This window comes from Paenibacillus sp. 4624 (genome assembly GCF_050435065.1).
GTDB lineage: Bacteria > Bacillota > Bacilli > Paenibacillales > Paenibacillaceae > Paenibacillus > Paenibacillus amylolyticus_D.
On record NZ_JBNDJR010000007.1, the window covers coordinates 115,343 to 173,013 of the forward strand.

Genomic DNA, 57,671 nt, shown 5'->3' on the forward strand with positions numbered 1-57,671 from the left:
CTTTGAAGTATAGAAGGGTTCTGGAATGGACGGAGCAGCTGTCAGAGAAAACATTCGGCGGACTGCATATGGTGGGCGGCGGCATTCAGAATGAGTTATTATGCCAGTGGACAGCGAACTCCATCGGCAAGCCAGTATGGACAGGGCCAGCGGAGGGAAGTGCAATCGGCAATATGGCTGTGCAATGGATCGCGAGCGGAACGTTTAAGGATATTTGGGAAGCCCGCCGCGCTATTCGTGATTCATTCCCGGTTAGCGAATATGAACCGCAAGACAGGTCGGCATGGGCAGATGCTTATGAACGGTTTTTGCGGATAACGGTTTTATCACCGGGCACAGAAAGCGGGAGTGAGGTGTAGACATGCTCGCGGCAGAACGATATGACCGGATCGTAGAGCTAGTTAATATCAAGGGCAGCATGCGTGTATCCGAGCTGAGTGAACGTTGCCGGGTAACCGAAGAAACCATCCGCCGTGATCTGGATCGTTTAGAAGAGGCTGGTCGGCTGCGCCGATCACACGGCGGAGCGGTCAGTGTCAGGGAGGAGCAGCCAGAGATTCCGTACCGAATTCGGGAAACGACACATGCGGTGGAGAAGAAACGGATTGCTGATGCGGCATTGGCGCTAATCGTGCCGGGAGATCGCATTTTGCTGGATGCCAGTACAACAGCAGGTTATATGGCGGCGAACATGCCGGATATGCCATTAACGGTGCTGACCAACTCGATTCAAGTCGCCACAGAACTCAGCAGTCGGGATAACATCGAGGTGATTTCCACTGGTGGGCAGCTGGCTGCGCGGTCTTTATCCTTTGTTGGCCCACTCGCTGAGCGTTCTCTCGAAACCTATCATGTGGACAAACTTTTTTTATCCTGCAAGGGTGTGCATCTTGAGAGCGGCAGCATCAGTGAATCCAATGAGCTTCAAGCCAGATTAAAACAGAAAATGGTAGGTACTGCAGATCAGGTAATCCTGCTGGCTGATGCGAGCAAGTTTGGCCTTCGGGCTTTCGCCCGTGTGACCGGACTCGATACGGTACACACGGTTATTACGGATCAACCCTTAAGCGAGGAACAGATTTCCTTGTGTAGTGCCTACCACTTGTTAATTCGCACGGTATAACGATAACGAAGCGTTAACCTGAAAACATTTGTTTATTGGAGTGTGTAATGATGAAGGTTTCCTTATTTATAACCTGTCTCAGCGATGCCATTTACCCCCGAGTGGGGGAAGCGATGGTTCGATTGCTGGCCGCTCACGGTATTCGGCTGGAGTTTCCAAAGATACAGACCTGTTGTGGTCAGCCCTCGTATAACAGTGGATATTGGGATGAGACTCGGGTAGCTGCCAAGACGATATTAGAAGCGTTTGATGACAGTGATTTTGTGGTTTGTCCGTCAGGCTCATGCACATATATGATTCATCATTATCCAGAACTGTTTGCAGATGAGCCAGAATGGCTGGATAAAGCGAAGCGCCTTGAGGCCAAGGCTTACGAGTTCACACAATTTCTTGTACAGGTGTTAGGTGTAACCGATCTCGGTGCACATTTTCCGCATAAAGTAACTTACCATCCGTCCTGCCATGGCAGTCGTCTGCTCGGGGTAAAGGATGAACCGCTGGCCTTGCTTTCCAACGTGAAAGGGCTTGAACTTGTTCCACTCCCTCATGCAGAGGATTGCTGTGGATTCGGTGGTACGTTTGCGATTAAAATGTCGGATATTTCCGGGGCGATGGTGACCGAAAAGGTGGATCATGTGAAAGAAACACAAGCCGAAGTTCTCGTTGGGCTAGACATGGCTTGCCTGATGAATATTGCGGGCAATCTGCGGCACCGAAATGAACCAGTGCGGGTGATGCATCTGGCCGAACTTTTATATGAGGGGGTGCAGACACGATGAGCCAACCTGGTGTTATGGATGAAACGGTCAAATCCCGTGCGGGTCTGGCACTGAATGATGATTTTCTCCGCAAGGCGGTCAAGTTCACAACAGAACGTTTGCGTAATGGCAAGAAAGCTGCGTCGGAAGAGCATGGCAACTGGGAAGAATGGCGGGAGCGTGGACGCCAGATTCGGCTGCATACAATCGCACATCTCGATTATTACTTGAATGAGTTTGTGAACAACGCCCGTGCGAACGGGGTGCATATTCATTTTGCAGATACATCAGCGGAAGCGGCTTCCATTGCTCTTGATATTGCGGCGCACAAGCAAGCTTCAACTGTAGTGAAATCCAAATCCATGGTGTCGGAGGAAGTGCATCTGAACCATGTGCTGGAATCGGCAGGCATAGAAGCCATTGAGACCGATCTTGGCGAATATATTATACAGCTGGCGGGTGAAGCGCCTTCCCACATCGTCATACCGGCCATTCACAAAAACAGATATCAGATTGCGGAGTTATTATCCAAGGAAGCTGGAGAGATACTGGAGCCAGATACAACGGTACTCGCCGGGTTCGTCCGCAAAAAGCTGCGCGAGAAATTTTTGGAGGCTGATATCGGTTTGACAGGTTGCAATTTTGCGATTGCGCAGACGGGTTCGATGGTTTTATTTGAAAATGAAGGCAATGCCCGTATGGTATCTACCGTGCCAAAAACACAGATTACACTTATGGGCATGGAGCGCATCATTCCGTCATGGGCAGACCTTGAAGTTATGGCAACCTTGTTGCCACGCTCTGCTACCGGACAAAAGCTCACGATGTACATGTCGGGCATTACAGGTCCTCGCCGCTCGGCAGATGCAGATGGGCCGGATGAGATGCATATCATTATCGTAGATAATGGACGATCTTTACAACTCGGTGATCCCGAGTTTCAGGAACTGCTCAACTGTATTCGCTGCGGAGCATGCCTTAACGCTTGTCCGGTATATCGACACATTGGCGGTCATGCTTATGGTGGAACCTATAGTGGCCCAATTGGGGCGGTGCTGACTCCAGCTTTAAACGGTAATATTGAGGAGTGGAACGATATTGCGAGTGCATCGAGTCTGTGCGGTGCTTGTTATGAAGCTTGTCCCGTCAAAATTCCACTGCATGACATGCTCGTATATTTACGCAGACGTAAGGTGGAAGAAGGACATGGCAACAAGCTGGAAACGATGGGGATGAAGGGCTTTGCGGCAGTTGCGGCAAACTCCAAACGTTTTGCTCTCGCTATTCGGCTTGGACAGATCGGACAAAAAGCGGTTGTGCGGAATGATGGTATTTCACTGAAGCTTGGCCCGCTTAAAGGCTGGAATACGTATAGAGTAGCTCCCAGTCTCGCGAAAAAATCCTTCCGGCAACAGTGGGATAGTCTGGATCAAGAGTTGAATCAGCAGGAACATGCCGCTATGGATACATCTGTACGAGAGCGCATGCAACAGATTGTTCGAGATCGCGGGAAGGGAGGTTCGAAGCATGGGAAGTGAACATCAACAGTGGCTTGCATCTATGGAGGAAAAGTCGCGGCGTAGACAGGAAAAGTTTATGGACGATATCGCCGCGAAGTTGAAAAGACCTAGGCAGCGTCATGCGCCGATCCATGCTTTTCGAGGTGCCCCGGACTTCTGGAATGAAATGGAATGGGATGAGGAACAGCGAATACAGGCGTTTACAGATAATTTTGTCAGTGTCGGTGCGCATATCGGCCGCATGTCAAATATGGAAGAAGTAGCACAGTTCATTGCGAACAAAGTGAATGAATTAAGTGCTAAATATCTAATTCGCCAGAATGAACAGACGCTTACGGATCTGGGACTGGAGGAACAGCTTCCAGAAGTACAAGTTTCCGTGTGGAATAGTGCTCTGGATGTAGACTGGAAAGCCCGGGCAGCCGAAGCGGATATCGGTGTAGTCATGGCGGATTATGCCACAGCATACACTGGCTCAGTAACTGTACTTTCTTCCCCGGAGAAAGGACGTTCCGTCAGTCTTCTGCCAACCGTGCTGATCCTGATTATTCCGCTTGAACGGCTGCATACAAGGCTTGGAGAAACACTGAACCGTTTTGACGAAGCAGGACGCGCGCAGCTACCGGCAGGCATTCATTTTATATCAGGTCCCAGCCGATCGTCCGATATCGAAAATGATTTAACTATTGGGGTTCATGGCCCAGGGATTGTGTATGGTTTAATTGTCGGTTAGCTTTCGGATCTCTAGCCCGCCTGAAACAGGGAGTAACTGTAAACATAGAACTGTCCTTAAGGTAGAATTTCTGCTGAGGACAGTTTTTATTTTTTTTAGAAGTGAGGATGGCGAGAGAGAAACTGAGACTTTAGGACAGTTGAAGATTGGAACTGGAAATGATATGGTAAAGATAGACATAGAGAAATGCCCATTTTTTTTACTCTAAATTGACCGGATTACGATTATGGTCAGTTGGTTTTGGGTATGACATATTACACACAACACACACGTGAATAAAAGATGGATTTAACTGAAATCTGATTCAACGCGCTATGCTTCAGGAAACATCATTTACATTTGGAGAAAAAGAAGGAGTGAGAGCTATGTCACCCGTTTCAGTGCCTCAGCCCAAAACGTACGGTCCACTGGGCAATTTGCCACAGTTGAATTTTGATGAGCCGACCCAGTCCTTGGTGAAGCTGGCAGGCGAGTACGGACCTATTTTTCGCATGGATTACCCTGGAAGAAGCGAGCTTTATATTTCAAGTGAGAAGTACGTAGCCGAAGTGACGGATGAATCCAAATTTGATAAAAGAGTATGGGCCCCGCTTGCGAAGGTACGTGCTTTTGCCGGGGATGGACTCTTTACCAGCTGGACGGACGAGCCTAACTGGAAAAAGGCACATAATGTGTTGCTTCCAAGTTTTAGTCAGCGTGCGATGCAGGGCTATCATAACAAAATGGTAGATCTTGCCGTGCAGCTTGTGCAGAAGTGGTCAAGACTGAATCCCGATGAAACGGTGAATGTACCGGATGATATGACTCGTTTGACGTTAGATACCATTGGTTTATGTGGGTTTAACTATCGCTTCAACAGTTTCTACCGTGAAGAGCCACATCCATTCATTACAAGCATGGTACGTGCATTGGATGAATCCATGAGTTCGTTGCAGCGTCTGCGTTTGCAGGATAAATTGATGATCAGCAAAAAGAAACAATTCGATCAGGATATCCGTTCCATGTTCTCGCTAGTGGATCACATTATTGCAGAGCGTAAAGCGCAACCGCTGGAAGGGGCAGATGATCTGCTCTCTCACATGCTTAGCGGCAAGGACCCGGAGACAGGTGAAACGCTGGATGACGAAAATATCCGGTATCAGATTATTACATTTCTGATTGCAGGGCATGAAACGACAAGTGGTTTGTTATCGTTTGCCGTGTACTACTTGATGAAAAACCCGGATAAGCTCGCGAAAGCCCAAGCGGAAGCAGATGAGATTCTGAAAGACCCGGTGCCAACGTACAATCAGGTTCGTCAATTGAAATATATACGTATGGTGCTGAATGAAGCACTACGCTTGTGGCCAACCGCGCCAGCATTCTCTTTATATGCAAAAGAGGATACAGTGCTCGGCGGACAATACCCGCTTCAGAAAGGGGACAGTGTCAGCGTGCTCATTCCCAAGTTGCATCGTGACCGTGAGGCATGGGGAGATGATGTGGAGGAGTTTCGGCCTGAGCGATTCGAAGACCCAAGCAAGGTGCCACATAACGCGTATAAACCGTTTGGCAACGGTCAACGCGCGTGTATCGGTCAGCAGTTTGCGCTTCAGGAAGCGACGCTCGTGCTGGGCATGGTGCTGAAACATTTTGACTTCATCGATTATATGAATTATCAGTTAAAAGTCAAAGAGACATTGACACTCAAACCCGATCAATTCATCATTCGTGTACGTTCGCGCGGAGGTCAGCCTGTGATGGCTGTACCTGGTGTGGCTATGCAAGAGCCTGCTAACACAGTGAAAAAGCATGAACAAGATGTGGTAGAAGCACACGATACTCCCTTACTTGTACTCTACGGCTCGAATCTGGGGACGGCTGAAGGGATCGCACGCGAAATAGCGGATACCGCGAGACATCAAGGTTTCCGCAGTGAAGTCGCTGCACTGGATGATCGCGTCGGCAGGTTGCCGAAAGAAGGGGCTGTTATTATTGTCAGCGCATCGTATAACGGTCAGCCGCCAAGTAATGCCAGAACGTTTGTAGAGTGGATTCAGCATGCCGATCAGGGGGAATTCGAGGGCGTAAAATATACGGTTCTCGGATGCGGTGACCATAACTGGGCCAGCACGTATCAGCGGATTCCACGTCTGATTGATGAACAGCTGTCCTTACGGGGAGCCAAGCGTTTATCATCTCTTGGGGAGTCAGATGCCAGCGGAGATTTTGAGAAGCAGGTGGAGGACTGGACAGAACAACTATGGCCTGACTTGGCACGAACGCTGGAATTGAATCTGAATACGGGAGCCAAAAGTGAACACAGCTCCCTGTCGGTACAATTTGTTAGTGGCAGGGCGGTTACACCGCTGGTTGAAACGTATGACGCACATGTTGCAACCGTGCTGGAGAATCGGGAGCTTCATGATGTAGGGAGCGAGCGAAGCACAAGACATCTGGAGATTAAGCTGCCGGAGGGGATCACATATAAGGAAGGTGATCATCTTGGCGTGTTGCCGCAAAATCCACCAGAGCTTGTGGAGCGTGTGCTGCGTCGTTACGGTTTCACGGGAACAGAGCATCTGGTACTGGATGCATCGGGGAGAAGCGCGGCGCATCTGCCACTGCAACGGCCAGTGAACTTGTACGATCTGCTCAGCCATAGTGTGGAATTGCAAGAGGCCGCAACACGTGCGCAGTTAAGGGAACTTACTGCATATACGGTCTGCCCTCCACACAAGAAGGAACTTGAAGCGCTCTTGGATGAGACATTATATATGAAGGAAGTTCGTGGCAAACGGATATCAATGCTGGACTATCTGGAGAAATATGAAGCATGTGAATTGCCGTTTGAACGTTTTCTTACATTATTGCCTTCGTTGAAGGCCAGATACTACTCCATATCCAGTTCACCACGGGTACAAGCAGCGCAAGCAAGCATTACGGTAAGTGTCGTAAAGGCATCTGCGTGGAGTGGAAAAGGGATGTATAAAGGTATTGCTTCCAATTATCTGGCTGATCTGAAGCCTGGTGATGAGGTTGTTATGTTTGTTCGTACACCGGAATCTGGCTTCCAGTTGCCTGAAAGTCCAGAAGTGCCGATCATTATGGTTGGACCAGGAACAGGGGTAGCCCCATTCCGTGGTTTCTTGCAGGCGAGACATGTGATGAAGGAGGAAGGCGCGCAAGTTGGTGAAGCACATCTGTACTTTGGCTGCCGCAATCCGGAGCATGATTATTTGTACAAAAACGAGCTGGAAATTGCAGAGCAGGAGGGGCTTGTACAGCTGCATACAGCCTTCTCCAGGATTCAAGGGGAAGAGAAGTGTTATGTTCAACATCGGATGAAAGAGGATGCACATCTGTTAATTCCTTTGCTGGTAAATGGGGCGCATTTATACATCTGCGGAGATGGCAGTAAAATGGCTCCCGATGTGGAATTAACGCTAAAGCAGGCTTATGCAGATACTCAAGGTAAGACGGTAGAAGAGGCAGAAGCCTGGCTGAATCAGCTTCAAGAGCAAGGTCGTTATGCGAAGGATGTCTGGACAGGCATTTAATTGGATGGAGCGAACGTGTTCTAATATATGCATGGATGCAGCGAGTATGTGTAACAAGGTAGGCATTTAACCTCGCGGTGAGAAGCGGAGACAACCGATTCTCACCGTTTTTTTCTCCATGGACATGTTGCTTAGGCATTCAACTTGAGCAAATTCTTCATATCGCTCCTTCGGCTCGTTCTAATCTATCTACGACGGATACAGCCACGTTTCCCCTTCAAGGTTCGCTTGCGAGGGCGATAGATGGACTCCACGCTGGAAAGCGGAAACAGAATACGTGAAGGAACTCTGCCTTTGCCTTGCAACTCAATATAATTGAGTCCAACGCCGACCAGTCTAATATTTCGGAATGCATTGCGTGAAGGGAATGTTGTACGGATGCCAACCCGAATCCCTCGCTGTGTGCGCGGAACGTTGAATACTCGAATCGAATTTAGGCTTAGCGGAATAAATAATTGATGATTGATTTTGACAAAATTACGAGGGAATACCCGACGAATGCGTCCAGGCTCCAGACCGGAACGCGGGGCGTTAAGCTCAGCAAGATGTCCCTGCAATTGGGCCAAGCGTTGCTGGAGTGTTTTGCCTGTACGAAGATGCTGCCAGCTCATAATTCTTCCTCCGTTCGTCATTTATACCTAGTATATGAACGAAGCAAGGAGGAAGGTGAATACTTGACAGCCCATGTTGATGCCGGAGTGCAACGTACATGAGACGTACAATGGAATGTACAAATGAAATGAAAATCAGAAAAGGCATAAGATTAGAGATTCGAGGTCTCTGATCTTATGCCTTTTTACATGTGCCTTATTAAAATTGTACCAAAGTATCGACTTTGACCGGTAGGCCTGTTGCAATCGCACGATTGGCTGCAATGCCTGTCAAAATCGAGCGAGCGCCATCTACATGATTCGCCGCACGATGGAATGGATCTTCTGACGGTGCGCCGAACAGATCGTTGAGCAGTACAGGGTCGCCTCCGCCATGGCCGCCTTCTTTTTCCTCGACTTCAACGTCATAAGGTGCGCCGAACATTGGAAGCACGCGCAGCGTTTTGCCAATCAAAGCACCTTCTTTGCTTTTGTCACCCAGGGAATTAACGTAGGATTGTTCGATAATGCTCATTTCGATACGGCCTTTGGTGCCGTTGATCGCAATGCGGTAACCTTCCCACGGCTGATAAGCAACAAGGGAATACGTCAGGATCGCCTTGTTCCGATATTGGACAAGAACACCCATCGTATCTTCAATGTTGATTCCTTCACCAAATACACTTTGATCACGCTGGTATCCATCTTCAGTCTCGGCATCCAGATACATCGATTTCAGATGGGCATCAGAATCCAGATGCAGGGCGAATGGATCATCCTGTGCGAGCGGATTACCTGTAGCACGGTTGTAGAATTGGGTAACCCCGCGATCCTCGGCATTTTCTCTACCGTAGAACATCAAATCCCCAAACGCAAAGACAGTATCTGGCTGTGAGCCGATCCAGAAGTTTACGAGATCGAAGTGATGCGTCGATTTGTGAACCAGCAGACCTCCACTATTGCGCTTGTCCCGGTGCCAGCGGCGGAAATAGTCCGCACCGTGACGGGTATTCAGTAGCCATTCGAAATGCACAGAAGTCACTTTGCCGATGGCATCGTCCAGAATAAGCTCCCTTATTTTCGTGTGATGCGGTGCATAACGATAGTTGAACGTCACGCGTACATTCTGTCCGGTACGCTTCACTGCATCCAGAATGTCCTGACATTTCTCCTCATTAATAGTCATCGGTTTCTCCGTAACAACGTCACAGCCGAGCTCCATTGCTCGAATGATGTATTTATGGTGAGTCCGATCCACGCTGGTCACGATAACGTAGTCTGGCTTCTCGTTCTCAATCATCTGGTCAAACTGATCTGCCATGTATGTAGGCACCTCAGCATAGTTATATTTTTCTCGCAGCAGCTTGTTCGCATAATTCATACGCACTTGATTGATATCACAAAAGCCGACAAGTTCGGAAGTAGCGCTAAAATCCCGGGTCAAAGCACCATAGAAAAATTCGGCACGACCACCAGTTCCGACTAATACATAACGTTTTTTGTTCCCCACCTATATCGCCTCCTTGAATGTAGGTTTAGACTATAACAAAGGAGCACTTCTTTCACCGCATTTGATGCGTAACCGCTTTCAAATGCCGCATATTTTGCTATAATTGTGAAAAAGGAGAGAGTGACATGACCGAAGCCATTCGTGCAGATTATCATGATGCAACGGATTTATTACATATAGAATACGATCGCAGGATCGGATACTACTCTATGCCAAATGATCATTTTCATGACCATTATGAGTTGTATTATTTACTTTCTGGTGAACGCATTTATTTTATCAAAGATCGTTCGTATCTGGTCAAAGCAGGGGACTTGGTATTCGTAGACCGCAATACGGTGCACAAAACACTGGAAAGTGGAATGCCGGACCACGAACGAATCGTGCTGTATATGCAACCGGAACTGTTTGCCGCTATGGCGGTAACGAGTGAGCTCACAGAAGGGTTAACGGAGCCCTTTCGCTGGGACATACCGATTGTGAGATTCCCCATTCAGGTCGCCAAGGTGACAGAGGAGATCGTGGCAGAAATGGTCCGAGAAATGCGTAATCCCGACGAGGGAAGTGGAATGTTGCTGCGTCACCGTACGTTAGAGATGTTGCTGCACACGTACCGTCACCGTCATCTAGGACGTATACAGTCGGATGATCAAGACCCTGTCCTTCACCCCAAGATTCAGGTCGTTGTCCGTTATCTGAATGAGAATTACCAGAATCCAGTTACGCTGCCGGAGGTCGCAGGCAAGTTTAGGATTAGTCCACATTATCTAAGCCGGCTGTTCAAACAAACGACGGGTTTTACGTTTAGCGATTATCTGAATCTACTGCGGGTAAAGGAGGCTCAGCGTCTACTGCGTGAGAGTGAAGAGTCGGTGACCGATATTGCCTTGCTGGCGGGATTCGGCAATTTTTCGCATTTTGGCAAGATGTTCAAGCGTGCGGTTCAGATGTCACCAAGAACGTACAGGCAGGAATACAATGGACGGGATGGAATTAAAAAAACACAATCAACAAAAAGCTAAGGATTTAACACTATTAAGGCACCGGAAGAATTCAGCGAATGCATGACCTCTATTTACTTTCATGTTTAATATGAAGTTTTATATAATCATTTATATAGTACCGCTGGAAGCATGTATAAGTAACATTTAGAGGCTTTTCATTTTATTAAAAATAGAGAGGCGGCCTGATGATGAAAACAATCGAAGCCAGACTACAGGAATTAGGAATCACGCTCCCGCAATCCAGTTCTCCTGCGGGGAAATATGCGAACGCCGTCATTGTAAATGGAATGATGTATGTATCAGGAAAAGGTCCGGCTACGGATGAACGCGGCAAGCTTGGCGTGGAATTTACGACAGAACGGGGATATGACTTCGCCCGGAATGCAGGACTGGAGGTACTTGCAGTTGTTCGGGACGTGCTAGGTTCGCTGGATCGGGTTAAAAAGGTAGTTAAAGTGCAAGGGTTCATCAACGCTTCGGCTTCCTATCAGGAACATCATAAGGTGCTGAACGGGTTCTCGGATCTGATGATCGACGTTTTTGGAGAAGAACAGGGAGTTCACGCCCGTTCCGTCCTAGGGGCCGTTTCTGTGAGAGATCAGCTACCGCTGATTATTGATTCGATTTTTCAGGTGGAGGAGTAGTTTGTATGACAGATTTTGATTCGATTGACTCCATGATGCTTGAGTTTCCCGAGAGCTTTGATACGGAACGTCTTACGATTCGCTCACCGCAGTGGGGTGATGGCGCTGATGTTAATGAGGCCATTCGGGAAAGTGTGGAAGAGCTAAGGCCGTGGTTACCATTTGCAGAGAACATTCCTACATTAGAGGAGTCAGAGGTGTCCGTACGTAAAGCCAGACTGCGATTTTTGGAACGCAGTGACCTGATGTTACACTTACGCGATAAGGCTACAGATGAGTTTGTCGGCAGCAGCGGTCTGCACCGGATGGACTGGAATGTACGCTCTTTCGAGATTGGTTACTGGGTGCGAACCTCCCGGTCGGGTGAAGGTTTGGTCACAGAGGCTGTGCAGGGGATCGAACAGTTTGCAAATGTACATCTGCAGGCCAATCGCCTTGAGATTCGTTGTGATGCCCGAAATGTCCGCAGTGCCAGTGTAGCTAAACGGCTCGGTTACACGCAAGAAGGAATACTGCGCAGGATAAAACAAGATCGCACAGGGGCATGGGTAGATATGATCATTTTTTCCAAAGTAAGAGGGATTGAGTTCGATTAAAAAAGAATCTCACATACTCAGGAGGATTAGCGGATGAAGCTGATTGGGCAAGGAAGAACGGCGGAAATCTACCATTATGCAGATGATCTTATTTTAAAATTATACCGGACAGGATTCTCAGGAGAAGCCGTACAGAATGAATATCGCATTAGTCAGTGGGTATATGGAAAGGGATTGCCCGTTCCTCGTGCTGTAAAACAAATGCATCATGCTACACGTACGGGTATTGTATTTGAGCGGTTTGAGGGAACAACATTGTTAACGCTGATGATTCAGCAGCCGGAATTGCTGGAACAGCTATCCTACATCATGGCGGAAACTCATTATAAAGTGCACAGGGTACAGGATGAGGGTAACTTATTGCCTTCTCAGAAAAAGATTCTGGAGCACGCGATGCTGTGCGTATCGGGCTTCTCCGATATTGAACACGAACGACTGATTCACTATTTGTCTGTATTGCCTGAACAACGGGCGATTTGCCATGGTGATTATCATCCTGATAATGTAATGCTGAGCAAGGACAGAGAACAACATTGTGTCATTGACTGGATGACGGGCATGGCGGGTAATCCCGCGGGTGATGTGGCCAGGACATGGGTAATATTAAAGAGCGGCAAGCTGCCAGACGATGCGGAACCTGCGATTCGGGAAGGATTCGAGCGGGCTCGAAGTTTGATATTGGAGCAGTATATAGGGCATTACGTCGCTCTTTCCGGGATCACTCGTGAGCAGATTGATGCCTGGATGTTGCCTGTCGCTGCGGCACGTTTGGACGAAAGCTTGCCTTTCTCGGAAGAGGAGTATCTCCTTCAGTTTGTGCGGGACAGACTGCGCTTGCTGGATGAAACGCTTCATACAACATCATGAAAACAAAGAGGGTGGAGAATCCATGCTGCACGCGCTGGAAGTGATTCAACGTTATAAATCAGGAAATTCACAACAACAACATCTGCACCAAGAGCAACAAGAGCCGCAATGGCTGCAATGGTTAGTCGCGGCGGAGAAGCCGCGAATTAATCTGGAACGGATTCACTCCATTGCCGAGCTTCAGAAGACGCATGCGGTATTGGATTACACCGAGCGCACACTTCACATGCTGGATGGAATGCAGCTTTCGTTCTGGATTCGGGAACTTCTGGAAGAGGTGCTGGCCTGGTCGGAAACGGCAAAAGGAGGTTCACTGGAACAGCGCAGAACGTGGCAGCAACAGGGAATTAACCTGTTCGTACATAATATTGGCTCGGCACAGCTCTATCAACGATACGCAACAGATCGAGATCGAGAAAATGGACTGGAATCGGTAGCGTCTCCGAGACAGGAGATCATTCGTATTTTAATATCAACACATGGACTGATTGGGCAATACATACGGGGTGAAATTCCGTATGCAGAGAATCTACCGTTGCGTGCTTTGATTACTGAAGGCTGGGTTACCGGCGGTGAACTTCGTATTATGTTAATGGCTCTGAACCAATGTATTATTGAAGCGGTTGATTCTGGTCTTTGGGAGCAGGTTCAGGATGAAGTAGAGCAAATTGTAGACTGGATCGTGTCAGGAACGGAGCATACAGACTGGAGCGTGAAGGAGCGATTATCTCGCCTAAGAAGTAATTCAATCCGTCAAGGTGAGGCGATTGATGAAACGTATGCCAAGCTGAAACAACAGTTTCCTGTAGAGCAACAACTGTCTTCTCTTGCATCACGTACGTTGTGGTATGTGGAGTCAGCCATGCGGGATTTTTCGCTGGAAGAGATGGTCAAGGTGTTTTTACTTGCACTGCATAGCGAAGAATGGGAGAAGAAAATAGAGGGGCATTCAAAGGACTCTTCCGTGACCTCTATACGTCATATCAGCTTCGAACCGTTAATGAACACGATGTATTACGACTACAAGGGTGTCAAAAAGCTGAATATCTACAAGAAACGTATGATTGAAAAATATCTGGAACAGTATTCATGGGAACAGATTAGCGCTGGAGAGCAACTGTCTTATCCGCATCTGGGACATCGGATTGAACGATACCCCGACCTGCCGGATACGTTGTTTGTAACCTTTGAATTCTCGCCTGCAGCCGAGAAATTGATCGCTTTTTGCATTGAAGCAGAGAAATCTCCGTTGTACGAACAGGCGGTACTACTATTATTTGACCTGTTTGGCCTGCGACGGGATGCATATGATCGGTTCCACAACGAAGAGACGTACCTTTCGGATATGAATAGTTCGGGAGACTACAAAAAAGTGCTACTCGAACATATGGTGGGCAAACGTGTGCTTGATATCGGCCCAGGTGGCGGTGTGTTGCTGGATTTGATTGAGCAGGAGAAGCCCGAGGTTGAAGCGATCGGCATTGATATTTCGGCCAATGTGATCGAGGCGCTGGAGCGCAAGAAGCAACGGGAGTCCCATCGCTGGCATGTGATGAAAGGCGATGCCCTGCAACTGGATCAGTATGTGGAGCCGGGAACAGTGGATACGGTGATCTTCTCCTCCATTCTGCACGAGTTGTATTCCTATATTGAGCGTGACGGACGCAGATTCAATACAGATACCGTGGCAGCTGCGCTGCATAGTGCTTTTCAGGTGCTCTCGCCAGGCGGAAGAATCCTTATTCGGGATGGTATTATGAGCGAACGGGAGTCACAGACACGACGAATTCGATTCCTGGAGACGGATGGGGTAAGCTGGCTGGAACGTTATGCAGCAGATTTCAAGGGGCGAGAGATCACTTTTGAACGTATAACGGATGATGAAGTAATGATGCCGATTAATGATGCGATGGAATTTCTCTACACCTATACTTGGGGGGAGGAAGCCTATGTGCATGAAGTCCAGGAGCAGTTCGGCGTATTTACACCGCAAGCCTATGAGAAATGCATACGCGACACGTTAGGGGAGCAAGCGGATATCATCATGTTGCGTCATTTCTTGCAAGAGGGATATACCGAAGCGTTGGCAGATCGGATTGTTTTTATGGATGAGAAGGGTGAACCTGTATCCTTACCTGACAGCACCTGTCTGATTGTGATCGAGAAGAAGAGCAGGGTAGATGCATGAGCGCAGAAGCTTGTACAAGCTTGTATTTTGTGCGACACGCAGAATCCAGGTTCATTGAAGGTCAGGAGCGCGAGCGTGGACTGACTGAACAAGGGGACTTGGATGCAGCAAAGGTCGCCCGGATTTTGCATACAGAGGACGTCGAGGTGTTTTACTCCAGTCCGTATCTTAGAGCTGTGCATACCATTCAGCGTCTGGCTGATTTGTGCGGGAAGTCTGTATTCATTGAGGAAGATTTACGTGAGCGTACGCTGTCGAGTCCTCACGTAAAACATGATGATTTTTATGAAGCCAAACGGCAGTTGTATCTTGATACCACGTTTGCTTTTCCAGGTGGAGAGTCTGGCATTCAGGCTCAGAAGAGGGCGGTTAACACGATTGAACAAATGTTAGGCGAGCACAGGGGGAAAAAGGTCGTAATTGGTACACATGGTGATATCATGACCCTTATTTTTCAGCATGTTGACCCGAGTTATGGTTTCGAGTTCTGGAAGAGCACGACGATGCCGGATATTTACAGGATGGATTTGGATCAAGCTGACAAGATGTTTCAGATTAAACGAATGTGGGAGTGAAAGATGTGAAAATTACGTTTTTGCCGGGGACATATACGGTGGACGAGTTAATTGTGACACCGTTACAGGATAGAACATACTGCATATTTGATCTGGAAGGGACAGGTATTGATACGACTGTGGAGAGCATCACTCAGTTTGGCGCAGTGTCTTATAAAAGGGGAGAGGGAGTTAGTGAATCTAGTTTTTCTTCTCTAGTTCGAGCATCTAAAATGATCCCAGAAGCGGTGGAGAAACTTACCGGTATTACGAATCAAGCGATGTTACAAGCTCCTCATTTTAATGAGGTGTATGAGCGATTCTGTAGCTTTATCGGAGACCAGGTGCTCGTGACTCATGCGGGTTATGAATATGATCTGCCCATGCTGGAGCGTCATTGTCAAGAGTACGGGTTAACGATGTTTACTAACAAGGTTCTGGATACTAAAGCGATGTTTACATATATTCATCCCGAGGTAACGGACGTTGTTTCAACGGATTTTCTTATTGGATATTACGATCTGGATACAGAAGGTATTCATAGACATGATGCGCTGGCTGATTGTGGAATTATTGCTCGTATTTTCGAATGTGTGCTTGAAGAATATGAGAAACGGGGATTAGATCATTTTACAGCAGATTCAAGTAAGCATATGAAACGTTTTGTTATACCTGAGATGTATTTGAAGAAGGAGAATGAAGGAGTGATGGGATGAGCAGAAGTGATGTAAATATATTGTTGCAAGATTTGAAGGAAGGACGGCTGCCGGGCGAACGGAATTTCAAAGGACTGGATGTAGATGCTTATCTGGATGAGCGTGATGAAGCCCCATTTGCAGATGAGTGGATGCAGGCCTATGAACGCTATGCCGGGGACTCGTCCGTTGCGGAAGATGAAGTGTTGCGACAGATCAGGGAGACAGCATTTAAACGAACACTTTCTTTAACAGGTGAACCCGAGTTAGCGGGTTATGTCAGTGATGATTTTGGATTGATCGGTTGTTACTTGCTACAAGGGGGCGAGCAGGATGCGTTTGTGGAACGGTTGTATGAAGGTTACGTTAAAGCGTAGGGAGATCACAGATTCTATACGTTTGAATAGTGAGGAAGAACTTTTTGAGATGATTAGAAAACACAATGAAGAGAGTCTTGACTAAGCCTAAATTCTAAAATTTTATCTGCCCGAGTGATAGGGGAGCCTTAATCAGACATTTAACAATACTGACCCGAAGAGACGCGATAAAACTGCCCCTGCATTCGTAGCGGGGGTTATTTTTCATCAAAAATGCTTCGTTTGTATAAAAAAGAGTCTTCAAATGTGTATTGTGAGCTTGGGTCAACATCATGTACAATTCACCTAAAGAATAATATGAGAATGATTATCATTATAGATTAGAGTGTTCTCATGATGACATTTACAGAAAAATACACTTAGGGGGAAACACATGATGGCAAGACGGAGCAAAGGGATACAAAAGTGGTTGATGTTGTTACTACTCACGGCAATGGTGATATCCGGTTGTAGCGCAAAGACGGAAACGTCAGCACAACAGGGAGATGCCAAAAAGAGTACCAGTGTGGAAACGGAAACTTCGAACGCTGAGACACGGGTTGTTCAGGATGAGTTTGGAGAAGTAACGATCCCTGTTCATCCACAGCGTATTGCGGGTATATATGTCGAGGACTATCTTAAGGCGTTGGATATTACACCCGTTGTACAGTGGTATCATCCCACATGGGGGGTACAGGATTATTTGAAGTTAGATGCGCCCAAATTTGATATGACAGGAAGCATCGAGGCACTTTTGCAATATAACCCTGATCTGATCATCGTCGATGGTGGGGTAGATGCGGCACAATACGAACAATATAGCAAAGTAGCACCAACTTATCGTCTGAAGGAGAGCGTTCTCCAGGATTCCAATCAAGTATTGACGACCATTGCTGATATTGTGGGACAGCCGGAAAAAGCTGCTGCATTTGAACAGCAATTCAAACAAAAAATTGCAGATGCGAAAGCAAAATTACAACAAACCATCGGAAATGAGACGGTTGCGGTTGTGAGATTAAACGTAGCGGACAAAGGACTGGCGTTATTCGGGGTCAAAAATCGGTATACCGGATTTATTTACTCTGCGCTTGGACTTAATCCTCATCCACTGGCACGAGATATGAAAGAATACCAAGAGATTCTGTCCGAAGAGGCAATTCCAAGTCTGGATGCCGACCACATTATCGTATTTCCTTCGAACGGAACCTGGGATTCCCCAGAAAATCAGGAGGCCATCCACATGTTGGACGGAAAACTGTGGCAGTCGCTTCCTGCGGTTAAAAATAAACATGTCTACATGATGGAGCGGTCCCACTGGCAGTCTGGAGCAGTTATTGCGAATTCGATGAAGATTGATGATTTGCTGGAAAAAATGACACCATAAGTTGTGACTTAAATAGAGAAAGTTCTTCAGCGTGGCTTGAAGAGCTTTCTTTTTTCGTTTACACTAATTTTAATTGATAATAATTCTCATATGAGGAAGATGGATGCACAATGTACGCTTCAATACAGCACATAATGACCAAGCCGTGGCTCTGCTCCTTACAAAGCATACAATACGTAGATTATACATTGGAAACAAGTTCAACTTATTCATATAAGCAAACGGATGTTCACTCTTTCATTGTTGTGGTACAAGGAAGGGGCATTTTAGCATGTTCTGGTCTCCAAACAAAGCTGGAACCGGGTTCTATATGTTTAGTGCGTGCAGGTGATTCTTTCTCTGTAACAGCTAATGTTGGAGAAGAAGAGGCGTTCACGTTTTATAAAATGGATATGAATTCGATGTTTGAAGGTAGTTCTTCCGACAAGTTAATGCCGATCCATCTGGAGAAGCAGACTGTTAACCGTGAATTAAGTTTGGTTACTGACAACATAATATCCGTCATTGAGTTTACATATACCCCTTGGAGTGCCTGTCTGGAGTGTTTAGAGCAGTTATATCGTCAGCAACAGGTTACAGATATGCATGATGTATGGGATGTGCAAATTCAGTTCCAGCAGTGGTTCCGAAATGTCATTCGTCAAAATGATCCAGAGCTTCAACTGAATTATGATCGAACCCATCTCCAGCAATCCGTTGGATACATTGAATCGCATTACAATCAGATGCTCACAGTGGACGGGCTTGCTTCTCGAGCCGGTCTTTCCAGAACAAGTTATACACGGCATTTCAAGAGATTAACAGGCCAGCTCCCCCTTGATTATGTGAACCGTGTTCGCTTGGAACGTTCGAAACAGCTGTTACAGATAACGGATGATCGTCTGCATGATATCGCAAGTCATGTGGGATTTAACAATGAGTATTATTTCAGCAGGAGGTTTAAACAATATGCAGGGATCTCGCCTGGTGTATATCGCCGCCATCACCGTCAGGAGGTGAGCGTGTTTGCTCCTTATCTGGAGGATTTCCTGTTGGCGCTTGGAGTAAAGCCAATATTGCAGGGTTCGCATCGGGCTTGGGGCAAACAACGTTATTTACAGCTGGATGATGTGCCCGAATTTGACGTCAGTCAGCGGGATGCCGAGTTTCAGGCGGAGCATATACCCGAGTTTATTATGCTGGACATGGGATATAAAACGTGGAATTTGGATCGATTTGAGCAGGTGGCACCCGTTTATTATGTAAATCATGACGGTGAAGATTGGCGTGCCATTTTGAAATCGGCAGCAGACGTGCTTGGCAAAACCAATCGCGTACAGGAAGTTATTGATATGTATGAAGACAAAGCGACTGAAGCCAAAAGACATCTTCAAGGACGTATACGCAAAGAATCGGTTGCTTTTCTCCGTGTTTCAGCTTTGGAAATTACACTTTACGGTGATCAATGTGGTTATGTAGGCCCGGTCATCTATAGAGATCTTGGTCTTAACCCGGATGAACATGTGCAACAGTGGACACAGTGTGAGCGCAGAGTCAGCATTACGTTAGAGCAATTATGTCAGCTTGGTGCGGATCATCTACTGATTACTTTTGATACTCGTGACTCTTTAAGCTCCGGAGAAGAAAGACAATTGCTGGACAGAACGGAGTGGAAGCAGCTCCCTGCCGTGAAGAGCGGTAATGTTTATGAGGTAGACTTTTTGACGTGGATGAACTACGGTGTGATCTCACATGGGAAGAAAATCGACGATATTTTGAGGTTTATAGGGTAGTAGTCGTTATGCAAAATGTACGCAATAAAGGCTCCTTCAGCTCATGCTGGGGGAGTTTTTGCTTTGAAACGGGATCGATTTTAATACAAAAAAAGAATAACGTTTACAAAATGTTGAACCTGTAGTCTTTGAAGATGCTCCCGCATCATAACATTAGAGTGAAGGCAGCGCTGCTTAAGGTTTAAGGACGCTGCTAAATCGATCACAGCCATGGACGGCAGATGGGAGAGCTGCAATGACTAAACGGGTAATGTTGTTGGAAGAAAGTGGGGCAGACTTAACAGGGATGACGCGCAGCATGGGGGCTGGTCTCGCACAACTAATACAAGCTGGATGGTCTGATCCAGCGGGAATGGTCGTCACGACGGATGGCTGCCGCGCATGTTCTACCCGTCTTGGTCAACTTTCCGATGAAATGATGGAAGAGCTGGGTAGTGCCATCCGTCATATGGAGCAACAAACAGGCACATCTTTTGGTGGTCCAAACCATCCACTCCTGCTTGATGTGCGATCAGATGAAGCTTATTCTTCTTCGGCATTAGAAAAATACGCTATATCTTATGTGGGTCTGAATGATGAAACCGTCGAAGGTCTCGCTCACCAGACAGGCAATCGTTTTTATGCGCTTCAATGTTATCTGGCCGTACTTCAGCAGTACGGGCACATGGTTCATGGCATTCCTTATAAGATGACATTAGCGAAGCCTTCAGATTCAGAGCCTTATTTTTCTGGAGAAGCGGAGCTTGAATCATTGATAGAAGAGAGGAAGGGTTTGATTCAGGCGATCAGCGGAGGCCCTTTTCCACAGGATGTATTTTCTCAACTTCAAGCATCCGTTCAAGCGGTGTTTTGTACTGCTGACAAGATGAATCAAAGAGATAATCGCCTTGAAGATCAGGCAAAGGAAGAAGCAACAAACGGAGCAGTAAACGGGTCAGCTGTGCTTATACAGGCCATGGTACAAGGCAATTACGCTGATTACAAAGGTACAGGGAAAGTCTACACTCGTAATCCTGCAACCGGTGAAAGAGGCATGATAGGGGATTATCTTCCATCAAGGAGCAAGTCTGGTATGGTGCATGCACTCTCCTATTTAAAAAGAAATAACTCCAAGCGCTATACAGAGCTTGAGATGATCTGTACGGAGTTAGAGAGACGCGTAGGGGCAGTGCTGGAACTTTCCTATGTGGTGAAGTCGGACTCGATCTGTATACAACATGTGCAACCTGCGAGATTAAGTTCATTGGCTATGATCAGAAACGCAGTCCATTTCGTACATGAGGGGCTGGTTTCAAAAGAGGAAGCTCTCCTCCGAATAAGATCAGAAGATGTAACAACGTGTGTGCAACAGGAGCTGCCCGAACTGAAAATTTTGCTGGAATGGGCTGATGACATCAAAGAGTTATCTATTCTCGCCAAGGTGGAACATGTATCAGAGGCTAGGCATGCGCAAGCATGGGAAGCAGAGGGAATCGGGTTATGTGTAACCGAGACCATGCTGTTGTCTCCGTCAAGAAAGCCTTATATGCAGAAGATGGTGTTGGCGGATACGGAAGCAGAACGCAGGCGCGGTTTGGAACGATTGCTGCCAATGCAGCAGTCTGATATGGAGTGTCTTTTTGAAGTGATGGACGGACGACCGGTGAACATTCAACTATTTAATTTTCCGCTACAAGAGTTGTTCCCGGATGTAAATGTGCTGGAGCAGCAAAGTAATGATTGGGAACTGGTTTTATCCCAGATTCATGAAATGCAGCTGGAGGCTATTTTCCGGGCAGCGGTTAAAAGTATCCGTAAAGGGCTATGGGTTCGTCCGGAAATCATGATTCCGCATGTGGAGCATGTACATGAAATTCAAAAAATGAGGGCATTGGTGGATCATGTGGCGAATCAGGTACTTGGTGAAGAGCGTCGTCATTGTGTATATAAATTAGGGGCAGCAGTCACCTCACCCAAAGTTGCATGGACAGCAGCACAAATCGCTCGTTATGCGGACTTTATCTCGTTTGATGCAGATATTCTGACACAATCTATCTATGGCAACACGCGTGAGGAAATAGCGGGGCGAGAGCAGGTTGTCGGAGAGACTGTTCAGATCGAATGTAATTCTTCTCATACTTTTGATATAGAAAGGGTAGGCCGTTTAGTGGAGATGGCGGCAACGCAAGGGAGAATTCGCAAACCACATCTGAAAACATCCATAACCGGTGAACATATCCAAGATACGGCGTCCATTGCGTTTCTCCATAATATCAAGTCAGTGGCTGTATGTTGCAGACCCGAGCAGATTCCATGGGTTCGAGTTGCAGCAGCACAGGCAGTCATTCAAGCATCGCGCAACAATCAAAGCATGCAGAATGAGGATATATCCACGATCGCCTAAGTCCGCTATAACCTCAATGGAACAGAAACACGAAAACTGTTATACTGAAATATGCGTTTTGTAAAATGAACGTAAAATTTCAGATAAGGGTTGAAAACGACCATGTTTACATCGACAAATCAAAGCAGGCAGTCAACATCACGGGTCTTATTTGCCGTCTTGTTTATTTTAATGTTGCTGAAATTATCGCTTCTGCGTTTTTTCTTTTTTAATGGGTTATCGGGCGTGGGAATGTTAACCGATGCACTCGCTGCGCTCACCATTGTATGCTTGCTGGATCTCATTGTGCCGCTGAGCTGGAAACGAACGGTATATGGGGCGTTTAACGTTCTGTTTTCCCTGATTTTGTTTGCAGCTACGCTATATAATGCACACTTCAGTTCAGTTCCCACGTACACCGCATTGAGTGAACTGGGGCAGGTTGCCCAGGTCAGAGGAAGTATCGGGCCGCTGGTTCGGCCGTTACACTTTATGTTTTTTGCCGATATTATTCTGGCTATACCGGTCTGGTTGATCAGACGCAGACGCAGCAAGGGAGCGTATCGCAGCAGTTATCAGGAGAGCAACCTGACATTTGGAAAAAGTCGCAGACGCTACTGGGGCAAACTGGGCGTTGCACTTACAGCGGCGTTCTGTATCGTTTTGTCGGGCAGCTTTATCGTCAAGGGGGAAACGATTGATAACGAACTGGTACGGGCTGAAAATCTCGGTTTCCTGAACTACCAGGTGTCCTCAGCAATTCTGACGAGCAAGGAAAATGAGGCGATTGCCAATGGCAATATTAACGAAACGATTGCCAAAATTAATGCTTTGGTGAGCCAATATCCATACCAGAACAAAACGGATAACGGTGCAGCGGTGAAGGCCAAATATTTTGGTCAAGCAAAAGGCAGTAACTTGATTGTGCTTCAATTGGAATCCTTTCAAAATTTTCCGATTAACGCTTCGCTAAACGGGCAAGAATTAACGCCAGTCCTAAATAATCTTGCGAAAGAAAGCTATTATTTCTCTCATTTCTTCCAACAGATCGGCCAAGGAAATACGTCGGATGCGGAGTTTATGTCGAATACGTCCATTTATCCTACAGGAGTCGTACCGATGTCAGCCGGGTATAGTGACCGTGAACTTCCAAGCCTGCCCAAACTGCTGGCGAAAGAAGGGTATGAGTCCGAGACATTCCACGTCAATGACGTGACCTTTTGGAACCGCAACAAGATGTATCCTGCCCTGGGTTTTACAAGATACTTCGATAAACCGAGCTTTACGAATGACAAATTTAACGATTTTGGGCCATCGGACGAAGAATTGTATCGGGTGGGTGTGGAAAAAATGACTGCGCATCAGGCTGCAAAACAGCCGTTCTATGCTCAGTTCATCACAGCGTCAAGCCATTCGCCGTTTACTGTGCCAGTTGATCGTGCACGAATTGAAATTCCGGCGACGATTACAAACAAACTGTTGCATGATTACTTGCAAGCAATCAATTATACCGACTACGCGGTGGGTCAATTGATTAACGAATTGAAGGCCAACGGTTTGTGGGATAATACAACGCTTGTGCTCTATGGAGATCACTTTGGATTACCAGAGGAACCGGAAATTACACAGCAGATTCAGGAAAACCTGAATATCCCGTACGATGGAAAAGTAAGCCGATTCAACATTCCGCTGATGATTCATACGCCGAAACAAACGAAAGGGCAAGTGATTGAACAACCGGGTGGTCAACTGGATATTCTGCCTACGGTCATGAATCTGATGGGCGTATCACTTGCGCAGGAGAAGTTCACAGCGTTTGGGCATGACTTGCTCAATATGGATCACAATGCATTCGGTATTCGTTATTACCTGCCGACAGGTTCATTTGTGAATAATGACATCATGTTCATTCCTGGTGCGGGCTTTGACGATGGAACGGCATATTCGCTCAAAACGTATGAACCGGTAACGAATCTGGAACCGTACCGTTCCGATTACGAACATGTGCTCAGCTTGATGAAGTTGTCTGATGAATACGTGAAGCTGTTGCCCAAACGAGCACCTTAATTCTAGTGGGTTGAGTAATGGAGTGTCATGTAAGTAAGCTAGACAAGTAAAGGTAGATTATTAAGGTAGGTCGAGATAACGTCCTGTAACGCAGCCAGCATAAAAACTGGCTGCGTTTTTTATTTTCTTCTCCAGAACGTCAGGGGAGGAAAAAAGAGTTGAAGGTAATGTAAAGTTTGAAACTGTAATTTTTAATGTTACAATGGAAGAGTAAGCTAAAGGGAAAAAGCACCTTTATTTCATCACTTCACAGACGAGAGGAATGAATATATATGAAACTGAGTGTATTGGAGCATGGACACATTAGTGAGGGTCGCCATGTGCATGATGCCTTGCAGGAGGCTGTAACATTAGCGAAACATGCCGAGCAATTGGGATATTCCCGGTTTTGGATGTCTGAGCATCATGGCGGAGGAGCACTGTCCTTTTCAAGCCCGGAGATCATGATTGGCCATGTGGCTGCCCATACGGAGCGCATTCGAGTAGGATCAGGAGGCGTTATGCTGCCGCATTACAGCGCGTATAAAGTGGCGGAAAACTTCCGTTTGCTTGAAGCTTTACACCCTGGACGTATCGATCTCGGCATTGGGCGTGCGCCAGGAGGAATGCCTATTGCCAGCAGAGCATTGAACGAGGGCAAATCATCCAATGTACAGTTTTTCCCGCAGCAAATTGCCGATCTTGGTGGTTACTTCCACGAGCAGTTGCCTGAAGATCATCGTTTTGCTTCACTTGTAGCGGGGCCTTCCGTTCCAACGGTACCCGAAGTTTGGCTCTTGGGGTCCAGCTCGGAAGGAGCAAGGATCGCCGCGGCGCAAGGGACTGCGTATGCATTTGCACAGTTTTTCGGAACACCAGGCGGTGAGGAAGCGATGAAACATTATCGTCGCCACTTTAAACCTTCTATCCTAAACGACAAACCTCACTCCATGATTGCGGTCTCCGCTTTCTGTGCGGATACGGAAGAAGAAGCCGCTGAGCTGGCTCGCAGCAATGAGTTATTTTTCCTGCGACTTGGACGCGGACTGGAACAGAAGTCTTTTCCTTCTCTGGAAACGGTGAATAACTACCCATATACAGCGATGGAGCTGGAACAGATTCGTCAGCGCCGCTCCTTCTCCATCATCGGCACGCCAGATCAGGTGAAGGACAAAATTATTGCGATGGTTGAACGTCATGAAGCCGATGAAGTGATTATTGCGTCTGCCATCCATTCGTTCGAGGCACGTCTGCGTTCCTTCCGTCTGATTGCAGAAGCTTTCGGTCTGAATCAGAACTAAAGCAGGATTATACCTACAGGATCGGGAATATAAGTCTGGATAGGACTGGAACCTTGCTAAACTTGGCTGCAGTTGTGTTGCAGCAGACAGGGTTCCGGTCTGTATTTTGGACTCACCCTGAAAGAGAGGAGATTCACTTGCGCAGATGTGTCATCAGTGACATTCACGGTTGTTACGATGAGTTTAATGCACTGTTAAAACAGGTTCATTACGACCCGTCGCAGGATGAGTTGATTTTGCTGGGGGATTACGTAGACCGAGGCCCTAAAAGTAAACAGGTCATTGAGCAGATTATAAATCTAAGACAAGAGCACCAAATCGTTGTTCTCAAGGGAAATCATGATGCCATGATGGTGAAGGCTTTGACTCATGACGTAGAGGAGTACGATTTACATTGGATTCGCAATGGCGGATTACAGACGCTGGCGAGTTATCTGGACATTGCGTATGATGGTGATCAGATGGACTGGCGTGCGTATGCTCAGGACAAACAATGGATGCGCTCTCATTACATGCATCATCTGCGTTTCCTGGACGAGCTGCCACTGTCGTATGAAGTGCCAGGATATATTTTCGTACACGCTGGGATTAACCCGGATGTTCCCGACTGGAGGAACCAGTCCGAACGGGATTTTATCTGGATTCGCGAACCTTTTTACAGCAGACCTACAGCACTTCAGGACATTGTCGTGTTTGGACATACCCCTGTGCAATATTTGCAGGATGAGCCCGGAATCTGGATGGACCCGCGGGGAGACAAGATCGGTATAGACGGTGGATGTGCTTATGGCGCTCAGTTGAATTTGCTGGAGATTAACGAAGCAGGTAGTTTGGAGACATTCTTTGTGAAAAAAGGATTGAAGACGTTCGGCCCGGAGCTTTAGTTTACCGTTATCGTTGCACAAACCTGGATAGATGTGCTAATTTATAGAGTTGTAACGTTATACTATGCAATCATAAAAAGATACATATCCTATTGATGTGAGAGGAATGAAGCGAGTTTGGCTATCTATAATCTGGATCAACTGCAGCACCATATTTTACTCTGTAATGGCGGAACATGTATGCGTAATGATGGAGAAGAAGTCACTCAGGCGGTGCGGGACGAAATTGCGAAACAACAGGCTGGAGGATTCATTCATACAACACGTACCAAATGTAATGGCCGTTGTGATGATGGATGTGTAACGATTGTGTATCCGCAAGGAGACTGGTACGGTAAAATGACCCCGGAATCAGGCCGGGAGCTCGTGCAAGCTCTGTGTAAAGGTGACAAGCTGGACGGACATCTGATTACAAATGTAGCGAATACACCTGCAAATTAGAACAGGCATGGATGCCGGCTGAGAACGAGCGCGTCGTTCTTGCTTCCCTGCGTTTGCCACTAGCGAAACAGGCCTTTGGCATAAGCTCTGATTAATTCGCTGTAAAGGGATTGGAATTAAGACGTATAAGCGCTATAATCAGTAAGGTATGATTCAAACAAGGATAAGTTTAACTTAAACTCGAATTGACGGAGGGCTATGAATATGGAAAAAGTACTAATTTTCGGCCACAAAAACCCGGATACAGACACGATCTGTTCAGCCATCGCTTATGCAGACCTGAAAAGCAAATTGGGACAGGAAGTGGAAGCGGTACGCCTGGGTGAAGTGAATGGCGAAACACAGTTTGCACTGGATCGATTCAAAGTTGAAGCACCGCGTCTGATCAAAACGGCGGCGAATGAAGTAAACAAAGTCATTCTGGTGGATCACAACGAGCGTCAGCAAAGTGTAAGCGATATTGAAGACGTAACCGTTGTTGAAGTAATTGACCATCACCGTATTGCTAATTTTGAGACAAGCCAGCCTTTGTATTTCCGTGCGGAGCCTGTAGGCTGTACCGCAACGATTTTGAACAAAATGTACAAAGAGAACGGCATTGAAATCAGCGCGCCGATCGCAGGTCTGATGCTGTCCGCGATTATCTCGGATTCCTTGTTGTTCAAATCTCCAACTTGCACAGAGCAAGACGTAGCTGCAGCACGTGAACTGGCTGCTATTGCTGGTGTGGATGCCGATAGCTATGGTCTGGACATGTTGAAAGCTGGTGCAGACTTGAGTCAGAAAACAATCGCTGAGCTGATCTCTCTGGATGCAAAAGAGTTTGCTATGGGTACAGCGAAAGTTGAAATCGCCCAAGTAAATGCAGTTGACGTTAATGATGTACTGGTAAAACAGCCTGAGCTTGAAGCGGCGATTGAAGCGATTATCTCTAGCAAAGGACTTGACCTGTTCTTGTTTGTCGTGACGGATATCTTGAACAATGACTCGGTTGGGCTGGCTTATGGTGCATCCACTCAAGCGGTTGAAAAAGCGTACAACGTAACGCTGACAGACAACAAAGCATTGCTTAAAGGCGTTGTATCCCGCAAATCGCAGATCGTACCTGTTCTGACTGAAGCATTTAACTCGTTGTAATACGGGGCACGATATGACATTGCGAGAACTCATTGCAATGCCAGATCGTTAATCTTAACGCAACGTAGGTAACGTTTTTAACGTTTATAAAGTTTTACAAAATGTAGTTTATTATTTAAGCCTGCTCTGATCTTCAGTGATCAGGACAGGCTTTTCATGTCAAGGAGGAAGATGCATGGCTCAGATCATTAAAAATGAAAAGATCAAAGCGAACGAAGTGCAACTTACCGGTCTGAATGGAGAAGACCTGGGCATCATGTCAACGCGGGAAGCACTGGCACTGGCCAAACAGCATAAGGTAGACTTGGTGTGTTTGTCGCTTATGACCAGCCCGCCTCCGTGCAAACTGATTGGTGCGGGCGCTGCCCGTGAAGAAGCACAGCAGGCGAAGAAAAAGGCAGACAAATCTCCGGATAAACGCAAAGTAAAGGAAATTCGGCTGCATCTGCAAATGGAGGATCATGACCGGGATGTGAAGCAGTCACAAGCAGAGCGTATTCTGAAAAAAGGTGACTCCGTGAAATTGGTCATTCAAGTGCATGGAGCCAAAGAGGGAGAGGCAGGCAAAGCTTGGGCAGAAGAACTGTGCAAAGCGTTGAAAGAGCACGGCACTAAAACGACAGGAGTTCAGGTTAGCGGCAAGCAAGTTGTGGTTCAGCTTGATCCACCGAACTGATAATTTTTTTGTTAAAGTCACACTAAGCTACGTTGGCTTGCTCAAAACGGTTGGTGATTCAGGCGTTGATTCCATATATAACATATTGCAAGAAGCCCAATTTCAAGTCAGCGCCATCGCTGCTTTTGATTGGGCTTCTTGCAATGTATAGGTTATTCTATTTCTAGTGACCCGTGACTGATTGCATCATGAGACATTCAAGTACGCAAATAGCGGCTGCCGCCCACTCGAACATACATTTGTCCAGGTAACACGGGTGTGGTTACGTCCGGGTTGCTGCCGGCAGCATTTTTGGCATAGCGGGATAAATAAAGAAAGTCTGGATATATGACCATATCCATTAAATAGGCCGAGGTCATGCTGCCGGGAAAACGAAAATGATTCAAGGTTCGGATAATTTCCTGACCGCTTGCAATGCCAATACCGTGTCCGTAGTACAAATTTTCCCTCAGCATAATGGTGTTTTCGCCTTGCCATTCAGGGGTTTCGGGTGACACATCTGGATTTTTGAAATAAAGCACATCTCCAGGCAGAGCCAATTCCTTGCCATTCTTTTCTGTCAAACGCAGATCACTGTCGTAATGCCAATCAAAAAGCAGCAGGTTACGGAATAACGAATTAAAGGCATCCTCACGTATGCTTCCAAGTACGCCTCCATAGAGTACGATAACGGTAGCGGTTGCACACTCGAAAGCATATAAGCGCCCGTTTCTCCATATATCTCGGATGCCGTCTGCGGGTGTTACATCCGGCCTTAGCTCGAAACCGCCCTGTGCATTTCGATTCCAAAAGGCAGGGTTACACCTGGAGTCTTCGAATGAGGCAAAGCTTACACCGCTTCGGTTCAATCCTTCGGCTGCGTCAACAAGGGATTCCCTTAAGTCCCATTCAAAGTGAAGATGATCCATGGACTGGTACACATATCGAATGGGACGGTTTTGGAGCTGCTGTAACCAGTACCATTCAAATGCAGACCATTCGGAGGGCGACAGTTGAATCGGTTGATTCGCAACAATAATCATGGGCAGTAACCTCCGTTCTTTCATGACATCGGCTATGCTGAAAAGCTGTAGATTCTAACAAGTCGATTGTTGTCATATTTTTTTGCTTTTGTTTCGTTTAACTATCGTGGTATTTGGGGTACTACTCTATAAGATATAGTTATGTTCAGGTCGATCCGTTCATACGGATAACATTCACATTCTCAGTAAAGTTACATGTTGTCTTTTCATTGAAGGCACGTGTTACACTCTAACTATAGCAACATTTACATTCTCAGTAAGGGAGGATATGTAGTGTCGAACTCCATCACACAGAGCCGGTCTCTGTTCGAACAATTATACACACACGCGCCAATCGGCATTGCTGTCGCTTCTCATGTTAATGGACTATGGGTGCAGTTGAATCCAGCTTTTTGCGAGATGCTTGGATCAACGGAGGAGGAACTGTTGCATACTTCCGTTGTACATATGATTTATGAAGAGGACCTCAGGTACGAAGAGTTTCGCCGTAATTTCTGGGAAATGACCAACGGTGAACAGCCGATGTACGAAACAGAGGTGCGCCTGAAACGAAAAGATGGTACGTTGCTATGGGCAACAATCAGAGCTTGCATTGTCCGGGACGAGGTAAGCGGAGAGCCTTTATATTTATTAGTACAAGCTGCAGATATTTCGAAGCAAAAAGAGGCGGAAGCAACACTCCTTGAACAGCGTCAGCAACTGGAAGAAAGTAGTCGCATTTCGCGCATCCTGGCTGAATCGTCCATGGATTTGATTGCGATTCACGAAGCGGATGCCGAACGCACGTTCAAATATGTATCACATGCCAGCAGAAAAATGCTCGGTTATGAGCCTGAAGAAATGCTCGGACGTTCAGGAATGTTCTGTATTCATCCGGAGGATATCCCGACGGTGCAGGCTTATATCCGCGGTCAGATGATCGGGCTCACTCCGGAGCGGATTAGTTATCGTCTAGTTCACAAAGATGGTACCATTGTATGGGCGGACACGCTGACCCATTATGTTTGTGATGAGTCGGGAAATCTGCTAGAGATGGTTGCGGTCACACGTGATATTACAGAAAGCAAACAGCAACAGTTAAGTTTACAGGAGTACAAGTCTTTGTTCGACTGCAACCCTCTAGGAGTAGCTTCGTTAGATTTGGACGGAAACTTGCTGAAAGCGAATATAGGGCAGGAACAATTAACAGGACATAGTAAGGATGAACTGTTAAGTCGATCTTTTGACCATCTCATTGATCCGGTAGATCTGGAGAAGACACGCTATCATTTTGAAGAATCGGTAAAGGGTGTAGCGCAGCGTTATGAGATTGGTCTGATTCATAAGGATGGACAACGAATTGAGACAAGTGTGATCAATGTTCCTATTTTACTAGAAAACAGAGTGGTTGGTGTCTATGGCATTACGAGTGATGTTACAGCAGCCAAACGTTACGTCGAAGAGATTGAAAATTTAAGTTATGAAAGGGCACTGATCTTAAATGGGATGTCCGAAGGTGTGATTGGGCTCGATCTCGATGGAAACGTGAATTTTGCCAATCCTGCAGCGGCGGAGATGATGAATATCTGCCCGAGTGAGATGAACGGTAAACCTTTGGAAAAAATGATGATACAGATGCAGAGCGAAGGCATTCCATATCCGACGAACGGCACACCTATTTTGCAGGCTGTGCGTGAAGGAAGGGCCTTGTCTCGAACAGAATCGGTTTTTTGGCGTCAGGATGGATCGAGTTTTCTTGCGGAGTTCCAACTGAAGCCGATCATGGATCAAGGGAAAACACGCGGTGCTGTGCTGGTCTTCCGTGATATGACTTCGGTAAAAGAAATCATTCGTGCCAAGGAAATAGCAGAGCATGCCGACCGTGCGAAATCTGAGTTTCTCGCTATTATGAGCCACGAGCTTCGCACACCACTAAACGGGATTATAGGAATGGCACATCTCTTGATGGAAACGGAGCTGAATGAGGAGCAACAGGGATTTGCCGAGATCATGATAGATAGCGGGGAGTCACTACTCTATATTTTGAATGAAATACTGGATTTCAGTAAAATCGAAGCAGGCAAAATGGATCTGGAACAGGGGCCAGTAGATATTCGGGACATACTAGGCAGTGTAATGGAGCTGTTCTCCATTAAAGCCTCAGAAAAAAATATTGAACTTTATAGTGAAATATCGGATCATATTCCCGAACGTGTATGCGGAGATGAGACGAGAATTCGCCAAATTCTGATTAATTTGGTAGGTAATGCTGTTAAGTTTACCGAAAAAGGAAGCGTCACGATCATCGCGGAGATGGATTCTTCGCAAGAGTATGGTTCAGAACAGCTGATGCTTTCGTTTAAAGTCAAAGATACAGGCATTGGCATTGCATTTGATAAACAGCATCAATTATTTCAATCCTTCTCCCAGTTGGACCCATCGATTAATCGGAAATTTGGAGGAACAGGTTTGGGACTTGCCATTAGCAAGAAATTAGTTGAGCTGATGGGCGGAGCTATCGGAGTTCAAAGTGAGATTGGGCAGGGAGCGGAATTCCGGTTTACCATTGTGCTGGACAAGTGGAGAGAAGAAATGATGTCCGAAGAAGGCAAGGTTGCTGTCACGGTAGAACTGCCGGAACGTAACCGTCTTGCACAAGGCATTCGGATATTGATCGCTGAGGATCAGGCTGTGAATAGCCATCTTCTGGAGGAGATGCTTCGCAAATTTGGCGGTGTGTGCGATGTCGTGGGAAATGGAGAACAAGCTATAAATTTGCTTGCAACTACCCCTTACGATCTGATTTTCATGGATATTCAAATGCCTGTGATGGATGGGATTGAAGCGACTTGTGAGATTAGGAAAATGCATCCGGAAATCCCTGTGATCGCTGCGATAACAGCCTTTGCAGGGGAACGAGATCGGGAAGCGTGTTTGCAATGTGGAATGCAAGACTTCATAAGCAAACCTTTCCACTCTGCAGAAATTATCCGGGTACTGAACACATGGGTACCTTATATTCATTCCCAGCGGGCGAATTAAACAGTAGTATTTGGTAGTGACAGTCGTATGGGAAACGTAAAGGTAATAACCCGTTGCAAATAATAATGTGTATCCCGGGAACAGATAAATGGTGAGCAAGGAATGATAAACCTCAAAAAACCTGTATCTCCAATGGAGTACAGGTTTTTTGAGGGTTTAAAGCGGATTTTTTTGTGATTCTCCATACCCAGAGACAACTCAGGACCATCCTCCGATTAATCCTGAGAGCGTTACACATTCATCATCTTCCAATTCTGCAATCAGTGTGAGCTCTTCATTATCCTGCGGGTTCACCGAAAATAACTCACGGCGTCCGTCCTCGTGCTTGATGATAACTAACTGATTACCACCTTTTGTATGAAACTGGTACTTCACCCCGATACCAGGCAGGGCGCATTCCCGGATATTCATGAAACTTGTTCACCTCTTTAGTTTTTGCTTTAATCATCGTTAACCGTTCTTACAGTACGGATGTATTCTACTATCCATAACACCGTTTGGCAAGTCACAAATCTCATTGCCCGGCAGGAGTCATCAATTTTCACGATTTACAAACGAATTTTGCTGTCGTCTTGCCCGTCTGCGCCGCATGAAGAACCAGATGAGCAGGGACAGAATCAGTACAAGGCTGGCGATGGCGACCAACAGGATATTCCGGATATTTGGAATTTGTACCGTCAAATCCAGTTTATTCTTTTGCAAGGGAGAAACGTTCCAGATCAGCGTTTTACCCCCATCCTCTACCTGATCGGCATTGGAATCCTGGGCTTTAATTGGCAGAGAAAGTTTAAAATCAAAATTCACATCTTTTAACAAAAGCCGTTTGAGAAAACCCGGAACGCTGTTGATCCTATCTTTAATATCCCCATCTGGCATCGATTCCATAAGGTCAGCTTCGGCAAGGATATGCAGTTGGGATGTGAAAAAACCTGATGTCTTGGATTGTTCGATATGAATTCCTGGCGGCAGCTTCGAGGAATCGAATCCGGTCATGTTGCTTTTTTCATAATGGGTCGTTGCTTTCAACACGTTCTGGTCCGCCTGTTTGGTCACTTCTGTCTTAAAGTTATTCCGTTCCAATGCTTCAGCTAGCAAGGGCATTAGATTGTCTTGTCCAATTTTGCCAAGAGCTGAGTCCGACACGCTCAAATTCAGATCCAGATCGGTCGTTCCATTTGTATTCACTGTTACATGGGCTTCTCCATCTGCACAGGCAGACAACATGATAAGCATGAGGGCAAGCATAATAGAAAGCGATAATTGACGTATATAATTGCGAGTTGACATGAAGTTCCTGCCTTTCTGCGTAGGTCTAGTGCGGTTATGTCCATATCTATCCAATCCAGAAGTATAGTATACAACGGAACGACTGGAGATGCGAACAAGATGTATAAAGCAAGCTCTACGGTGAGATAACTATGGCGCTGGATGGAAAAAAGTAAAGTGAACGTGATGTTTTTGGTTGATTAAAATTAAAGATTTCGTATTTTTGTCAATACTCTGTTAATTCAAAAGGTCATTCCGCGTGTACACTAAGATAGAGATGAATATACGGGCAAGGGAGGTACATTCATGACTTATATTATTATTCTGGCTGTGATTATGGTTGTGGGTATGATTGGAATGGGCTGGTTCTATAAGATTGTTGACGAAGACAAACATTAATTGTGGAACCATCCATAGGAACAATTGAAAAAGACAAGCCTATAAGCTTGCTTCGCAGATGCGAGGCGGGCTTATTTGATATTTGTGTAAAAAAGCATTTGACCGATGGACAAATATTTTTCGCAAAGTTGGGATTTTTAGGCTTCACTTTTGTATAATAGGGGATAGCTTCTCGGGTTTTTCCCGAAATTTGCCAAACAGGAAAGGGTGTACATAAATGAAGTTTAGTGAATACACGTATACACGTCCCGATCTGGAACACATCAAGACCTCTTTCGGTGAACTGCTGAAGGGATTCGAAGCGGCGGCTTCAGTGGAAGAGCAAAGTGAATTCATGGACAAGATCAATGCTTTACGTAGTGATTTCGAAACACAGGCACAGCTGGTCTACATCCGCCATTCCATTGATACGAATGATGAGTTTTATAAGGCAGAGAATGAATTCCTGGATGATAGTCAGCCTGTTGTTCAGGAGTATATTACCGATTTTTACCGTGCGCTGGTGAACTCCAAGTTTCGTGCAGAACTAGAGCAAAAGTGGGGAACCCAACTGTTCCAGCTCGCTGAGCAAGCTTTGAAAACTTTCAGCCCGGAGATCATTGAGGATCTTCAAAAGGAGAACAAACTTTCTACGGAATACAATCAGTTGATTGCTTCTGCCAAAATTCCATTCGAAGGCGAAGAGCGCACACTGCCTCAGCTTCATCCGTTTGAGCTGTCTACGGATCGCTCGATGCGTGAACGTGCTTCAGAAGCCCGGTATACATTTATGGCGGAGCACGAAGCAGAATTTGATCGTATTTACGATGAACTGGTGAAGGTACGTACACAGATTGCGAAAAAACTGGGGTATCCAAGCTATGTGGAGCTTGGTTATGACCGTATGAACCGTACAGATTATAATGCGGAGATGGTCGCTAATTTCCGCGCGCAAGTCCGCGACTACATCGTACCTGTTGCAACCAAGCTTAGAGAACGTCAGCGCAGCCGGATTGATGTCGATACGCTTTATTTTTACGATCAGGGTTTTAGTTTCAAAACGGGCAATCCAACACCCAAAGGTGATCCGGACTGGATCGTAGAGAACGGGAAACGGATGTACGCAGAACTTTCACCAGAAACAGATGTGTTCTTCCAGATGATGACAGACAACGAATTAATGGATCTGGTGAGCAAAAAAGGCAAACAAGGCGGAGGATATTGTACGTTCCTGAACGATTACAAAGTGCCGTTTATTTTCTCCAACTTCAACGGTACGTCGGGTGACATTGATGTATTGACCCATGAAGCAGGACATGCCTTCCAGGTGTATGAAAGCCGCAATTTTGCAGTGCCGGAATATAACTGGCCTACTTTTGAGTCCGCAGAGATTCATTCGATGAGTATGGAGTTCTTTACTTGGCCGTGGATGGAACTGTTCTTCAAAGAAGATACAGACAAGTATAAGTTTGACCATTTGTCTTCCGCATTGTTGTTCATTCCTTACGGTGTCGCTGTGGATGAATTCCAGCATTTTGTTTATGCGAACCCAGACGCAACACCGGCAGAGCGCAAGCAGGCTTGGCGCAACATTGAGAAAATCTATCTGCCGCATATCAACTATAAGGATAACACGTATCTGGAGCAAGGCGGATTCTGGCATAAACAAGGTCATATCTTCTCTTCACCGTTCTATTACATTGACTACACGCTGGCTCAAATCTGTGCGTTCCAGTTCTGGAAACGCAGTAATGAAGATATGAAATCAGCATGGGCTGATTATCTGACATTGTGCAAAGCTGGTGGTAGCCTGTCCTTCACAGGTCTGGTGGAGCTTGCTGGATTGAAATCACCATTTGAAGACGGTTGTGTGTCTTCTGTTATTGGTGATATTGAAGCATGGCTTGATGGTGTAAACGACAAGGCATTGTAATCGAACGAGTTATCAAATTTAAGGCGGCTTGGACCCTGAGGGTGTCTAGGTCGTCTTTTTTATGATCAAAGAAACCAAAAAAATCCGGTTAGTTGTATAGGACAATGTAACATTCATCAATTGATTGTGATTTATTTCACTATAGCTGGAAACGGATTCAGTTACAATAAAGGTAGTAAATCAGGGTTACAGGAGGCTGGTTCAGATGGCAACGCATGCATATTATGTCCCACCCGCGAATTTGATGGGTAGAGGGTGTTTGCAGGATGCAGCTCCAATGATTGGACAGATGGGTATACGTAAGGCACTGGTAGTTACGGATCAGGCACTGGTTGCATCAGGTATTGCCGAACGTGTATTGTCTACGTTGCGGAAATCAGGGTTAGACTATGTCGTATATGATGAGGTACAGCCCAATCCAACATGCGGGCAAGTGCATGAAGGGTTACAAGTATTCCAGAACCATGGCTGTGACGCCATTATATCGATAGGCGGAGGTTCACCGCAGGATGCTGCAAAAGCGATTGGAATCGTTGCTGCAAACGGTGGACACATCCGTCAATATGAAGGACTGCATCAATCCAAAACCAAATCGGTCCCGCTGGTAGCTGTGAATACAACAGCTGGCACATCAAGCGAGGTAACGATGAACTACGTGATTACAGATGAGGAGCGAAAAGTGAAAATGGTGATGGTAGACCGAAACTGTCTAGTTGATCTGTCGGTAAATGATCCTGAGCTTATGCTGAGTAAACCTGCGAGTCTGACTGCTGCAACGGGCATGGATGCATTAACCCATGCGGTTGAAGCGATGGTTACACCAGGCGGGTTTACAGTTACAAGTGCAACGGCAGCAGCTGCGGTCAAATTGATCTTTGAATATTTGCCAAGAGCAGTGAAGGATGGGACTGATCTGGAAGCGAGAGAGTATATGACTTACGCATGTTTCCTGGGAGGTATTGCTTTTAACAATGCGGGTCTCGGATATGTTCATGCTATGGCACATCAATTAGGCGGGGTGTATGATCTGCCACATGGTGTGTGCAACGCGATGTTGCTTCCTTATGTTGAAGAAATGAATGCCAAACATGTACCGGACAAATTCCGTCATATCGCTAAAGCGATCGGAATGGATGTAAAGGAGCGCACCGATGAGGAATGTGCAGAATACGTCATTACTGAGATTCGGAAACTGGCCAAAGAAGTGGGGATTCCTGAGAAGCTGTCCGAACTTGGGGTACAGAACCCGGATGTGGAGTTGCTTGCAAGTAATGCAATGAAAGATGCTTGTGCACCAGGTAATCCGTATCAACCGTCGAAGGATGAGGTGATGAACCTTTTCCGAAAGATAATCTAGAACAGATACAAATAAATTATAGAGAAACGTGCGTATCTACGCCGATATCGACAATTGAGAAAAAAATAATGTTACAATTGAGTCGCTGAGATCAGCGGCTTTTTTGACTTGAACAGATATGTATTGTGGGATACGCTTACATCTGTTGTTGGAAAAGTTAACGATGTTGGCGTTACATATTATGATGGAGAGTTTGGTTTATATATATCGTTAATGGAGGCCATGATGAAACAGGATCAATTACATGTAAAAGCACCTGGCAACTGGATGAATGACCCGAACGGGTTTATCTATTACCGAGGAGAGTATCACTTATTCTATCAATATTTCCCGTATGGCCTGCAGTGGGGCACCATGCATTGGGGGCATGCGACCAGTCCGGATTTGGCCACATGGACGCACCATCCAATCGCTTTATTTCCAAGCAAAGGGTATGACCAGAATGGGTGTTTTTCTGGAACGGCACTCGAAGTGCAGGGTCAATTATTTTTATTTTATACCGCTGTCAAATACGATGTGCTTAATGAAGAGAACGTTCATGTGATTGTGAATGATCAATTCGAGTCTAGTCAGGCTTTGATGATCTCAGAGGATGGTTATACGTTTGATAACATTACTTCTAAGCAACAGATCATACCGCCGATCGTCGATTCTGTTCTGGGGGATCGCACGCATACACGTGATCCAAAAGTGTGGAAGTACCGGAATCGGTATTATATGATTTTGGGCACGAAGACGAGAGATCAACAGGGGAAGCTTTTGTTTTATTCAAGTGAGGATCTGCTCCAGTGGACATTTTTGAACAGCTATACCAAGTCAGGGCTAGGGTATATGTGGGAGTGCCCGGATATTTTTAGTTTGTTAGATCGTTCGAGTGGAGCCCAGCAGACTGTACTGCTGATGTCCCCGGAAGGAATTCAAAGCGAACCGTTGTATACAAGTCACGCGATGTGCAGTTTGGTTTCCTTCAAAGAAGAAAGCTGCGATATCGTCATTCCGGATCAATTGAATATGGTCGATTATGGTGGGGACTTGTATGCGCCTCAGACGAATCTGGATGCCGAAGGACGCCGAGTCATGGTAGCCTGGATGCGAATGCCGCTACCTGTAGACAATTCCGGTGAGAAGCCGTGGATTGGCATGATGGCCTTGCCACGAGTCATCGAGGTCGAGGACGAACAGATATATTTTCGAGTGCATCCTGAGGTAGAGACTCACTTTAAGACACGTATCCCTGTTGAGCAAATTAATTACGCCAAGCCATTTCAATTGAAAGTTGTGTTGCGGGAACTTCAAGTTCTGGACATTGGCGGTTATCGAGTATGGCTGGAAGATGGAAGAGTACATACCGATCGTGCAGAAGTATTTAGAGACTTGGATCAATACGATCTTCAGTTTCAGACTCCCGAGCTGCATGGAAACTGCGAACTCAACATCTTTGTAGAGCCCAATTTGATTGAAATTTTTGTGAATCAGGGGCAGTATGTATTAAGCAATGTGGTATATGATCTGAAAGCATATGTCAGCTACGAGGGCGAAATCGAGTGTAACATAGGATAAGTATAGCTTTAGAGCCGGAGAAATCCGGCTTTTTTGATGCATGTAAACCATCCTGGTCATCAAGTTGCATGAGTTTACCATAATATTACCAAGAGGATTTTAATTCGTGTCTATCGAATAGATTAAACTAACAGCGGCATTTACAGGAGCGCGTCAGGTTCAAACCAGCGATGCACTGACTTTTTTTCAAATTTGCTGTTACCGCAAGATTCCCCGATCGAATTCCTGTTTAATGGGTAATAAGTTTATCTTTTATTACCTATCGTTTGCACAGTCTACAATGCAAGCAAGTCCTTTTCTACAAGATCAACATGTTCTGCAAGACCAACACCATTTACATGCGTTAAAACACACCGTCAGCGTCACGTCATCTGCATTTCAAAGAACTTCGATTCAAACAGGGTCATTGATTTGATCCGCACCAACATTCCAGTGATCATCTAACGAAAGACGTCCGGTTACATATGAATGATGTCTTTATTCCGTTACACATCTGTACAGCATGCTCCTAATCAAGACAGCCGTGTTTTCACAACAGAATATCGATTATGGGCTCTGAAATGAATCAGAATGAATGCACGTGGAGGAGGCTGTAATGATGGCAAAAAAAGAGGTTGTAGCGATGCTGCTCGCCGGAGGGCAGGGTAAACGATTAAAGGGATTAACCAAATCACTGGCAAAACCCGCTGTTTATTTTGGGGGTACCTACCGCATTATTGATTTTCCGCTCAGCAATTGTTCGAATTCGGGTATTGATACCGTTGGCGTGTTGACCCAATATGAACCACTTGTCTTGCATTCTTACATCGGTATTGGCAGTGACTGGGACCTGGATCGTAAAAATGGCGGGGTTTATGTGCTTCCACCGCATGAACGGGAAGACGGAAGTAGCTGGTACCGCGGGACTGCTGACGCGATTTACCGTAACCTCAACTTTATTGAACAATTTGATCCCGAACATGTGCTGATTCTATCCGGTGATCATATCTATAAGATGGACTACGACAAGATGCTCCAGTATCACAAGGAGAAAAATGCCGATTGCACCATTTCCGTGATTGATGTGCCGCTGGAAGAAGCGAGCCGCTTTGGCATTTTGAATACAAATGAAGACTACAGCATTTATGAGTTCGAAGAAAAGCCTTCTCAGCCCCGAAGCACGCTTGCTTCCATGGGCATCTATCTCTTCAAATGGGATGTGCTGAAACGTTTCCTGATTCAGGACGAACAGCAGGCATCCACCTCCTACGATTTTGGTAAAGACATCATTCCGTTGCTGCTTGAAAATGATAAATCTTTAGTGGCTTACCCGTTCCAAGGATACTGGAAAGACGTTGGAACCATTCGCAGTCTGTGGGAATCCAATATGGATTTGCTGGACGAGGAGACTCCCCTGAATCTGAATGATCCGAACTGGCGGATTTTCACCCGTAACCCGAACCAGCCAGCTCAATATATATCGCCTGCCGCCAAGGTGCGCAACTGCATTATCAGTGAGGGCAGCATCGTGCACGGTGAGGTGAATCATTCCGTCCTGTTCTATGGAACCGAGGTGGGAGAGAACAGTGCAGTAATCGATTCCGTTGTTATGCCTCGGGTCAAGATTGGCCGTAATGTGTCTATCCATAAGGCTATTATCGCTGAAGGCTTAGTTATTCCGGATGGTACTCAGATTGCCCCCGCGCCTGAAGACGAGAGTGATATTTTACTGGTAGATCAGGAAGAACTGGAACGACAGTTGCGTCATGGAATAGCGAATTGATTGACCAAAATGTTGGCAAAGGATGGTGCGCGGCATGAAATCACTAATTGGAGTTATTAACCTTGACCATGAACTGGAAGAATTGAAGGAATTGACGTACTTTCGCTGCGGAGCCGCGGTACCTTATGCCGGGCGTTATCGTCTGATTGATTTTGTCCTGTCTAACATGATGAATGCGGGTATTGAGAGCATAGGCGTATTTGTTCGCCGCAAATACCGTTCACTGATGGACCATCTGGGAGATGGTAAGCCGTGGGATCTGGATCGTAAACATGGGGGCATGTTTATTCTTCCTCCGGATTGGAACGACCCGACGGACACGTCGCAGGGAGATTTGCAACATTTTCACAACAATCTGGATTTCTTCCACAGAGGGGCCGGGCAATACGTTGTGCATGCAGGCAGCCGGCATGTGACCAAAGCCGATCTTCAGGATGTCTATAAGTATCATATCCGTAAGGGAGCGGACGTCACACTGGTTTGCAAAAAAGTAGACCAACTGTTACCTGAGCATGAATCCTGCGTCAAAGTCGATCATGATGAAGATGGCAATGTGGTGGACATTCACCAATGTGCTGACCATACGAATATATATACGGAGATTTTTATCATGGAAAAAGAACTCTTCCTTAAACAGGTGCAGCGCTGCATTGAACATGGGGAGACTCATTTCTTCCGTGACGCCATCCTGAAAAATCCGAGCGGATTGAAGATTGCGGCTTATGCCTATGAAGGATATCATGCCGTAATTAACTCGATTGACAGCTATTACCGTAACAGCATGGATCTGCTGAATACAGGACAGTATGAACAACTGTTTAAAGAAGATCCCGTGCAAACCAAAATCAAATACGAAGCACCCGCCAAATATCTGGAATCAGCGGATGTCAAACATTCCTTGCTTGCCAATGGATGCATCGTAGGCGGTGAAGTTCAGGACAGCATCCTGTTCCGGGGTGTGCATGTGGCTAAGGGAGCCAAAATTAAGGGTTCAATCATTATGCAGAAATGTTACATTGGCGAGGGAACTGTGCTGGAGAACGTCATTCTGGATAAAGATGTGAAACTAACCGGTGGGCAGACGTTAATTGGTGCTCCGTCGAATCCGTATATTTTGGCCAAAAGTACTATTATTTAAAGCGAAAATCTGTCCGATATCATCCATAACTGTATATATAAAAAAATATAATCCTGCGGGTAAGTTTTCAGGTTCGTGTCTTTTTGAACGCATGAAGTGCCACCGTCAAAGTTGCTATGTTGGTGCAAACGCAGTGGAGGGAACGAAATCAATTCTGGAGAAGCGAAGCGTTCGCCTTTGTCTCTCCATTTCTACCTTGTAAAAGGTGATCAGGAAATGGAAGAGACGACAGCGATCGAAAGAATGATTCGTGACTGAAACGGGTGCTCGGCTCCAACGTCCTGCTTTATAAGGTGTAACCGCATGCTTTCGAGCTAATCACGAACCGCCCTCACCAGCAGGATTTCACCGGGAGGAACCTACTTTTGTTTGACAACAAAGAAACGTTCAAATCGATCTTTCAACGAAATCTCGTCAGCAAACTGGGCAAACCAATTGAAGAAGCTACCAAGGAAGATGTGTACCATGTGCTAGGCAGTATGATTCGGGAATATGTAGGTCAGGACTGGGCAGTCTCAAATCAGGGATTCAAGCAGCGTCAAGATAAACAGGTGTATTACTTCTCGTTGGAGTTTCTGATTGGTCGCCTGCTCGGCAACAATCTGCTAAACGTTAATGAGCTGGAACTGGTTCGTGACAGTCTAGAGGAACTTGGCTTTTCACTGGAGTGTATTGAGGAACAGGAAGCAGATGCAGGGTTAGGCAATGGGGGGCTGGGAAGGCTTGCTGCCTGTTTCCTGGACTCCTTGGCCTCACTGGGCTATGCGGGACATGGATGCGGTATCCGTTACAAGTACGGTCTTTTTGAGCAAAAAATTATCAATGGCAATCAGGTAGAGTTGCCTGATAACTGGCTGGAAAAGGGCAATGAATGGGAAGTACGCCGTCCAGACAAAAAGGTGGAGGTCCAGTTCTGGGGCCGGGTTGAGGCCTATGAACAGGATGGACATTACCATTTCGTGACGAAGGATGCTGAATCGGTCGTTGCCGTACCGTATGATGTGCCCGTTATCGGTTATGGCCAGTCACATGTCAACACATTGCGGTTATGGAGTGCAGAGCCGAAACGAGAAACGTCATTGGACACCCCTTCGAACTATTACGGATACCTGGATTACAGCCGTTCCGTGGAGTCGATCTCTGAATTCTTGTACCCGGATGATTCCCAATACGAGGGCAAGTTGCTGCGTTTGAAACAGCAGTACTTTATGTGTTCCGCAGGAGTGCAGAGTGCATTGCGTACATTTAGCAAGCTGGGACTGTCTTATGACCGCCTGCCGGACAAAGTGGGCTTCCATATCAATGACACCCATCCTACGTTAGTCATTCCTGAACTTATGCGAATTCTAATGGATGATAAGGGTTATGGCTGGGATGAAGCGTGGGATATTACTACCCGCACGGTATCTTATACAAATCACACGACACTAAGCGAAGCGTTGGAAAAATGGCCTGTATCCATGGTCAGCAAGCTGCTGCCACGTATTTATATGATTATTGAAGAGATTAATAAACGTTTTTGCGGGTTGCTCCTAGAACGTTATCCGGGTGATGACGAACGTATCGAGCACATGGCGATTGTTGCGAATGATCAAGTTCGCATGGCACACCTTGCCATCGTAGGCAGTCATAGTGTCAATGGTGTGGCTGCACTGCATACAGAGATTTTGAAAGAGCGTGAGATGGCGCCGTTTTATGCTCTGTACCCTGAACGTTTTAACAATAAAACCAATGGCATTACGCACCGTCGCTGGTTAATGCATGCCAACCCAAAGCTGTCGAATCTCATTACAGAAACGATCGGCAATGAATGGATCACGGAACCTGGCAAACTGGAGCACCTGGCTGATTACGCCGATCAATCCGCGTTCCAGGAGCAGTTCCGTTCGATCAAACGAGATAACAAAAATCGTCTGGCGTCTTATATCCTAGATCATACGGGTATACCTGTAGACCCTGATTCCGTGTTTGACGTGCAGGTGAAAAGGCTGCATGGGTACAAAAGACAGCTCCTGAATATTTTGCATGTCATGCATCTGTATAACAAGTTGAAAAGCGATGCTTCGTTTGATATGGTGCCGCGCACGTTTATTTTTGGAGCGAAGGCAGCACCGAGTTATTATTTTGCCAAAAAAATTATCAAACTGATTAATACGGTGTCAGATACCGTGAATCGCGATGCAACGGTAAATGACCGGTTGAAGGTCTTTTTCCTGGAAAACTATTCTGTCTCGCTTGCCGAGAAAATTATCCCTGCGGCAGATGTGAGTGAACAGATCTCGACAGCGGGGAAAGAAGCCTCCGGTACAGGGAATATGAAATTTATGATGAATGGCGCACTGACAATTGGTACGATGGATGGGGCAAACGTGGAGATGGCAGAGCAAGTCGGTGAAGAGAATATGTTCATCTATGGCTTGCGTGCCGACGAAGTGCTGGAATATTATCGGAACGGTAACTATCGGCCTAACGAAATCGTGAATCAGGATGAACGTATTCGTGAAGTCGTGGAGCAATTGGTGCATCCGGGAGCATTCTGTGATAGGGATGGGGAGTTCTGGGATATTTATGACTCATTGCTTGCACATGGCGATGAATATTTTGTATTACGTGATTTTGCAGCGTACGCTGATGCACATGCAGCGATTGATCAAGCGTATCGTGATGTTTCGGATTGGACTCGCAAGGCCGTGCTTAACACAGCTCATTCAGGCATTTTCTCCAGTGACCGAACAATAAGTGAGTATGCAACCGATATATGGGGCATTCATCCTGTGTCTGGGCACTGGAATGGTTAGGATAGAGGAGACTCAAGTGAAAAAACAGAACGGATAAATTAGCATTTAAATTAGCTTTACAAACGGAATTCCATTCTCTCTTGTTTGATGTCTGCATCTGGCAGTGGCGAAGTCCACTGCAGGGCTGCGGACATGAACAAGAGATTTTTGTTATCAACACCATAAGTTCGCATTCAGAATCAAAAAAGGGTTGAATATTTCAGTCATACTAATTGAAGAAACAGACCAGTAAAGTCAGGCCAAAGTAAAATACATATCTTAAAAATGAATAGGAGACGGGACATATGGATCACTATGCACGTATTCAGCTTGCCATCGAGCATCTGGAGCTAAATCTGCAGGAGCCGTTCAACATGAAGGAAGTGTCGGCGGCCGCCAGTTTTTCAGCATTTCATTTTCAACGTTTGTTTCAGGCGATTACAGGTTTTACTGTTCTGGAGTACTTGCGCAGACGAAGACTAACGGAGGCTGCTTCGACTTTGCGAAACACGGCGCAGAATATACTGGAAATTGCGCTTAGCTATGGTTATCAATCGCAGGAAGCCTTTACCCGTGCATTTGACGCTCACTTTGGCGTCACACCGGCACGGTTTCGCAAGCTGGAGCAGGAGGCTTTAACAGAGGAGTTCATGCAGCAACGTATTGATTTTAATGAATATCGTTTACAGCTTGGCACAGCGTTTCATATGAATCCGCCACGTATGATAACGCTGGAGACAATTCAAATCATTGGTTATGACTATAAGACCAATCTAAACAATGAACAGCATTATGCGGAGATTCCCGGATTTTATCATGAATTCGGGCGTGAACAGAAGTTCATGAACATTCCAGAGCGGATTCGCCCCGATATGGCGTATGGTGTTGCGGCTCATTTTCAGGAGGATGGGGCATTTTCATTTATCGTTGGCGAAGAGAGTTCAGGAAGCAGTGATTCCTTAGAACCTGGATATACCTGTCTGGAGATTCCAGGCGGGCTGTATGCCGAGTTTACAACGGAAGGATCAGAGCAGGAGGTGCGCAAAATGATCTACGGCAGCTGGCTGCCTGCTTCCAAGTATGAGCGCCGGGAAGGGCCGGACTTTGAAGTGACCGATGTGTGGAAATCGACGCCTGAGCAGCTGGACATGAAGATCTACATCCCGTTAAAATAGACCTTACCGCTCATTTGGCGGATAACAAGGTCGGGAGGATAGGCATGAGCAGAAGAGCGTTGCTTTACTCCAAGCGGGTGCTTGCATTCATTACATTTCTAGCGGTTATATATACGCTCATCATGTGTAATCTTCTTTTTTTCAGTGGCAGAGCACCGGGGGTGAACTATCAATATAATCTTGTGCCTTTCGAGACGATTCGTCCCCTGCTCTTGGAAAGAGAAAGGTACAGTACCGAAGCCAGGATTAAAAATCTGTTTGGCAATATTGTTTTGTTTATTCCGCTGGGCATATGGATTCCGTGGCTTTTTCACAGGTATCGTTCCTGGTTCCGATTGACGTTCATTGTTGTGCTCATCCTTTTGCTGGTGGAAACGATCCAGCTGATTACACGTGTAGGATCTTTGGATGTGGATGATATTATTCTCAATACGGTTGGAGCCTGGATCGGATTTGCCGGTTTCCGCTTACTGATAGGCTCGCCAAGAAAGACTCGAAGCTGATCGCGCCATGCGATTGCGGTTTCGGGCCTTTTGTCTTTTTGTATAAAACCTAAGTTCAGGTGTTTATAAGGGTTTCTTTTCGGATAAAACATATTAACGGGTGAATTGCTTCACAAGAGAAGAAAGCGAGGTGGGTGTTATCGTTTGGTGGAAGGAAAGTGTGGTATATCAGATTTATCCAAGCAGCTTTAAAGACAGCGACGGAGATGGATATGGCGATTTGCAGGGAATTTATGAAAAGCTTGATTATTTGCAAAAACTCGGCGTGGACGTCATCTGGCTGTGTCCCATCTATGATTCACCAGGTCATGATAACGGATATGATATCCGAGATTACTACGCGATTTTACGAAAATATGGGACGATGGAGGACTTTGACCGGCTGCTTGCTGAAGCGCATAAGCGCGGACTCAAAGTCATGATGGATCTTGTACTGAATCATACTTCGGATGAACATGCCTGGTTTGCGGAATCCCGTTCTTCCAAAACCAATGCAAGGCGTGACTATTACATCTGGCGTTCCGGTAAAAACGGGCAGGTGCCGAACAACTGGGAGTCTTATTTCGGGGGTTCGGTGTGGAAGCATGACCCGGAAACGAACGAATATTATATGCATCTATACTCGGAGCATCAACCCGATCTGAACTGGAATAATCCGGAGATGGCTGAAGAAATGTACGAGATGGTGCATTGGTGGCTGGAAAAAGGGGTGGATGGCTTCCGCTTTGACGCAGTAGCCCATATCGCCAAAGCCGATGGCTTGCCAAATGCACATAACCCGAACAACTTGCCTGTCGTGCAGGCGTATGAGCTGTTTTCCAATCTGGAGCAGGTCCATTCCATCCTCCGCAAGTTGAATCAGATGATTCTAAAGCCGTACGGCCCGATGACGGTCGGAGAAACTTCAGGACTTGGGCCCGAGCAGGCTTTAGCTTATGTAGGTACGGATCGGGATGAATTAAACATGGTGTTCCAGTTTGAGCACATGTTCATTGATGCCCGGTCTTCGGGCATTGGGAAATGGAACTATAAACCTTGGAAGCTCACGGAGCTAAAAGAAATCATGAGCCGTTGGCAGACGGTACTGCATGGCCGGGGCTGGAACGCCAATTATATGGGGAACCATGATCAGCCGCGTCCGGTGTCGCGTTTTGGAGATGACGGGAAATACCGCGTGCGTTCTGCACAGATGCTCGCTACCTGGATGTTAACGCTGGAAGGCACACCGTACATCTATCAGGGGGAAGAGATTGGCATGACCAACGTATCGTTCCCTGAGATTGACCAATACCGGGATATCGAAACAAAAAATTATTACAATCATTATATTGGCCAAGGGAAATCCAAGCATGAGGTGATGGAGGCCATCTGGCTAAAAAGTCGGGATAATGCACGAACACCCATGCAATGGGATGAATCCGAGCATGCAGGTTTTACGGCAGGTGATCCTTGGATTGAAGTGAACAGCAATTATAAGAACATCAATGTGGCGGATGCGGAGACGGACCCACATTCCATTCTGCATTATTACCGTAAATTAATCACATTGCGCAAGCAAAATCGGGTGTTGATTTATGGAGCATATGAACTGCTTTTGCCAGATGACCCGGAAATTTATGCATATACACGTACACTGGATGATGAGCAGTGGTTAATCATGATGAATTTTAGTGCAAACGAGCCAGAGATGATATGGCCAGAAGGCTGGAATGCAGAAGACTGCAAATTAATGATTGGCAACGTGAGCAGGCGTTATTCAACCGATGAAGGAGCTATTTTATTGCAACCCTATGAAGCGAGGGTGTATTGCAAGAAGCGCAAGAGCGGCGAGTAAGCAATGCGCAAGCAATGTGTGAAAGTGATTATTCTGTATTGCTGGCTGACGAACGTCGTAACAAGGAATGCAGTTTTGCGCTCGCAGAGCGTTCTGAATTATAATAATTAAAAAATATAGCTTAATATAAGTTGAATTTTTTTGTTCACACAGAGATATCAAGGACAACTTATATCAATGTCAGGAGGAATCTGATTTGTTGAATATTACGTACCACGGACACTCCAGTGTACAACTGGGCACAGAAAATAAATCACTCGTGATTGATCCATTTTTGCGTGGCAATGAGTTAGCGGTAACCAAACCAGAGGACATCAAGACGGATGTAGTCCTGTTGACACATGCACACATGGATCACATTCTGGATGCTGAACCGATCGCCAAAGCAAATAATGCCAAAGTGGTGGCGATTGTGGAATTGGCTACATATATGTCATGGAAGGGGCTGGATACCCTCGGCATGAATATGGGCGGTACGGTGGATCTGGAGTTTGCCAAAGCGAAAATGATTCAGGCGTTCCATACGTCCGGTATTGTGCTGGAAGAAGAGCAACGGATTATGTATGCAGGTTTGCCTGCCGGATTTATCATTGATATTGGTGGTAAAACGGTGCTGCATGCCGGAGATACAAGTCTCTTCGGCGATATGAAGATGATTGGGGATCGGCATCAAATCGATGTTGCCTTCCTGCCTATTGGTGGACATTATACAATGGGGCCTGAAGATGCACTACAGGCAGCGGAATGGTTTAATGCCAAACTGACGATTCCCGTTCATTATGATACCTTCCCTGCGATTCGTCAGGATGCAGAGCATTTTGTACAGCAACTGGCTTCCAAAGGATTAGAGGGTCGTGTGCTGGCACCTGGTGAGTCCATTTCCCTGTAAAAAGGAAGCTGATTTGAGGTCAGTTTCATAATCATAAAAATTTATAAAAAGCGAATGATGCGTCAAGAAAGATGATGCGTCATTCGCTTTTTTGTGCTGAGTATTCAATTTTGAGGGCAATTATTGGTCACCATCACAAAATGAACGAAATGGCATTGTAGCTTGAAAGTCAGCAATGATATAAAAAGTTACACGGAAACCAACCGGATATCCGAAACGATTGCAAACGGGGGAGCGTTCATGACATTTGTGAAATCTTTATTTTTTCAGATCATTGCAGCAGTAGTCATCGGTATTGGAGTAGGTATTCTGTGGCCCGATCTAGGAAGTCTATTGCAACCCTTGGGTACAGGCTTTATCAAATTAATCAAGATGCTGATTGCACCGTTGATTTTTATGGTCATCGTTACAGGTATCGCCAAAATGGGCGATCTGAAGTCTGTTGGTCGAATCGGACTTAAAGCGATTCTGTGGTTTGAGCTTGCCACAACGGTTGCACTTGTGCTTGGTTTATGCACAGCCAATCTGCTTCGTCCAGGGGCGGGAATGAATGTAGATCCTGCCAGCATTGACGCCAGCGGAATTGAGGCAAAAACAAAGGGATCCGAGCTTCCGCACACGGTTGATTTTATTATGAACATTATTCCAACAAGTGTGGTGGATGCGTTTGCCCAGAATGCCTTGCTGCAAGTGCTGCTTGTTGCCTGTCTGTTCGGGGTTGCCTTGGCAGCCACGGAGAATAAGGCCAAGGAGAATGTACTGAACCTGGTGGAACAGCTGCTTGGGATCGTGTTCCGGATGATCGGTTATATTATGAAGCTGGCTCCGGTAGGCGCTTTTGGTGCAATGGCCTACACCATAGGGGCGTACGGGGCGTCCACCCTTTCGTCTTTTGGATTGTTAATATTGGCTTGTTACGGTGCTGCCCTGTTGTTCCTGATGCTATTAGCGCTGGCTGCCTGGTGGATTACAGGGCTGAACTTTATACAGTTTGTCCGATACACTCGTTCAGAAGTGATGCTTGCGATTGGAACAGGCTCTTCAGAAGTTGTGATGCCGCGTATGATGGACAAGCTGACGAAGGCGGGGTGTGACCGTGCAGTCGTTGGACTGGTCGTACCTACGGGATACTCATTTAATCTGGATGGGGCTTCCATATATCTATCATTAGCGACGGTTTTTGTTGCCCAGGCTGTTGGTATTGATCTGACCTTGGGTCAGGAGATCACCATTCTGTTAGTGCTGATGCTAAGCTCGAAAGGCATGGCGGGTGTTCCCGGCTCAGCGTTTCTTGCTCTGTCAGCTACGGCGGCGGCAGTGAATGCTTTTCCCGTAGCAGCAGTGGCTCTGCTGCTTGGAGCAGACCGTTTTATGGATACGATGCGTGTTTTCACGAACTTGATGGGGAACTGTGTAGCGGCATTTGTAGTTGCCAGATGGGAAGGACTGCTGGATCAGAAACGGATGCGTGCTGTGCTCTCCGGTGAGATTAGTGCCGCTGAACTGGAAGCAGAAGAAAAGGCTGCGCGATCTGCTTTGAAGCTGAATCTCCGAGAGAATCAGGGCCAATCTTTAGCAACACCCGAGGTGCTTTAACTGTGAAATAGATTGAAGCTATATCTTTCAACCGTCTGAAGAACCGGGATAAATCCAGGGGAACAGACGGTTTTTTTGCGATGTAATACACATATCATGGAGTTTGCGAGACGAATTCCTCAAATAAATGTTACAGCCAAAACATTAATGGGGAATGAGTAGGAGAGAAGAAGAACAACCATATTTACGTTTCAACTTGTATATACATGTTTACTTATGTAATATAGATGAAGAAGTTAACAGGTGGGTTAGATAAGAGCAATACGACATATTGGAGGCGTTAACATGAGTTCAAAACATAAGGAGCCGTCCACATGGTGGAAGAAGTCAACGGTATACCAGGTATATCCGAAGAGTTTCAATGATACAACGGGATCGGGAACGGGGGACATCCGGGGGTTAACCGAGAAGCTGGATTATTTGCAGCACTTGGGGATCGACATTGTTTGGCTGCAGCCCGTATACGTATCCCCGCAGCGGGATAATGGGTATGACGTAGCAGACTATTACCGCATCAACCCTGACTATGGAACGATGGAAGATTTCGATGGATTGCTTGCCGAGTTGAAAGCGCGTGACATGAAGCTGATGATTGACATTGTGGTGAATCACTCCTCAACCGATCATGAATGGTTCAAGCAGTCTCGTTCATCGAAGGATAATCCTTATCGGGATTATTACATATGGAGAGACCCCGCGCCGGACGGTGGTGTACCGAACAACTGGCAATCCAAATTTGGTGGGCCAGCGTGGCAGTATGATGAGCAGACCGGACAATATTTTCTAACGTTGTTTGATCAAACGCAGGCAGACCTGAACTGGGAGAATGAAGAAGTACGCAAGGCTGTACGCGACATGATCAAGTTCTGGGCGGAAAAGGGAGTCGATGGATTCCGGATGGACGTCATTAACCTCATCTCCAAAGACCAGCGTTTCCCGGACGATGATGGCAGCGTGTCGCCAGGCGATGGACGCAAGTATTACACGGATGGACCGCGCGTGCACGAGTATATTACGGAAATGTACGATGAGGTATTTGGACCCTATAACATGGTGACGGTGGGGGAGATGTCCTCAACCACGCTTGCGCACTGTATTCGTTATTCCAATCCGGCTTCAAGAGAGTTCTCGATGACCTTTAACTTCCATCACCTGAAGGTGGATTATCCGGATGGACAGAAATGGGAGCTCATGCCATACGATTTTGAATCCTTGAAGCAACTGTTCAGTGAGTGGCAGACCGGAATGCAAGCTGGTGGCGGCTGGAATGCGCTTTTCCTGAACAACCATGATCAACCTCGTGCGTTATCCCGTTTCGCAGATGATGGAGAATACCGTGTGGAGAGTGCCAAAATGCTGGCGACGACTCTGCATGGATTACAAGGTACGCCTTATGTCTATCAGGGCGAAGAGATTGGTATGCCCAATCCCGTTTGGAATGATATTAGCGAGTTTCGCGATATTGAGTCCACGAATATGTATCGTTTGTTGCAGGAAGAGCGGGGCAAAACGGCCGAAGAGGCTTTCCATATTGTGAAGGAGCGTTCCCGGGATAATTCCCGAACACCGATGCAGTGGGACGGTACGGCTAATGCTGGATTCACAACCGGAACACCTTGGCTCAAGGTGGATGAGAGATATCCGTCCATTCATGTGGAAGAACAGATGGCCAACCCGGATTCCATCTATCATCATTACCGGAAGTTAATCGCTCTGCGCAAAGAGGTGGATGTGCTGACTGACGGTTTGTACGAACGGTTGGATGATGCGCACCCGGAGGTATTTGCATACGCACGAACCAATGGGAACGAGACATTAGTTGTGGTGTCAAATTTCCGCAAACTGGATACAGCATTTCAAGTTCCTGAAGCGGTCTGGAACAACCATATTGCAGATAAATCACCTGAGCTGCTTATCAGTAATACCGAAGTTAAACCTGAGCTGAAGCAGCAAATCACGCTCAGTCCGTATGCCTCTTATATGTGGCTAATCAAGCAGTAACAGAATAAATTCCATTTTATAAATAGGAAGTGACACTATGGCAATCGATAAAAAACAGGTCGAAGAGATCGTCCGGGCCGTCGGCGGCAAAGACAATATTGAAGCGGCGACACACTGTGTGACACGGCTACGGTTTGCTCTATATGATGAGGACAAAGTGGATACAGAGCTTCTCGATCAGAATGATCTGGTGAAGGGGCAGTTCTCCTCTCAAGGTCAATTCCAGGTCGTCATCGGACCAGGTCTGGTGGATAAAGTTTATGAAGAGATGATTCAGATTACCGGAGGCGAACGGTCTTCCAAAGATGATGTGAAGGCAGCCGCGGGCAAAAAGCAGAATCCGTTGCAGCGTGCGATCAAAACGCTCTCGGACATTTTCATTCCGATCTTGCCAGCAATCATTACCGCGGGTCTGTTGCTCGGGATTAACAACATTTTGACAGGCCCCGGTATCTTCTTTGATGGAAAATCATTAGTGGATGTGTACCCGGCATGGAAAGACCTTGCCTCCATCATTAATACCATAGCAAGCACTGCGTTTACATTCCTGCCAGCTTTGATCGGTTGGTCAGCGGTGACCCGATTCGGCGGCAGTCCGCTGCTCGGGATTGTGCTGGGTCTGATTCTGGTACATCCCGATCTGCTGAGTGCATATGGTTACGCTGATGCGGTGAACAAAGGCACGGTTCCGACTTGGAATCTGTTTGGCTGGGAGATTGAGAAGATCGGTTATCAGGGTCAGGTTCTACCTGTATTGGTATCGGCTTATCTGCTTGCCAAGATGGAAATTTTCCTGAATAAAAGAGTGCATGATTCTATTAAATTGCTGGTCGTAGCTCCTGTGACATTGCTGGTTACCGGTTTTCTGGCATTTACGATTATCGGACCGGTTACATTTGCAATTGCAAACGCCATCACATCCGGTTTGATTTACATCTATGATTCGTATGCTGCGTTAGGTGGTTTGATCTATGGTGGTCTGTATGCGTTACTTGTTATTACCGGTATGCACCATACGTTCCTTGCGGTAGACGTACAGCTGATTGGTAGCCAAGGTGGTACTTTCCTGTGGCCAATGCTGGCTTTGTCCAATATTGCGCAGGGTTCGGCAGCACTTGCGATGATGCTGGTATTACGTGAGAAGAAAATGAGGGGGCTTGCAGCAACCTCGTCCGTATCCGCTTTCCTCGGTGTGACCGAACCAGCCATTTTTGGTGTGAATATTCGTTACCGTTACCCGTTTATCTTCGGTATGGTCGGTTCCGCCATTGGTGGTGTACTGCTTACGATGAATAATGTTCAGGCCACATCCATCGGTGTAGGCGGTGTGCCTGGATTCCTGTCCATTTTCCCGGATAAATGGGGCGTGTTCTTTATCGGTATGGCCATCGTTCTGGTAGTTCCGTTCCTGTTGACCGTTGTGTTTGGACGGGCGAAGTTGAGAAAAGAAGATCAACTTACGGCGAAGGGAGGGTCGGCTTCGGGAATCACATCCACTGAGACAGCAGCAGGAACAGAGATGGCTGAACGTAATCGTAGTGCAGCGAAGCCTGGAAATGCATCTGCCAAAACAATCGAAGTCATGGCGCCATTGACGGGTACAGCGGTACCGCTGGAGCAAGTTCCTGACCCGGCTTTTGCTGAGAAACAAATGGGTGCAGGCATCGCAATCGAACCTTCGGGGAATCAAGTGGTTGCCCCGTTTGATGCAAAAGTGGCACATGTGATTAAGAGTAAACACGCGGTTATATTGGAACATGCGAGCGGACTTCAAGTGTTAATTCATGTCGGCATTAATACGGTATCACTTAAAGGTGAAGGTTTCTCTATGTACGTAGACACGGGTGATCGCGTGAGAGCCGGGGAGAAGCTGCTTGAATTTGACCGAACCGTCATCGAAAATGCGGGTTATCCACTCATTACGCCTGTCATTATCCCGGATGGTCAGGATATGGTTGAACGGGTTGAAACGGTGACAGGAGATGTCACTTCAAGTCAGAACGGCGTTCTCAAAATTTATCTGAAAGGATAAATTGATATTTGCTTGTAGTCAAAAGGAGCTGTGAAACCTACAGCTTCTTTTGGCATTTACAGGTGTGATTTTCCATAGGCATCATGATAAAATAGTTATGTGATCAAGTAATTACAAATTTTGATAATAAGTCGAAGTGGGCATGTTTGGCGTTTAAGTTGAATGTCAGTCATACGGAGAAAAAGCAGTTCATACAGTGGGTGTACAAGGAGCGTTCCTAGTCAAATGATAAGGAGGAGAGCCATGACTCGGGTAGCGGTGATGGTCATTCATGGACTGGGTATGCAAAAAGAAGACTACGCTGACAAGCTGATCGCTTGCTTGAGCAGAGAAATGGAACGTGTCATGGTGCTGCCAGGCGCCGCGAAACAGATGCTCGATATTGAACCCGTCTTCTGGGCCGACGTGTTCGAGGAGCGAGAAGAGGCTTTGTTTCAACAGTTGGTTCGTTCACCGGGATTAAACTACCAGGCATTACGCCGTTTTGTCATTCATTATCTCGCCGATGCGGTGGCATATCAGCCCGTAGAGAACCAAGGACATCATTATGATGCCGTGCATCGAACGCTACATCAGGCCATGCACGTTCTCGCACAGCGTAATGGGCCAGAAGCGCCGCTTTGTGTCGTCGCCCATAGTCTCGGAGCTGTCATTGCAAGCAACTTTTTCTATGATCTGCAGTATCCGTCATCTAATCGAATGCCGGAAATTGTGGATGTGAACTCGGCTTTGGAGCGTGGAGATACGCTGACCAATTTTTACTCCTTTGGCACAACACTGCCGCTATGGAGTTTGCGCTATGAACATTTCAGCCGGCCCATTCAGGTGCCTGCGCCGCAAGCCACGCATCACTTTCCACGACTGGAAGGGGAGTGGGTTAATTTTTATGAAAGCAACGATATTCTGGGCTATCCGCTACGTCCTATCGATCCGGCTTATGCGTCGGCTGTGAAGGAGGATATTAAGGTTCACGTCGGTGGACCAGCTACAAGTTGGAATCCACTGAGTCATGGAGGGTACTTTACCAGTGAGCATATGAACCGCAGAATCGCTCAAGGGTTAGCACGAACATGGACATGGGTAAATCGCTCAAAGTAACAGCGTGTTATAAGAGGCAAATGAAGGAGGAAATATCATGGAATGCAGGACGGGATGTGCCGCATGTTGTATTGCCATATCCATATCATCACCGATTCCCGGCATGCCTGAAGGCAAACCCGCGGGAGTGCGATGTATCCAACTGACGGACGATAATCGTTGCGGTATATTCGGTCAGGCGGGCCGCCCGGCGGTATGTAGTGGATTGCAGGCTGAGGAAGAAATGTGCGGCCGCACCAATCAGGAAGCATTTCATATTTTGACACAGTTGGAACGGCAGACAGCACCAGGCCTAAGGTGAAAGGACTTGTTTGATTATAGAAGGTTAATTATACTTAATATGGAATATTATTGATTATGAAAGGGGGATTAATAATGGATTGGATAAAACGTCTAGTGAAAGTGGTTGGCCATATGATGAGCGATCTGTGGATGGGGTCTTATCGCCGCAACTCCGATCATTATGATGAACAAGCTCCAAGTCCAGAAAATAAACCGAGATATTACACTTTTGTTGTTCTAGCAACGTTAGTCACGGTGGGTATAGTCGTTCTTATGTATAATCCAAAATACTGGTAGGTCATCAAGGGGAAATAATCAGAAAAAAGAGAGTATCCTGTGAATGCTGCAGCATTCACAGGATACTCTTTTTTTAGTTGTATATGATTAGGATCTGTCTGCAAGAACAGCAACAGAAGGCTTGGGCTCTCTAAACATAAAGAAGTACATCAGGGAAGAAATGACGTAGAGACAACCCGTAATGCTGAACGTAATCGCGTATCCCCAATAGGTTCCATATGTAGTAACCAGATATGACTGTACTGGTCCCATCGTAGCCCAACCAATCATAAACGAAGTTTGCATCATAGAGTTAGCTATCCCGCGGCGTTTATCCGAGATCCGATTCACTAATATGGCAGAATGAATTGGATTAGCAGCATTCATGAGGGCTTGTCTGAACAAAAAGCTGACAGATGCAATGAAAAGCAGGTTCGTAAAACCTGTGAATAACAGGAAGGGCAGCGATAATACTTGAAAAATAACTACGGCTCGTACACTGCCAACTTTGGCAGCTAACGTTGGGCCAATCAGCATGGATACAATGGTCATAATCTGACCGAGTGCAATCAGGATGCTCATGCCGCTTAACGATACGGCGAAGCGATTCGTAAAATACAAATTCAGATAAGGCACAACGAGCCCTGATCCTAAGCCGATCAGCAACTGTGTCACAATAAACTGACCAATCAGCTTGCTATCTCTTTTTTTAATACGTGTGTCATCATCAATGGGCAATGGTGTAATCACAGCACGAGTAAGCTCTGCTTCAGCCCCCCGAACAGAGTGTTGGCGAGGCTGAAGCTGTTTCGGTTTTAGATCTGTCCGAGACTCCTGATTCTCGGTTACAAAAAGCAACGGAATAAATGCCGCTAGTGTCGCAGCTCCGCCCATAAATAGTACCGTCTGCAATCCGGTGACTTTGGCCATGCCGGCAGAATGAAGCACGTCTGCAAGCACGCCTCCGCCCAGACTGCCAAGAACCTGAGAAGCCAGCACCAAAGAGGAATAATAACTGAACATTTTGAGGCGCTGGCTTTTTTTGACGTTCTCTGCGAGATAAGGAATGGCAAGTACCTGGAAAACACCAG

Annotated in this window: 46 protein-coding genes (2 of these 46 running past the window's edge); 40 read left to right on the top strand and 6 right to left on the bottom strand. The window is 46.4% G+C overall.

Annotated features, from left to right (window positions below; all coding sequences use genetic code 11):
* The 6 genes from ABIE27_RS17085 to ABIE27_RS17110 form a co-directional block, all read left to right on the top strand.
* Nucleotides 1-359 carry the end of a rhamnulokinase gene (locus ABIE27_RS17085; protein WP_429351048.1) on the top strand. The gene continues 1,138 nt to the left of window position 1, outside the view, so 359 of the gene's 1,497 nt are visible here — the last part of the coding sequence; its start codon lies off the left edge, out of view; its stop codon occupies nucleotides 357-359.
* 2 nt (nucleotides 360-361) lie between these two features.
* Entirely contained in the window at nucleotides 362-1,123 is a 762-nt protein-coding gene (locus tag ABIE27_RS17090) for a DeoR/GlpR family DNA-binding transcription regulator (RefSeq protein WP_123066685.1), read from the top strand.
* Between the two features lie 50 nt (nucleotides 1,124-1,173).
* The gene (locus tag ABIE27_RS17095; RefSeq protein ID WP_123066684.1) at nucleotides 1,174-1,902 is read left to right on the top strand and encodes a (Fe-S)-binding protein; all 729 of its coding nucleotides are present in this window, start codon (nucleotides 1,174-1,176) and stop codon (nucleotides 1,900-1,902) included.
* The gene (locus ABIE27_RS17100; protein WP_429351049.1) at nucleotides 1,899-3,419 is read left to right on the top strand and encodes a LutB/LldF family L-lactate oxidation iron-sulfur protein; all 1,521 of its coding nucleotides are present in this window, start codon (nucleotides 1,899-1,901) and stop codon (nucleotides 3,417-3,419) included. Before ABIE27_RS17095 ends, ABIE27_RS17100 begins: the two co-directional genes overlap by 4 nt.
* On the top strand, nucleotides 3,409-4,134 hold the full coding sequence (locus tag ABIE27_RS17105; protein ID WP_123066682.1) for a LutC/YkgG family protein: 726 nt from the start codon (nucleotides 3,409-3,411) through the stop codon (nucleotides 4,132-4,134). The genes ABIE27_RS17100 and ABIE27_RS17105 overlap by 11 nt, the downstream gene beginning before the upstream one ends.
* A gap of 365 nt (nucleotides 4,135-4,499) precedes the next feature.
* The gene (locus ABIE27_RS17110; protein WP_429351050.1) at nucleotides 4,500-7,673 is read left to right on the top strand and encodes a bifunctional cytochrome P450/NADPH--P450 reductase; all 3,174 of its coding nucleotides are present in this window, start codon (nucleotides 4,500-4,502) and stop codon (nucleotides 7,671-7,673) included.
* Nucleotides 7,674-7,858: 185 nt separating this feature from the next.
* Here ABIE27_RS17110 and ABIE27_RS17115 read toward each other — a convergent pair whose 3' ends face one another.
* Both ABIE27_RS17115 and ABIE27_RS17120 read right to left on the bottom strand, forming a co-directional pair.
* Nucleotides 7,859-8,284 carry a hypothetical protein gene (locus tag ABIE27_RS17115; RefSeq protein ID WP_123066680.1) on the bottom strand — a complete coding sequence of 142 codons (426 nt, stop codon included), beginning with the start codon at nucleotides 8,282-8,284 and terminating at the stop codon, nucleotides 7,859-7,861.
* A gap of 199 nt (nucleotides 8,285-8,483) precedes the next feature.
* The gene (locus ABIE27_RS17120) at nucleotides 8,484-9,773 is read right to left on the bottom strand and encodes a Gfo/Idh/MocA family oxidoreductase (protein WP_123066679.1); all 1,290 of its coding nucleotides are present in this window, start codon (nucleotides 9,771-9,773) and stop codon (nucleotides 8,484-8,486) included.
* Between the two features lie 125 nt (nucleotides 9,774-9,898).
* Between ABIE27_RS17120 and ABIE27_RS17125 the strand changes: the two genes are divergently transcribed.
* The 17 genes from ABIE27_RS17125 to infC all read left to right on the top strand — a co-directional run bounded on the left by ABIE27_RS17125 (nucleotide 9,899) and on the right by infC (nucleotide 28,680).
* Entirely contained in the window at nucleotides 9,899-10,795 is an 897-nt protein-coding gene (locus tag ABIE27_RS17125; protein WP_429351051.1) for a helix-turn-helix domain-containing protein, read from the top strand.
* 170 nt (nucleotides 10,796-10,965) lie between these two features.
* Nucleotides 10,966-11,421 carry a RidA family protein gene (locus tag ABIE27_RS17130; protein WP_429351052.1) on the top strand — a complete coding sequence of 152 codons (456 nt, stop codon included), beginning with the start codon at nucleotides 10,966-10,968 and terminating at the stop codon, nucleotides 11,419-11,421.
* 5 nt (nucleotides 11,422-11,426) lie between these two features.
* Nucleotides 11,427-12,017 (top strand): GNAT family N-acetyltransferase, encoded by a 591-nt coding sequence (locus ABIE27_RS17135; RefSeq protein ID WP_429351053.1) that lies wholly within the window; start codon nucleotides 11,427-11,429, stop codon nucleotides 12,015-12,017.
* A 33-nt stretch (nucleotides 12,018-12,050) separates the two neighbouring features.
* Nucleotides 12,051-12,884, top strand: a complete 834-nt coding sequence (locus tag ABIE27_RS17140; RefSeq protein ID WP_123066676.1) for a phosphotransferase family protein — start codon at nucleotides 12,051-12,053, stop codon at nucleotides 12,882-12,884.
* A gap of 22 nt (nucleotides 12,885-12,906) precedes the next feature.
* Entirely contained in the window at nucleotides 12,907-15,072 is a 2,166-nt protein-coding gene (locus tag ABIE27_RS17145; protein ID WP_429351146.1) for a class I SAM-dependent methyltransferase, read from the top strand.
* A complete protein-coding gene (locus ABIE27_RS17150) occupies nucleotides 15,069-15,647 on the top strand; it encodes a histidine phosphatase family protein (protein WP_429351054.1) in 579 nt (192 codons plus the stop codon). The genes ABIE27_RS17145 and ABIE27_RS17150 overlap by 4 nt, the downstream gene beginning before the upstream one ends.
* A 5-nt stretch (nucleotides 15,648-15,652) precedes the next feature.
* Nucleotides 15,653-16,342 carry a 3'-5' exonuclease gene (locus ABIE27_RS17155; protein WP_161557032.1) on the top strand — a complete coding sequence of 230 codons (690 nt, stop codon included), beginning with the start codon at nucleotides 15,653-15,655 and terminating at the stop codon, nucleotides 16,340-16,342.
* Nucleotides 16,339-16,698, top strand: a complete 360-nt coding sequence (locus ABIE27_RS17160) for a hypothetical protein (RefSeq protein WP_123066672.1) — start codon at nucleotides 16,339-16,341, stop codon at nucleotides 16,696-16,698. The genes ABIE27_RS17155 and ABIE27_RS17160 overlap by 4 nt, the downstream gene beginning before the upstream one ends.
* Before the next feature lie 376 nt (nucleotides 16,699-17,074).
* The gene (locus ABIE27_RS17165) at nucleotides 17,075-18,061 is read left to right on the top strand and encodes an ABC transporter substrate-binding protein (RefSeq protein WP_192895158.1); all 987 of its coding nucleotides are present in this window, start codon (nucleotides 17,075-17,077) and stop codon (nucleotides 18,059-18,061) included.
* A gap of 392 nt (nucleotides 18,062-18,453) precedes the next feature.
* Nucleotides 18,454-19,833 (top strand): helix-turn-helix domain-containing protein, encoded by a 1,380-nt coding sequence (locus ABIE27_RS17170; protein ID WP_429351055.1) that lies wholly within the window; start codon nucleotides 18,454-18,456, stop codon nucleotides 19,831-19,833.
* 235 nt (nucleotides 19,834-20,068) lie between these two features.
* Entirely contained in the window at nucleotides 20,069-22,216 is a 2,148-nt protein-coding gene (locus ABIE27_RS17175) for a putative PEP-binding protein (protein WP_123066669.1), read from the top strand.
* Between the two features lie 102 nt (nucleotides 22,217-22,318).
* Nucleotides 22,319-24,262 carry an LTA synthase family protein gene (locus tag ABIE27_RS17180; RefSeq protein WP_123066668.1) on the top strand — a complete coding sequence of 648 codons (1,944 nt, stop codon included), beginning with the start codon at nucleotides 22,319-22,321 and terminating at the stop codon, nucleotides 24,260-24,262.
* 272 nt (nucleotides 24,263-24,534) lie between these two features.
* Nucleotides 24,535-25,542, top strand: coding sequence for an LLM class flavin-dependent oxidoreductase (locus ABIE27_RS17185; RefSeq protein WP_123066667.1), 1,008 nt, complete (start codon nucleotides 24,535-24,537; stop codon nucleotides 25,540-25,542).
* 62 nt (nucleotides 25,543-25,604) lie between these two features.
* Nucleotides 25,605-26,426 (top strand): metallophosphoesterase family protein, encoded by an 822-nt coding sequence (locus ABIE27_RS17190; RefSeq protein ID WP_240037182.1) that lies wholly within the window; start codon nucleotides 25,605-25,607, stop codon nucleotides 26,424-26,426.
* 117 nt (nucleotides 26,427-26,543) lie between these two features.
* Nucleotides 26,544-26,867 (top strand): (2Fe-2S) ferredoxin domain-containing protein, encoded by a 324-nt coding sequence (locus tag ABIE27_RS17195; RefSeq protein WP_123066665.1) that lies wholly within the window; start codon nucleotides 26,544-26,546, stop codon nucleotides 26,865-26,867.
* 204 nt (nucleotides 26,868-27,071) lie between these two features.
* On the top strand, nucleotides 27,072-28,004 hold the full coding sequence (locus ABIE27_RS17200; RefSeq protein ID WP_429351056.1) for a manganese-dependent inorganic pyrophosphatase: 933 nt from the start codon (nucleotides 27,072-27,074) through the stop codon (nucleotides 28,002-28,004).
* 184 nt (nucleotides 28,005-28,188) lie between these two features.
* Nucleotides 28,189-28,680 (top strand): translation initiation factor IF-3, encoded by a 492-nt coding sequence (gene infC / locus ABIE27_RS17205; RefSeq protein ID WP_429351147.1) that lies wholly within the window; start codon nucleotides 28,189-28,191, stop codon nucleotides 28,678-28,680.
* A gap of 197 nt (nucleotides 28,681-28,877) precedes the next feature.
* Here the strand turns inward: infC and ABIE27_RS17210 are convergent, their stop codons facing one another.
* Entirely contained in the window at nucleotides 28,878-29,702 is an 825-nt protein-coding gene (locus tag ABIE27_RS17210; RefSeq protein ID WP_429351057.1) for a protein-glutamine gamma-glutamyltransferase, read from the bottom strand.
* A gap of 273 nt (nucleotides 29,703-29,975) precedes the next feature.
* Here ABIE27_RS17210 and ABIE27_RS17215 point away from each other — a divergent pair, with 273 nt between their 5' ends.
* Nucleotides 29,976-32,723: a PAS domain S-box protein gene (locus ABIE27_RS17215; RefSeq protein ID WP_429351058.1), complete on the top strand. Its 2,748-nt coding sequence runs from the start codon at nucleotides 29,976-29,978 to the stop codon at nucleotides 32,721-32,723.
* Nucleotides 32,724-32,921: 198 nt separating this feature from the next.
* Here ABIE27_RS17215 and ABIE27_RS17220 read toward each other — a convergent pair whose 3' ends face one another.
* Nucleotides 32,922-33,134, bottom strand: a complete 213-nt coding sequence (locus ABIE27_RS17220) for a hypothetical protein (RefSeq protein WP_090920691.1) — start codon at nucleotides 33,132-33,134, stop codon at nucleotides 32,922-32,924.
* Between the two features lie 123 nt (nucleotides 33,135-33,257).
* Entirely contained in the window at nucleotides 33,258-34,010 is a 753-nt protein-coding gene (locus tag ABIE27_RS17225; RefSeq protein WP_123063781.1) for a hypothetical protein, read from the bottom strand.
* A 595-nt stretch (nucleotides 34,011-34,605) separates the two neighbouring features.
* Between ABIE27_RS17225 and ABIE27_RS17230 the strand changes: the two genes are divergently transcribed.
* From ABIE27_RS17230 to ABIE27_RS17305, 16 genes are all read left to right on the top strand, one after another.
* Nucleotides 34,606-36,300: a M3 family oligoendopeptidase gene (locus ABIE27_RS17230; protein WP_429351059.1), complete on the top strand. Its 1,695-nt coding sequence runs from the start codon at nucleotides 34,606-34,608 to the stop codon at nucleotides 36,298-36,300.
* 205 nt (nucleotides 36,301-36,505) lie between these two features.
* Nucleotides 36,506-37,657, top strand: coding sequence for an iron-containing alcohol dehydrogenase (locus ABIE27_RS17235; RefSeq protein WP_123063779.1), 1,152 nt, complete (start codon nucleotides 36,506-36,508; stop codon nucleotides 37,655-37,657).
* Between the two features lie 108 nt (nucleotides 37,658-37,765).
* The gene (locus ABIE27_RS17240) at nucleotides 37,766-39,217 is read left to right on the top strand and encodes a glycoside hydrolase family 32 protein (RefSeq protein WP_429351060.1); all 1,452 of its coding nucleotides are present in this window, start codon (nucleotides 37,766-37,768) and stop codon (nucleotides 39,215-39,217) included.
* 598 nt (nucleotides 39,218-39,815) lie between these two features.
* A complete protein-coding gene (locus ABIE27_RS17245; protein WP_429351061.1) occupies nucleotides 39,816-40,979 on the top strand; it encodes a glucose-1-phosphate adenylyltransferase in 1,164 nt (387 codons plus the stop codon).
* A 34-nt stretch (nucleotides 40,980-41,013) separates the two neighbouring features.
* Nucleotides 41,014-42,117 carry a glucose-1-phosphate adenylyltransferase subunit GlgD gene (gene glgD / locus ABIE27_RS17250; protein WP_123063776.1) on the top strand — a complete coding sequence of 368 codons (1,104 nt, stop codon included), beginning with the start codon at nucleotides 41,014-41,016 and terminating at the stop codon, nucleotides 42,115-42,117.
* A gap of 365 nt (nucleotides 42,118-42,482) precedes the next feature.
* Complete coding sequence (locus tag ABIE27_RS17255) at nucleotides 42,483-44,915, top strand: glycogen/starch/alpha-glucan phosphorylase (RefSeq protein WP_123063775.1); 2,433 nt, start codon at nucleotides 42,483-42,485, stop codon at nucleotides 44,913-44,915.
* Nucleotides 44,916-45,199: 284 nt separating this feature from the next.
* A complete protein-coding gene (locus tag ABIE27_RS17260; protein WP_123063774.1) occupies nucleotides 45,200-46,069 on the top strand; it encodes an AraC family transcriptional regulator in 870 nt (289 codons plus the stop codon).
* Between the two features lie 44 nt (nucleotides 46,070-46,113).
* Complete coding sequence (locus ABIE27_RS17265; RefSeq protein ID WP_429351062.1) at nucleotides 46,114-46,572, top strand: VanZ family protein; 459 nt, start codon at nucleotides 46,114-46,116, stop codon at nucleotides 46,570-46,572.
* A 130-nt stretch (nucleotides 46,573-46,702) separates the two neighbouring features.
* A complete protein-coding gene (locus ABIE27_RS17270; RefSeq protein ID WP_429351063.1) occupies nucleotides 46,703-48,406 on the top strand; it encodes a glycoside hydrolase family 13 protein in 1,704 nt (567 codons plus the stop codon).
* 196 nt (nucleotides 48,407-48,602) lie between these two features.
* Nucleotides 48,603-49,295 (top strand): metal-dependent hydrolase, encoded by a 693-nt coding sequence (locus ABIE27_RS17275; protein ID WP_429351064.1) that lies wholly within the window; start codon nucleotides 48,603-48,605, stop codon nucleotides 49,293-49,295.
* A 162-nt stretch (nucleotides 49,296-49,457) separates the two neighbouring features.
* On the top strand, nucleotides 49,458-50,891 hold the full coding sequence (dctA, locus tag ABIE27_RS17280) for a C4-dicarboxylate transporter DctA (RefSeq protein WP_429351065.1): 1,434 nt from the start codon (nucleotides 49,458-49,460) through the stop codon (nucleotides 50,889-50,891).
* A gap of 285 nt (nucleotides 50,892-51,176) precedes the next feature.
* Nucleotides 51,177-52,892 carry an alpha,alpha-phosphotrehalase gene (gene treC / locus ABIE27_RS17285; RefSeq protein WP_123063769.1) on the top strand — a complete coding sequence of 572 codons (1,716 nt, stop codon included), beginning with the start codon at nucleotides 51,177-51,179 and terminating at the stop codon, nucleotides 52,890-52,892.
* Between the two features lie 37 nt (nucleotides 52,893-52,929).
* Entirely contained in the window at nucleotides 52,930-54,924 is a 1,995-nt protein-coding gene (gene treP, locus ABIE27_RS17290; RefSeq protein ID WP_123063768.1) for a PTS system trehalose-specific EIIBC component, read from the top strand.
* Between the two features lie 243 nt (nucleotides 54,925-55,167).
* Nucleotides 55,168-56,022 (top strand): chemotaxis protein, encoded by an 855-nt coding sequence (locus tag ABIE27_RS17295; protein WP_123063767.1) that lies wholly within the window; start codon nucleotides 55,168-55,170, stop codon nucleotides 56,020-56,022.
* 37 nt (nucleotides 56,023-56,059) lie between these two features.
* The gene (locus ABIE27_RS17300) at nucleotides 56,060-56,323 is read left to right on the top strand and encodes a YkgJ family cysteine cluster protein (RefSeq protein ID WP_123063766.1); all 264 of its coding nucleotides are present in this window, start codon (nucleotides 56,060-56,062) and stop codon (nucleotides 56,321-56,323) included.
* Between the two features lie 74 nt (nucleotides 56,324-56,397).
* Nucleotides 56,398-56,601 (top strand): hypothetical protein, encoded by a 204-nt coding sequence (locus ABIE27_RS17305; protein WP_429351066.1) that lies wholly within the window; start codon nucleotides 56,398-56,400, stop codon nucleotides 56,599-56,601.
* A gap of 87 nt (nucleotides 56,602-56,688) precedes the next feature.
* Here ABIE27_RS17305 and ABIE27_RS17310 read toward each other — a convergent pair whose 3' ends face one another.
* A protein-coding gene (locus ABIE27_RS17310; RefSeq protein WP_429351067.1) for an MFS transporter crosses the window boundary here: on the bottom strand, nucleotides 56,689-57,671 show its 3' portion. The gene runs 352 nt beyond the window's last position; 983 of the gene's 1,335 nt are visible here — the last part of the coding sequence; the start codon falls outside the window, past its right edge; it ends in the stop codon at nucleotides 56,689-56,691.

What these genes read in the sequence shown, in the direction of transcription:
- ABIE27_RS17100 (WP_429351049.1), top strand. Translation starts at nt 1,899, where the DNA reads ATGAGCCAACCTGGTGTTATGGATGAAACGGTCAAATCCCGTGCGGGT.
- ABIE27_RS17110 (WP_429351050.1), top strand. Translation starts at nt 4,500, where the DNA reads ATGTCACCCGTTTCAGTGCCTCAGCCCAAAACGTACGGTCCACTGGGC.
- ABIE27_RS17210 (WP_429351057.1), bottom strand. Translation starts at nt 29,702, where the DNA reads ATGATTATTGTTGCGAATCAACCGATTCAACTGTCGCCCTCCGAATGG.
- ABIE27_RS17095 (WP_123066684.1), top strand. Translation starts at nt 1,174, where the DNA reads ATGAAGGTTTCCTTATTTATAACCTGTCTCAGCGATGCCATTTACCCC.
- ABIE27_RS17260 (WP_123063774.1), top strand. Translation starts at nt 45,200, where the DNA reads ATGGATCACTATGCACGTATTCAGCTTGCCATCGAGCATCTGGAGCTA.
- ABIE27_RS17265 (WP_429351062.1), top strand. Translation starts at nt 46,114, where the DNA reads ATGAGCAGAAGAGCGTTGCTTTACTCCAAGCGGGTGCTTGCATTCATT.
- ABIE27_RS17125 (WP_429351051.1), top strand. Translation starts at nt 9,899, where the DNA reads ATGACCGAAGCCATTCGTGCAGATTATCATGATGCAACGGATTTATTA.
- ABIE27_RS17180 (WP_123066668.1), top strand. Translation starts at nt 22,319, where the DNA reads ATGTTTACATCGACAAATCAAAGCAGGCAGTCAACATCACGGGTCTTA.
- treC (WP_123063769.1), top strand. Translation starts at nt 51,177, where the DNA reads ATGAGTTCAAAACATAAGGAGCCGTCCACATGGTGGAAGAAGTCAACG.
- ABIE27_RS17135 (WP_429351053.1), top strand. Translation starts at nt 11,427, where the DNA reads ATGACAGATTTTGATTCGATTGACTCCATGATGCTTGAGTTTCCCGAG.
- ABIE27_RS17235 (WP_123063779.1), top strand. Translation starts at nt 36,506, where the DNA reads ATGGCAACGCATGCATATTATGTCCCACCCGCGAATTTGATGGGTAGA.
- ABIE27_RS17230 (WP_429351059.1), top strand. Translation starts at nt 34,606, where the DNA reads ATGAAGTTTAGTGAATACACGTATACACGTCCCGATCTGGAACACATC.
- ABIE27_RS17115 (WP_123066680.1), bottom strand. Translation starts at nt 8,284, where the DNA reads ATGAGCTGGCAGCATCTTCGTACAGGCAAAACACTCCAGCAACGCTTG.
- ABIE27_RS17295 (WP_123063767.1), top strand. Translation starts at nt 55,168, where the DNA reads ATGACTCGGGTAGCGGTGATGGTCATTCATGGACTGGGTATGCAAAAA.
- ABIE27_RS17130 (WP_429351052.1), top strand. Translation starts at nt 10,966, where the DNA reads ATGAAAACAATCGAAGCCAGACTACAGGAATTAGGAATCACGCTCCCG.
- ABIE27_RS17305 (WP_429351066.1), top strand. Translation starts at nt 56,398, where the DNA reads ATGGATTGGATAAAACGTCTAGTGAAAGTGGTTGGCCATATGATGAGC.
- ABIE27_RS17140 (WP_123066676.1), top strand. Translation starts at nt 12,051, where the DNA reads ATGAAGCTGATTGGGCAAGGAAGAACGGCGGAAATCTACCATTATGCA.
- ABIE27_RS17160 (WP_123066672.1), top strand. Translation starts at nt 16,339, where the DNA reads ATGAGCAGAAGTGATGTAAATATATTGTTGCAAGATTTGAAGGAAGGA.
- ABIE27_RS17105 (WP_123066682.1), top strand. Translation starts at nt 3,409, where the DNA reads ATGGGAAGTGAACATCAACAGTGGCTTGCATCTATGGAGGAAAAGTCG.
- ABIE27_RS17185 (WP_123066667.1), top strand. Translation starts at nt 24,535, where the DNA reads ATGAAACTGAGTGTATTGGAGCATGGACACATTAGTGAGGGTCGCCAT.
- ABIE27_RS17245 (WP_429351061.1), top strand. Translation starts at nt 39,816, where the DNA reads ATGGCAAAAAAAGAGGTTGTAGCGATGCTGCTCGCCGGAGGGCAGGGT.
- ABIE27_RS17090 (WP_123066685.1), top strand. Translation starts at nt 362, where the DNA reads ATGCTCGCGGCAGAACGATATGACCGGATCGTAGAGCTAGTTAATATC.
- ABIE27_RS17165 (WP_192895158.1), top strand. Translation starts at nt 17,075, where the DNA reads ATGGCAAGACGGAGCAAAGGGATACAAAAGTGGTTGATGTTGTTACTA.
- glgD (WP_123063776.1), top strand. Translation starts at nt 41,014, where the DNA reads ATGAAATCACTAATTGGAGTTATTAACCTTGACCATGAACTGGAAGAA.
- ABIE27_RS17300 (WP_123063766.1), top strand. Translation starts at nt 56,060, where the DNA reads ATGGAATGCAGGACGGGATGTGCCGCATGTTGTATTGCCATATCCATA.
- ABIE27_RS17225 (WP_123063781.1), bottom strand. Translation starts at nt 34,010, where the DNA reads ATGTCAACTCGCAATTATATACGTCAATTATCGCTTTCTATTATGCTT.
- ABIE27_RS17175 (WP_123066669.1), top strand. Translation starts at nt 20,069, where the DNA reads ATGACTAAACGGGTAATGTTGTTGGAAGAAAGTGGGGCAGACTTAACA.
- ABIE27_RS17150 (WP_429351054.1), top strand. Translation starts at nt 15,069, where the DNA reads ATGAGCGCAGAAGCTTGTACAAGCTTGTATTTTGTGCGACACGCAGAA.
- ABIE27_RS17170 (WP_429351055.1), top strand. Translation starts at nt 18,454, where the DNA reads ATGAATTCGATGTTTGAAGGTAGTTCTTCCGACAAGTTAATGCCGATC.
- ABIE27_RS17145 (WP_429351146.1), top strand. Translation starts at nt 12,907, where the DNA reads ATGCTGCACGCGCTGGAAGTGATTCAACGTTATAAATCAGGAAATTCA.
- ABIE27_RS17220 (WP_090920691.1), bottom strand. Translation starts at nt 33,134, where the DNA reads ATGAATATCCGGGAATGCGCCCTGCCTGGTATCGGGGTGAAGTACCAG.
- treP (WP_123063768.1), top strand. Translation starts at nt 52,930, where the DNA reads ATGGCAATCGATAAAAAACAGGTCGAAGAGATCGTCCGGGCCGTCGGC.
- ABIE27_RS17200 (WP_429351056.1), top strand. Translation starts at nt 27,072, where the DNA reads ATGGAAAAAGTACTAATTTTCGGCCACAAAAACCCGGATACAGACACG.